The 56,646-nt window shown below is 68.4% G+C and carries 48 protein-coding genes, 1 tRNA gene and 1 pseudogene (1 of these 50 cut by a window edge); 18 read left to right on the top strand and 32 right to left on the bottom strand.

Going from position 1 to position 56,646, the window contains the following annotated elements; genetic code table 11:
• From QFZ27_RS15430 to pldH, 5 genes are all read left to right on the top strand, one after another.
• A protein-coding gene (locus tag QFZ27_RS15430) for a putative B6 ABC transporter permease subunit 2 (protein WP_429227258.1) crosses the window boundary here: on the top strand, positions 1 to 884 show its 3' portion. It extends 211 nt beyond the left edge of the window; 884 of the gene's 1,095 nt are visible here — the last part of the coding sequence; its start codon lies beyond the left edge, outside the window; it ends in the stop codon at positions 882 to 884.
• Positions 885 to 886: 2 nt separating this feature from the next.
• Positions 887 to 1,822, top strand: coding sequence for a putative B6 ABC transporter permease subunit 1 (locus tag QFZ27_RS15425; RefSeq protein WP_429227257.1), 936 nt, complete (start codon positions 887 to 889; stop codon positions 1,820 to 1,822).
• 18 nt (positions 1,823 to 1,840) lie between these two features.
• Positions 1,841 to 2,647, top strand: coding sequence for a 4-pyridoxolactonase (gene pldA / locus QFZ27_RS15420; RefSeq protein WP_429227256.1), 807 nt, complete (start codon positions 1,841 to 1,843; stop codon positions 2,645 to 2,647).
• A gap of 133 nt (positions 2,648 to 2,780) precedes the next feature.
• Positions 2,781 to 3,956, top strand: a complete 1,176-nt coding sequence (gene ppaT, locus QFZ27_RS15415) for a pyridoxamine--pyruvate transaminase (RefSeq protein WP_429227255.1) — start codon at positions 2,781 to 2,783, stop codon at positions 3,954 to 3,956.
• A 24-nt stretch (positions 3,957 to 3,980) separates the two neighbouring features.
• Positions 3,981 to 4,727 (top strand): pyridoxal 4-dehydrogenase, SDR-type, encoded by a 747-nt coding sequence (gene pldH / locus QFZ27_RS15410; RefSeq protein ID WP_429227254.1) that lies wholly within the window; start codon positions 3,981 to 3,983, stop codon positions 4,725 to 4,727.
• A 56-nt stretch (positions 4,728 to 4,783) separates the two neighbouring features.
• Here the strand turns inward: pldH and QFZ27_RS15405 are convergent, their stop codons facing one another.
• The 6 genes and pseudogenes from QFZ27_RS15405 to QFZ27_RS15380 all read right to left on the bottom strand — a co-directional run bounded on the left by QFZ27_RS15405 (position 4,784) and on the right by QFZ27_RS15380 (position 12,521).
• Complete coding sequence (locus tag QFZ27_RS15405; protein ID WP_429227253.1) at positions 4,784 to 6,811, bottom strand: multicopper oxidase family protein; 2,028 nt, start codon at positions 6,809 to 6,811, stop codon at positions 4,784 to 4,786.
• Positions 6,812 to 6,876: 65 nt separating this feature from the next.
• Complete coding sequence (locus tag QFZ27_RS15400; RefSeq protein WP_429227252.1) at positions 6,877 to 7,089, bottom strand: hypothetical protein; 213 nt, start codon at positions 7,087 to 7,089, stop codon at positions 6,877 to 6,879.
• A gap of 175 nt (positions 7,090 to 7,264) precedes the next feature.
• Positions 7,265 to 8,929, bottom strand: a complete 1,665-nt coding sequence (locus tag QFZ27_RS15395; protein WP_429227251.1) for a tyrosinase family protein — start codon at positions 8,927 to 8,929, stop codon at positions 7,265 to 7,267.
• A 766-nt stretch (positions 8,930 to 9,695) separates the two neighbouring features.
• Positions 9,696 to 11,189, bottom strand: a complete 1,494-nt coding sequence (locus tag QFZ27_RS15390; protein WP_429232460.1) for a calcium-binding protein — start codon at positions 11,187 to 11,189, stop codon at positions 9,696 to 9,698.
• 378 nt (positions 11,190 to 11,567) lie between these two features.
• Positions 11,568 to 11,732: pseudogene (locus QFZ27_RS15385) on the bottom strand (calcium-binding protein); the annotation flags it as partial.
• 180 nt (positions 11,733 to 11,912) lie between these two features.
• Positions 11,913 to 12,521, bottom strand: a complete 609-nt coding sequence (locus QFZ27_RS15380) for a GntR family transcriptional regulator (RefSeq protein ID WP_429227250.1) — start codon at positions 12,519 to 12,521, stop codon at positions 11,913 to 11,915.
• Positions 12,522 to 12,662: 141 nt separating this feature from the next.
• Between QFZ27_RS15380 and QFZ27_RS15375 the strand changes: the two genes are divergently transcribed.
• The 3 genes from QFZ27_RS15375 to QFZ27_RS15365 are packed head-to-tail and all read left to right on the top strand — an operon-like array spanning position 12,663 to position 15,959.
• Positions 12,663 to 13,565, top strand: a complete 903-nt coding sequence (locus QFZ27_RS15375) for a hypothetical protein (RefSeq protein ID WP_429227249.1) — start codon at positions 12,663 to 12,665, stop codon at positions 13,563 to 13,565.
• 22 nt (positions 13,566 to 13,587) lie between these two features.
• Positions 13,588 to 15,132, top strand: a complete 1,545-nt coding sequence (locus QFZ27_RS15370; RefSeq protein WP_429227248.1) for an ABC transporter substrate-binding protein — start codon at positions 13,588 to 13,590, stop codon at positions 15,130 to 15,132.
• Between the two features lie 2 nt (positions 15,133 to 15,134).
• Complete coding sequence (locus QFZ27_RS15365; RefSeq protein WP_429227247.1) at positions 15,135 to 15,959, top strand: carbon-nitrogen hydrolase family protein; 825 nt, start codon at positions 15,135 to 15,137, stop codon at positions 15,957 to 15,959.
• A 7-nt stretch (positions 15,960 to 15,966) separates the two neighbouring features.
• On the opposite strand, the gene QFZ27_RS15360 is transcribed toward QFZ27_RS15365, so the two are convergent.
• The 5 genes from QFZ27_RS15360 to QFZ27_RS15340 form a co-directional block, all read right to left on the bottom strand.
• A complete protein-coding gene (locus tag QFZ27_RS15360; protein ID WP_429227246.1) occupies positions 15,967 to 17,475 on the bottom strand; it encodes a Ppx/GppA phosphatase family protein in 1,509 nt (502 codons plus the stop codon).
• Positions 17,476 to 17,489: 14 nt separating this feature from the next.
• Positions 17,490 to 19,682 (bottom strand): RNA degradosome polyphosphate kinase, encoded by a 2,193-nt coding sequence (locus tag QFZ27_RS15355; RefSeq protein ID WP_429232459.1) that lies wholly within the window; start codon positions 19,680 to 19,682, stop codon positions 17,490 to 17,492.
• Between the two features lie 147 nt (positions 19,683 to 19,829).
• Positions 19,830 to 20,747 (bottom strand): polyphosphate kinase 2, encoded by a 918-nt coding sequence (gene ppk2, locus QFZ27_RS15350; protein ID WP_429227245.1) that lies wholly within the window; start codon positions 20,745 to 20,747, stop codon positions 19,830 to 19,832.
• Between the two features lie 117 nt (positions 20,748 to 20,864).
• Positions 20,865 to 22,277, bottom strand: a complete 1,413-nt coding sequence (locus QFZ27_RS15345) for an adenylate/guanylate cyclase domain-containing protein (protein ID WP_429227244.1) — start codon at positions 22,275 to 22,277, stop codon at positions 20,865 to 20,867.
• A gap of 81 nt (positions 22,278 to 22,358) precedes the next feature.
• The gene (locus QFZ27_RS15340; protein WP_429227243.1) at positions 22,359 to 23,885 is read right to left on the bottom strand and encodes a helicase HerA-like domain-containing protein; all 1,527 of its coding nucleotides are present in this window, start codon (positions 23,883 to 23,885) and stop codon (positions 22,359 to 22,361) included.
• Between the two features lie 110 nt (positions 23,886 to 23,995).
• Here QFZ27_RS15340 and QFZ27_RS15335 point away from each other — a divergent pair, with 110 nt between their 5' ends.
• From QFZ27_RS15335 to QFZ27_RS15325, 3 genes are all read left to right on the top strand, one after another.
• Positions 23,996 to 24,511: a SixA phosphatase family protein gene (locus QFZ27_RS15335; protein WP_429227242.1), complete on the top strand. Its 516-nt coding sequence runs from the start codon at positions 23,996 to 23,998 to the stop codon at positions 24,509 to 24,511.
• A 27-nt stretch (positions 24,512 to 24,538) separates the two neighbouring features.
• Positions 24,539 to 25,033 (top strand): hypothetical protein, encoded by a 495-nt coding sequence (locus tag QFZ27_RS15330; protein WP_429227241.1) that lies wholly within the window; start codon positions 24,539 to 24,541, stop codon positions 25,031 to 25,033.
• A gap of 310 nt (positions 25,034 to 25,343) precedes the next feature.
• Positions 25,344 to 25,490 (top strand): hypothetical protein, encoded by a 147-nt coding sequence (locus tag QFZ27_RS15325; protein WP_429227240.1) that lies wholly within the window; start codon positions 25,344 to 25,346, stop codon positions 25,488 to 25,490.
• A 100-nt stretch (positions 25,491 to 25,590) separates the two neighbouring features.
• Here QFZ27_RS15325 and QFZ27_RS15320 read toward each other — a convergent pair whose 3' ends face one another.
• The 5 genes from QFZ27_RS15320 to parA form a co-directional block, all read right to left on the bottom strand.
• Positions 25,591 to 26,040, bottom strand: coding sequence for a nucleoside 2-deoxyribosyltransferase (locus QFZ27_RS15320; protein ID WP_429227239.1), 450 nt, complete (start codon positions 26,038 to 26,040; stop codon positions 25,591 to 25,593).
• Complete coding sequence (gene hisN, locus QFZ27_RS15315; protein ID WP_429227238.1) at positions 26,040 to 26,813, bottom strand: histidinol-phosphatase; 774 nt, start codon at positions 26,811 to 26,813, stop codon at positions 26,040 to 26,042. The genes QFZ27_RS15320 and hisN overlap by 1 nt, the downstream gene beginning before the upstream one ends.
• Positions 26,814 to 26,948: 135 nt before the next feature.
• Positions 26,949 to 27,302 carry an endonuclease domain-containing protein gene (locus QFZ27_RS15310; RefSeq protein ID WP_429227237.1) on the bottom strand — a complete coding sequence of 118 codons (354 nt, stop codon included), beginning with the start codon at positions 27,300 to 27,302 and terminating at the stop codon, positions 26,949 to 26,951.
• 108 nt (positions 27,303 to 27,410) lie between these two features.
• Complete coding sequence (locus tag QFZ27_RS15305; RefSeq protein WP_429224230.1) at positions 27,411 to 28,847, bottom strand: IS1182 family transposase; 1,437 nt, start codon at positions 28,845 to 28,847, stop codon at positions 27,411 to 27,413.
• A gap of 124 nt (positions 28,848 to 28,971) precedes the next feature.
• The gene (gene parA, locus QFZ27_RS15300; protein ID WP_429227236.1) at positions 28,972 to 29,586 is read right to left on the bottom strand and encodes a ParA family partition ATPase; all 615 of its coding nucleotides are present in this window, start codon (positions 29,584 to 29,586) and stop codon (positions 28,972 to 28,974) included.
• Positions 29,587 to 29,728: 142 nt separating this feature from the next.
• Here parA and QFZ27_RS15295 point away from each other — a divergent pair, with 142 nt between their 5' ends.
• The 3 genes from QFZ27_RS15295 (at position 29,729) to QFZ27_RS15285 (ending at position 32,942) form a co-directional block, all read left to right on the top strand.
• Positions 29,729 to 30,703, top strand: coding sequence for an L-threonylcarbamoyladenylate synthase (locus tag QFZ27_RS15295; protein WP_429227235.1), 975 nt, complete (start codon positions 29,729 to 29,731; stop codon positions 30,701 to 30,703).
• 11 nt (positions 30,704 to 30,714) lie between these two features.
• Positions 30,715 to 32,127 (top strand): FAD-binding oxidoreductase, encoded by a 1,413-nt coding sequence (locus tag QFZ27_RS15290; RefSeq protein WP_429227234.1) that lies wholly within the window; start codon positions 30,715 to 30,717, stop codon positions 32,125 to 32,127.
• A 110-nt stretch (positions 32,128 to 32,237) separates the two neighbouring features.
• Positions 32,238 to 32,942: a DUF899 family protein gene (locus QFZ27_RS15285; protein WP_429227233.1), complete on the top strand. Its 705-nt coding sequence runs from the start codon at positions 32,238 to 32,240 to the stop codon at positions 32,940 to 32,942.
• A 36-nt stretch (positions 32,943 to 32,978) separates the two neighbouring features.
• On the opposite strand, the gene QFZ27_RS15280 is transcribed toward QFZ27_RS15285, so the two are convergent.
• Both QFZ27_RS15280 and QFZ27_RS15275 read right to left on the bottom strand, forming a co-directional pair.
• The gene (locus tag QFZ27_RS15280; protein WP_429227232.1) at positions 32,979 to 33,215 is read right to left on the bottom strand and encodes a hypothetical protein; all 237 of its coding nucleotides are present in this window, start codon (positions 33,213 to 33,215) and stop codon (positions 32,979 to 32,981) included.
• A 351-nt stretch (positions 33,216 to 33,566) separates the two neighbouring features.
• Complete coding sequence (locus QFZ27_RS15275) at positions 33,567 to 34,784, bottom strand: OpgC family protein (protein ID WP_429227231.1); 1,218 nt, start codon at positions 34,782 to 34,784, stop codon at positions 33,567 to 33,569.
• Positions 34,785 to 34,904: 120 nt separating this feature from the next.
• Here QFZ27_RS15275 and QFZ27_RS15270 point away from each other — a divergent pair, with 120 nt between their 5' ends.
• Both QFZ27_RS15270 and QFZ27_RS15265 read left to right on the top strand, forming a co-directional pair.
• Positions 34,905 to 35,825 carry a dienelactone hydrolase family protein gene (locus QFZ27_RS15270; RefSeq protein WP_429232458.1) on the top strand — a complete coding sequence of 307 codons (921 nt, stop codon included), beginning with the start codon at positions 34,905 to 34,907 and terminating at the stop codon, positions 35,823 to 35,825.
• On the top strand, positions 35,822 to 37,576 hold the full coding sequence (locus QFZ27_RS15265) for an acyl-CoA dehydrogenase (RefSeq protein ID WP_429227230.1): 1,755 nt from the start codon (positions 35,822 to 35,824) through the stop codon (positions 37,574 to 37,576). Before QFZ27_RS15270 ends, QFZ27_RS15265 begins: the two co-directional genes overlap by 4 nt.
• Positions 37,577 to 37,703: 127 nt before the next feature.
• Here QFZ27_RS15265 and QFZ27_RS15260 read toward each other — a convergent pair whose 3' ends face one another.
• The 9 genes from QFZ27_RS15260 to QFZ27_RS15220 form a co-directional block, all read right to left on the bottom strand.
• Positions 37,704 to 38,405, bottom strand: a complete 702-nt coding sequence (locus QFZ27_RS15260; RefSeq protein WP_429227229.1) for a hypothetical protein — start codon at positions 38,403 to 38,405, stop codon at positions 37,704 to 37,706.
• A gap of 65 nt (positions 38,406 to 38,470) precedes the next feature.
• Positions 38,471 to 39,415, bottom strand: a complete 945-nt coding sequence (locus QFZ27_RS15255) for an ABC transporter permease (protein ID WP_429227228.1) — start codon at positions 39,413 to 39,415, stop codon at positions 38,471 to 38,473.
• Positions 39,416 to 39,569: 154 nt separating this feature from the next.
• Positions 39,570 to 40,619, bottom strand: coding sequence for an ABC transporter permease (locus QFZ27_RS15250; RefSeq protein ID WP_429227227.1), 1,050 nt, complete (start codon positions 40,617 to 40,619; stop codon positions 39,570 to 39,572).
• Entirely contained in the window at positions 40,609 to 42,168 is a 1,560-nt protein-coding gene (locus tag QFZ27_RS15245) for an ABC transporter ATP-binding protein (RefSeq protein WP_429227226.1), read from the bottom strand. The genes QFZ27_RS15250 and QFZ27_RS15245 overlap by 11 nt, the downstream gene beginning before the upstream one ends.
• On the bottom strand, positions 42,165 to 43,160 hold the full coding sequence (locus QFZ27_RS15240; protein WP_429227225.1) for a BMP family protein: 996 nt from the start codon (positions 43,158 to 43,160) through the stop codon (positions 42,165 to 42,167). Before QFZ27_RS15240 ends, QFZ27_RS15245 begins: the two co-directional genes overlap by 4 nt.
• 135 nt (positions 43,161 to 43,295) lie before the next feature.
• The gene (locus QFZ27_RS15235; RefSeq protein WP_429227224.1) at positions 43,296 to 44,672 is read right to left on the bottom strand and encodes a hypothetical protein; all 1,377 of its coding nucleotides are present in this window, start codon (positions 44,670 to 44,672) and stop codon (positions 43,296 to 43,298) included.
• A gap of 80 nt (positions 44,673 to 44,752) precedes the next feature.
• Entirely contained in the window at positions 44,753 to 45,742 is a 990-nt protein-coding gene (locus QFZ27_RS15230; RefSeq protein WP_429227223.1) for a LysR family transcriptional regulator, read from the bottom strand.
• A gap of 653 nt (positions 45,743 to 46,395) precedes the next feature.
• Positions 46,396 to 47,568, bottom strand: coding sequence for an isovaleryl-CoA dehydrogenase (locus tag QFZ27_RS15225; protein WP_429227222.1), 1,173 nt, complete (start codon positions 47,566 to 47,568; stop codon positions 46,396 to 46,398).
• A gap of 170 nt (positions 47,569 to 47,738) precedes the next feature.
• A complete protein-coding gene (locus tag QFZ27_RS15220) occupies positions 47,739 to 50,243 on the bottom strand; it encodes a calcium-binding protein (protein WP_429227221.1) in 2,505 nt (834 codons plus the stop codon).
• A gap of 674 nt (positions 50,244 to 50,917) precedes the next feature.
• On the opposite strand from QFZ27_RS15220, the gene QFZ27_RS15215 reads away from it, so the two are divergent.
• Positions 50,918 to 51,274 carry a hypothetical protein gene (locus QFZ27_RS15215; RefSeq protein ID WP_429227220.1) on the top strand — a complete coding sequence of 119 codons (357 nt, stop codon included), beginning with the start codon at positions 50,918 to 50,920 and terminating at the stop codon, positions 51,272 to 51,274.
• A 49-nt stretch (positions 51,275 to 51,323) separates the two neighbouring features.
• Here the strand turns inward: QFZ27_RS15215 and mgtE are convergent, their stop codons facing one another.
• From mgtE to QFZ27_RS15200, 3 genes are all read right to left on the bottom strand, one after another.
• Positions 51,324 to 52,718, bottom strand: a complete 1,395-nt coding sequence (gene mgtE / locus QFZ27_RS15210) for a magnesium transporter (RefSeq protein WP_429227219.1) — start codon at positions 52,716 to 52,718, stop codon at positions 51,324 to 51,326.
• Between the two features lies 1 nt (position 52,719).
• Positions 52,720 to 55,056: an NADP-dependent malic enzyme gene (locus tag QFZ27_RS15205; protein WP_429227218.1), complete on the bottom strand. Its 2,337-nt coding sequence runs from the start codon at positions 55,054 to 55,056 to the stop codon at positions 52,720 to 52,722.
• Positions 55,057 to 55,184: 128 nt separating this feature from the next.
• Positions 55,185 to 55,271, bottom strand: a tRNA-Leu gene (locus QFZ27_RS15200).
• A gap of 60 nt (positions 55,272 to 55,331) precedes the next feature.
• Here QFZ27_RS15200 and lipB point away from each other — a divergent pair.
• Complete coding sequence (gene lipB / locus QFZ27_RS15195) at positions 55,332 to 56,045, top strand: lipoyl(octanoyl) transferase LipB (RefSeq protein WP_429227217.1); 714 nt, start codon at positions 55,332 to 55,334, stop codon at positions 56,043 to 56,045.
• A gap of 2 nt (positions 56,046 to 56,047) precedes the next feature.
• Here the strand turns inward: lipB and QFZ27_RS15190 are convergent, their stop codons facing one another.
• A complete protein-coding gene (locus QFZ27_RS15190; RefSeq protein WP_429227216.1) occupies positions 56,048 to 56,350 on the bottom strand; it encodes a CcdB family protein in 303 nt (100 codons plus the stop codon).
• The gene (locus QFZ27_RS15185) at positions 56,350 to 56,595 is read right to left on the bottom strand and encodes a type II toxin-antitoxin system CcdA family antitoxin (protein ID WP_429227215.1); all 246 of its coding nucleotides are present in this window, start codon (positions 56,593 to 56,595) and stop codon (positions 56,350 to 56,352) included. Before QFZ27_RS15185 ends, QFZ27_RS15190 begins: the two co-directional genes overlap by 1 nt.
• Positions 56,596 to 56,646: the final 51 nt, after the last annotated feature.

Here is a 56,646-nt window from a genome sequence, read left to right as displayed (position 1 = left end):
GGCTGCAGGCGTCGCTGTCGCGGATGGCGCCGCTGCTGTTCCTGGCTGCCGGGCTGATCGTCGCCTTCCGGGCCGGGATCTGGAATCTCGGCACCGATGGCCAGTTCCTGCTGGCCGCGGTGATCGTCGCCGCGGCCGGGCCGCCGCTGGCGGCGGCACTGCCCGGCTGGATCGCCCTGCCGCTGTGCCTGGTCCTGGCCGCGGCGGTCGGCGCCGCCTGGTCGCTGCTGCCGGCGCTGCTGCGCGCCTATCAGGGCGTGAATGAGATCATCACCACGCTGATGATGACCTTTCTCGGCACCTCCTTCGCCAATGTGCTGGTCAAGCTGGCCTTCCGCGACCCCGCCACCACGGTGCCGCAGACCCGGACGCTGGCGGTGGACGACCGGCTGCCGCGGCTGTTCGGCACCACCATCACCGGCGGCTTGGTGCTCGGCCTCGTCGCGGTCGTGCTGGTCCATCTGATGATGACCCGCACCGCCTTCGGCCTGAAGCTGCGGGTGGTCGGCGCCAATGCCCGCGCCGCCGTGCATGCCGGGCTGCCGGTGCCGCGGCTGACCGTCGCCGTCTTCGCCATCTCTGCCGGGCTCGCGGCCATGGCCGGGGCGGTCGACATCATCGGCGTGCAGGGCAATGTCCGGGCCGACTGGAACCCGGCCTATGGGCTGGCGGTGATCCCGCTGGTGTTCCTGGCCCGGTTCAACGGCTTCGCCAGCATCGCCTTCGTCTTCCTGTTCTCCGTCCTGTCGATCGGCGGTGAGAGCGCGGCACGGCGGCTGGGCGTGCCGCACTACTTCACCCTGGTGGTGATGGCGATCCTGCTGATCGTCCTGGCGCTGGTCGAGTTTGTCGACCAACGGCGCCGCGAGCGGATGAGGTCCTGAGCATGGACGGTCTTCTCACCCAGGCCTTCCTGACCTCGCTGGTGCTGGGCGCCATCACCGCCGGCGTGCCGCTGCTGCTGGCCGGGCTGGGCGAGCAGATCTCGGAGAAGGCCGGCGTGCTCAATGTCGGCATCGAGGGCATGATGCTGGCCGGCGCCTATCTCGGCTTCCTGGTCGCCTATTCCAGCGGGTCGATCTGGCTCGGCTTCCTCGGCGGCGCCGGCGGCGGGCTGCTGGTGGCCCTGCTGATGGCGCTGCTCTGCGTCCGGCTCGGCCTCAACCAGATCGTCATCGGCATCGCCCTGACCCTGGGCGCCGAGGGCATGACCGCCCTGCTCCACTTCTTCCAGTTCGCCCAGAGCTATCCGCGGCTGGAGGGTGCCGCCACCCTGCCGATCCCGGTCCTGTCGGCGATCCCGGTGATCGGCCCGGCGCTGTTCGACCGCCACCCGATGGTCTATCTCGCGGTCGCGCTGGTCTTCATTCTGGCCTGGGTGTTCCGGCGCACCGCGCTGGGCCTCGACCTGCAGGCGGCGGGCGACAAGCCGGCGGCGCTGGATGCCGCCGGGGTGGACGTGATCACGGTCCGCACCGCCGCGGTGCTGGCGACCGGCGCGCTGGCCGGCATCGGCGGCGCCTTCCTGGCCAATATCGGCGCCGGGCTGTTCATCCCGTTCATGACCAACGGCGCCGGCTTCATCGGCATCGTGCTGGCGATGCTGGCGCGAGGCCGGCCGGTGTGGGTGCTGCTCGGCGCCATCCTGTTCGGCGCCTGCCTGTCGATGACCACGGCGCTGCAGGTCACCGGCGTCGACGTGCCGACCGACGTGATCCAGATGCTGCCCTTCGCCGCGGTGATGGCGGTGCTGGTGCTGTTCGGGCGGCGCGCCAGCCTGCCCGCGGCGCTGGGCCTGCCCTATGTCCGCGGTGCCCGCTGATGCCTTCCGGAGGAACCCATGACTGACACCAAGGTCTACCTGCTCGACGGCGGCTCGCTGGTCCTCGACGGCTACCACGTCTTCTGGAACCGCGGACCCGGCGGCGAGATCCGCTTCCCGGTCTATTCGATCCTGGTCGAGCATGCCGAGGGCCGCTTCCTGATCGACAGCGGCTTCGACTACGACCATGTGATGAAGGTGCTGCCCTTCGAGAAGCCGCTGCAGAGCAAGGAGCAGACCATCCCCGGCGCGCTGGGCCTGCTGGGGCTGGAGCCGAAGGATGTCGGCACCGTCGTCAACTCGCATTTCCACTTCGACCATGTCGGCGGCAACAAGTACTTCCCGCACGCGAAGAAGCTGTGCCACCGCGACGAGATCGCCCAGGCAGCGACGCCCGAGCCCTTCGAGGTGCTGGGCTATTCCGACCTGAGCTTCTCGGCCGAGGCCGCCGCCGCCCGCGGCAAGGGCGACCAGCTGCTGGCCGGCACCACCGACGCCAATTCCCGCTTCGAGACGGTCGAGGGCGACATCGAGCTGGCCAAGGGCTTGCACCTGCTGTTCACCCCCGGCCACGCCATCGGCCACTACAGCCTGCTGGTCGAGTTCCAGACCCGGCGGCCGATCCTGTTCACGATCGACGCCGCCTACACCCAGAAGAGCCTGGAGACGCTGTGCCAGGCGTCGTTCCACATCGACCCGGTCGCGGGCGTCGCCTCGATGCGCCGCCTGGCCAAGCTGGCGGAGGAGCGGGAGGCGGAGCTGATGTTCTCGCACGACCCGCACAACTTCGCCCACTACCAGACCGGCCCGAAATTCTACGGGTAGTCCTTTTCTTGTCATCCTCGGGCTTGACCCGAGGATCCAGGGGCAGCCGGAGCGGCTCGGTGTGGCCCCTGGGATTGCCGGATCAAGCCCGGCAATGACAGCAGGGAATGAGCCTCCGAACAGGAGTTTCTCGATGTCCACGCCCACGTTGCGCGAGCCCGTCTTCACCCTCACCTCCGGACCGGTCGACGCCTATCCGGCGGTGCTGCGCGGGCTGTCGCGCACCATCCATTACGATTACGACCCGGTGTTCCAGGCCTTCTACGAGCAGGTCAACGAGAAGGCGCGGGCGGCGATGCGCCTGTCGACCCCGCCGGTGATCCTGCACGGCGAGCCGGTGCTGGGGCTGGAGGCCGCGGCGGCCTCGTTGATTGCCCGCGACGACGTGGTGCTGAATCTCGCCTCCGGCGTCTACGGCAAGGGCTTCGGCTACTGGGCCAAGCGGTACTGCGCCGAGCTGGTCGAGATCGAGGTGCCCTACAACGAGGTGATCGACCCGGAGGCGGTAGCCCGGATGCTGCGGGACCGGCCCGACATCCGCATCGTCTCGCTCTGTCACCACGACACCCCGTCCGGCACGATCAACCCGGTCGACGCGATCGGCCGGATCGTGGCGGAGCACGGGGCCTACCTCATCGTCGACGCAGTGTCGTCCTTCGCCGGCATGGACGTGCATCCGGAGGCCTGCCGCGCCGACATCTTCGTCACCGGCCCGAACAAGTGCCTGGGCGGGGCGCCGGGCCTGACCCTGCTCGGCGTCAGCGACCGCGCCTGGGCCAAGATGAAGGCCAATCCCGACGCACCCCACGCCTCGATGCTGAGCATCCTGGACTGGGAGCATGCCTGGAAGCGCGACCGGTCCTTCCCCTTCACCCCCTCGGTCGCCGAGGTCAACGGCCTGGACGCCGCGCTGGACCAGTATCTGGCGGAGGGGCCGGAGGCGGTCTGGGCCCGCCACGCGCTGACCGCCCGGGCCTGTCGGGCCGGGCTGCAGGCGATGGGGCTGGCGCTCTGGCCGGCGCGCGAGGCGATCGCCTCTCCCACCACCACGGCCGTCCGGGTGCCTGACGGCGTGGCCGACGAGGCGCTGCGGGGGGCGGCGCGCGAGCGCTATGGCGTCGCCTTCTCCTCCGGCCGCGGCGAGACGCTGGGGAAGCTGGTGCGCATCGGCCATATGGGGCCGACCGCCCAGCCGCTCTACGCCGTGGTGGCGATCAGCGCGCTCGGCGGGGCGCTCGGCGCGCTCGGCCACCCGGTCGATATCGGCCGCGGCGTGGCGGCGGCCATGGCGGCGATCGACGCCGGCTGACAATCAAATAGAAGGAACAGGGACATGGCTTCGGATCTTTCGGGCAGGGTCGCGATCGTGACCGGGGCGGCGCAGGGCATCGGCCGGGCGATCGCTGAGCGGCTGGCGGCCGACGGCGCGCGGATCGTCGTCGCCGACATCAATGCCGACGGCGCGACAGCGGTGGCCGCCGGGCTGGGGAAGGACAGCTTCGCCGTCGCCTGCGACGTCTCCGACCCGGCCGCGGTGACGGCGCTGCACGAGACGGTAGCGGCGCGGGCCGGCGGCGTCGACATCCTGGTCAACAACGCCGCGATCGTGCCGTTCATCGCCTGGGACGAGGTCGACCTGGTGCATTGGAACAGGATCGTCGCGGTCAACCTGACCGGCGTGTTCCTGATGTCCCGCGCCTCCTCCGATCTGATGCGCCGCGGCGGCCGCCAGGGCCGCATCGTCAACATCTGCTCGAACACCCTCTTCGCCGGCACGCCGAACATGGCGGCCTATGTCGCAGCCAAGGGCGGCGTGTTCGGCTTCACCCGGGCGCTGGCGACCGAGCTGGGCAAGCACGGCATCACCGTGAACGCGGTGACGCCGGGGCTGACTGCGTCGGACGGCGTCATGGCCAGCCCGCACGCCCAGGCCTTCGGCTTCGTCGAGATGCTGCAGGCGATCCCCGGCCAGGGCCAGCCGCGCGACATCGCCCCGGCCATTGCCTTCCTCGCCTCCGACGAGGCCCGCTGGATCACCGGGCAGACCCTGAATGTCGACGGCGGGATGGTGCGCTGGTGAGAACCGAGCGCTGAGGCCGCCCGGGTCCGCGACGGGACCCGGGCGGCCCGGCCTGCTCAGGGCGTCTTCGTGTGCATATGCCCCTGCTGGAGCTGAAGCGGCGCTGCTCCAGCGGCCGCCGCCGAGATATCCCCGTCCGGCAGCACGACGGCGACGTTCTGCATCATGCCTCCATCCTCATGGTCGAGGATGTGGCAATGCAGCACGAACTCGCCGATGTAGCGCTCGTAGCGGGTCCGGATCTTGATCGTGTATAGGCCCGGATACTTCGGGCGCAGACCTTTGATCCAGAGCGTATCCTTCCAGACGCCCTTCAGGCCCGGATACTGAGGATCGATCTTCCCGTCGGACGTCCCGCCGTCGTCGTCGATGGCTCCCGGGACGCTCACATCATTGCCCTTCGGATCGAGGATCGAGACAACCTGGAAGGGGTTGACGTGGATATGAAACGGGTGGCTGACGAAATGCGACTGCAGCGTCCACTCGTCCACCGTGCCCAGTTTGAGCTGCCGGTCCAGCCGGTCCGGCTTGTAGGGCTCGGCCTGGGCCTCGTCCAAGGTGTTGCTCACCTCGAACTTGGTATTATCTGGATCGCTGGTGTCGATGAAGAAGGTCAGATCCTGCTGGCCCGTGACCTCGCCCTCCGCGATGTCCGGATGAGGGACGAAGAGGGAGAACCTGAGGCCGCTCTTGAGGTCGGCGATCACCGCCGGTGCGATATCGGCGGGCATCGCGGCTTGGGCCGAGGCCACCAGCGCATCCCTGATGTAGCTGCCGGGGTCCGACACCTGAGTGCCCGCCTCGACATCAACGAAGCCGATGAGCGATGGGTTGGGGTTGTCGCCGTTGACCGACCCCGTCGCCGGGGAGGATGCGTCTATCAGGCAATAGCGGCCCGCCTGCGGGAACACCGTCAACGTATCCCAGCGATAGCCGGGCTGGAACACCGTGATGTTTGAGCCCTGCGCCTGCGCCATGGTCAGCCCGTCCGCGGCGACCCGATAATGGGTGATACCCGCATCGCTGCAGGATTCCTGGATGAAGGTCCGGGCCGCCGCCTGACTCAGGGTCGCGGCGAGCTGGGCCGAAGGCTTCATCCTCACGATCCGGAGACTGATCGTGTCGCGCACGCCGGCATGGATCATCCGCCAGCGCTCGACCTGACCCTGGGTGGCCTTGAACGTGGGGAGGACGACGCCGTTGATCGACGTGTAGCGTCCAGAATCGGGCCACTCTCCCGGGGAGAACAGATCGTAGTTTTCGATTTCGCCGACATCGTCCGGGTTGCAGATATAGGGACCGTCGATTCCATCGCGCTTGATCGTTCCGTCCGGGTCGCGGCAGGCATACTGGATCTGCTGGAACACCATCACCCGCTCCGGCAAGCCGTTCAGCAGCGTGTCGAGATCGCCTGTGGTCGTGCCGGTGGGCGGACGGTTACCGCGGATGATCAGCGCCCCGGCCATGCCACTGGAGACCTGCAGCGCGGTCGAGCCGTGCCGATGGGTGTGGTACCAGAACGTCCCCGCCGGGTGGTCGCCCGGGATGTTGTACTCGTATTGGAATTTGACACCGGGGTTGATCGACAGCAGCACGTTGTCGCCGTTGCCCGATGGGTTCACCCACAGGCCGTGGCTGTGCAGATTCGTGCCGTTGAAGCAGTGCCCTCCGTTGTGCTCCTGACCGGGCGCGCAACTCGGGTCTGCCGGCAGCTGATTGTGCAGATTGACCCGAATCGTGTCGCCCGCATCGACGTCGATCGTCGGCGAGACATAAGGCGCCGTCGGATCGACATCGGTGCCGTTGTAGCTGCGCAGATGCACCTTGTCGTAGCGGCCTGTCGCCGGATTGTACAACTGCCCTTCGGTGTAAACGATGTTGAGATCCAGCACCTGCTCATGGGGCAGCGACCCGGCCACCCGCGGTCTCAGGCTCGTTGGCGGAGCGACCCCCGCGCCGAGAATCCGAGGATTGCTGATCAGCCGCTCCGTGGTCTGCGCCCCGGCTGGAACCGTGCCAAAGGCGGCCCAGGCGAGGCCGGCAAGCAGAAGACATCCAATGGGGATCTTGGTGTTGATGGCCATATCGTCCTCCCAAAATTGTTCAATTATCGGGACTAAAAATCCGCCCTGGACGAGCGGACGGCCGATCAGGGCTCGACAAGCACCGTCACGCGCCGGACCTCCTGCTCGGTCGGGACGCGCGGCGGCGCCCCGACTTGGGTGATCATGAGCCGGACGACGACGCGGCCGTCCTCGATCGAGTCCGCCGGCAGGGGCAGCGGGTAGGTCCCGGCCTCCTGCCCGGCGCGGACGGCGAAGGGCGAGATCACGCCGATGTCTCGGCCCGATGTCGTCGCCACGATGACCTCCTGGCCCCGGGCTGTCCGACCGACCTCCACTTGTAGCCAGGCGATCTCGCCTGGCCGCAGCGGCCGCGGCAGGGACAGCGTCATCTCCTGCGCCGTGGCGCTCCCGCCGCCGAGGCCCAGGATCGCGAGCAATCCGAGGGCCGCGGCGGCGAGGCTGAGCGCCGCCTTACTGCGTCGCCAACGAGACGGCCTTGAGCACGACGGCCAGCTTGTTCTGTCCATGGGACGGCACCACCCGGATGTTCAGCGTCGCCTCCGCCGCGGCTCCCAGTTCCGTGAAGGCGCGCAACGTCTTCGGCAGGGGCACCGCGAAGGTCAGGTCGCCATGCCCGTGCATGCCCGGCGTGTGTGCGCCGAACAGGGCGAAGGTGCCGGCATAGTAAGGGCTGTCGGCCGAGACCTGAGTGACGCCCTCGGGCGCGTTGACAAGGATGTCGAACTCGCGGGTCGGGGCCGGTCCCGACGGCTGAGGCAGCGTGATCTGCGCCACCAATGGCCGCCCACCCGTCGCGGCAAGATGACCCCGGACGGCGGCCGCCGGCACCGCCACCTTGCCGACATCGGCCGCCACGGAGCCTTGGATAGGCTGCGGCGGCGCGGCGGCGATCAGCCCGTCCCCAGTCTTCGGGACGACCTCCTCCCCCGACCCCGGCTCATAGTCGTAGTCGAACACGCTCATGTCGAAATAGTCGCCGGCCTTGGCCGGGCCGACGGGCTGGCCGTCGCCATCGACGTAGAACAGGAAGGGTTCGTTGTTGAAGGTCGCGGCATCCGGGCCGGCTGGACCGATGGGCCCACGCTCACGCATCTGCTTCCGCGTCCAGACATCCCACAGCCGATCCATGTTCGCGTGATGCAGGAAGAAGATCGGGTCGATCGGCGACAGGTTGTTGGTCATGTTGCCATAGGGGCCCGGGTCGGTCCTGCTGAAGCCGCCGAGGTAGTTGTGCGTCTTGTTGTGCGGGAACCCTTCGAGCAGGGAGAACACCTTCGAGTTGGGCGGCGCGGTGTTGTGCGAGGGCGTCTTGGCGCTGGTGAAGCTGAAGGGAGCGAAGGCTTCGTTGAAGTGCTTCGGCAGCAATCCTGCGATGATCATGAACAGCGAGACGTCGACGGCGGTCTTGCCGTCCAGCTTCGGGTTGTCGCGCGACAGGTAGCGGGCGCTGGAGGTCACGCAGAACGCCTGGTTCTCGGTGACGGCGTAGCCCCCCGATTCCGGCTCCGCCGGCGGCGGCGGCTGCGGCGGGATATAGCCGGTCACGTCGTTCCACATGTCGCCGAAGGTCTTGTAGCCCCGGTTGCTCAGCTGCGTGAGCTGGTCGGGCGACAGGCTGTCCCAGTATTGCGTCAGGGCGGGCGTGACGAAATCGGAGAACCGCGCCAGGTTGCCGGTATAGGGCAGATAGGCCGAATCCGTCGGGGTCAGGGGGCCGTCGAACATCCCGTCCGGGATCTGCGGCAGCTGGGTCCAGTCCCAATAGGGCAAGGCGAAATCCGGGTCGCCGCTCAGCGTGCGGATGGTGCGCTCGAAATAGCCGATATAGCCGCGGTGCCAGACATAGAACCACCAGTTGCCGTGCGGGCAGTCCATCATGTGGATGAACGCGTTGCGGAACCAGTTCTGCGGGTGGTCGGCCGGCAGGTCCAGCATCGCCTGCACGCCCTTGGCGTAGCTGGCCAGCATCCTCTGGCCGGCGGGGCTGGTGACGTTGGGGCGGGTGTATTTCGCGGCCGCCCGCGCCGGGCTGAGCGGCACGGCCGCTGCGCCGGCGGCGGCCGCGGCTGCCACCAGGACCTCGCGCCGCGTCAGGTCGAAATCCGTTCTGTCCATGCTGTCCTCCCGATAATCTGTCGATTGAAACCATCTCTTCTTAAAGCCGACCGGCTGCCGTGCAAAATTCAACCTATCTATATCGAGCCATCCACGATCTCCGTCAAAAATACTGCGTCATCTGTTTTTCGAGATTGGGTTAACATTTATTTCATTTGGAAATATCGCCAAAATTTACCTACATTATTAGGAACTGTTGTTAAATTCTAAGTTCAGTCTATCGAATATAGAGATAAACTAGCTGCGCATCACGCAGAAAATCTATCCGATTCCGGACTGCAGAACCCTATATCTGATATTATTTCCAATATTCCGCAATTCTTATTGTATGATTTAAATTAACAATAACATCGCATTGAATTATGGAAAAATTCTCTACTTTTGACGGCGGAAGGGCTCCGCTCGGCAATTGGTGGTGTGAAGCAGTCGCCGCTGCCGGGGGTACGGCGAGCCGCGTCTCGCCTTTATGACCCGTTCCTCGGTTCATGGGCCCGCAGCCTGACGCTCGAAATTGCCGCGGAACATGTGCTGGCCGAGCTGCCCAAGATCGGATTTGAGATCGGCGTGGACCTTGCCGGCGATGTCCCGCCGACGGCGGCAGAAGGCGTGGTCCGCCGAAGCTGCAATTCCCCTGAAGGCCAAAGAGAACGATGCCCTGTTCCCTGCAGATTGGCTCGTATGCCGCACGACGCCCCCGCGCATCGCGGGATACGGTTGGCCGGTCTTGGGACCGGCCAACCAACCCGAAGCCGCCGGGGTTGAGCGCCTACAGGACGAAGTCGGACGCCTGCAGCGCAAAGGCGCCGGTCAGCACGATGTGGAAGTCGGAGACGCCGTCGCCGTTGAGGTCGCCGGCAATGGTGGTGACCCCGGGGCTGTTGGCGGCGGCGCGCAGCTGGCCGGCCTGGTGGGTAAAGGCGCCGCCGCCGATGAAGCTGAAGGCCTGGTCGCCGGCGACGGCGGTGCTGGCGTCGATCGCCGACAGGTCGACCCGGTCGCCCTGGGCACGGCTGAAATCGGCGACCCGGTCGGCCGCCCCGACAGCGCTATGGGAGACGGCGGTGAGGACGAAACGGTCGGCGCCGGCCCCGCCGGTCAGCACATCCTGCCCGGCCCAGCCGTTCAGCACATTGGCCAGGGCGCTGCCGGTGATCTGGTCGGCGCCGGTCGAGCCGTTGACGTTCTCGATGCCGACCAAGATGTCACCCTGGGCTTCGCCGCCCGTGCCGGCGCCGGTCGAGAGATTGACCGTCACGCCGACCGTACCGGTGTAGTAGCTGGCGGTGTCGCTGCCAGCGCCGCCGTCGATCCGGTCCCCGCCGGCCCCGCCGCGAAGCACATCGTCGCCGCCCCAACCGGCCAGCGCATTGGCGCCGGCATTCCCGCTCAGGCTGTCATTGCCCTGGTTGCTACCAGTAAGGCTCTCGATCGATACCAGGGTGTCGCCCTGGGCGTCGCCGCCCGCGGCGGCGCCGGTCGCGAGATTCACCGTCACCCCGGCGGCACTGGTGTGGTAGCTGGCGGTGTCGGTGCCGGCACTGCCGTCGAGGCGGTCGGTCCCGGCTTCGCCGCGGAGCACGTCGTTGCCGTCGCCACCCTCCAGGGTGTTGGCGCCGGCATTGCCGCTCAGCGTGTCGTTGGCGTGGCCGCCGATGAGGTTCTCGATGCCATCCAGCGTGTCCCCCTGCGCGTCGCCGCCGCTGCCCGTGCCGGTGACGAGGCTGACCGAGACTCCGGCGGCGCTGTCGTCGTAGCTGACGGTGTCGATGCCAGTGCCACCGTAGAGCGCATCGACACCAGCCCCGCCGCGGAGCCGGTCGTTGCCCCAACCGCCATCGAGGGTGTCGCTGCCGGCCAAGCCGTCGAGCGCATCGTTGCCGCCGTCGCCCGCCAGCACATTGTTCACGGCCGAACCGGTCAGGACATCGCCGAAGCCGGCGGTGCCGCGGATATTCTCGATATCGTTGCCGATCGTGTCGCCCTCGGCATCGCCGCCCGATGCGGTCAGGGCCGTCAGATCGACCGCCACCCCGGCGGTGCCGCCATAGACGATGGTGTCCAAGCCGGCGCCGCCGATCAGGACGTCTGCTCCGGCGCCTCCGTCGAGGCTGTCACTTCCCCTACCGCCACTGAGCGTATCGGCTCCAGCCCCACCGCTCAGGGTGTCCCGGCCGTCTTCGCCATCGAGAACATTGGCCAGACTGTTGCCTTTCAGAACGTCACTGTAGTCGGTCCCCACTAAACCCTCGATACTGACCATCGTATCGTCTTGCCCATCGCCAAAACTGGCAATTCCTGTCGAAAGGTCAGCTCGAACGCCAACATAATCATAAGCTAAATAAGTTAAAGTATCATACCCATCGCCACCATTAATTCTATCAAAACCAATCCTACCAGCCTCACCCCATATAATATCATCTCCTCCATTTCCGATTAGAATATCGCTACTATCGTACCCGCCAAATATATAGTCTCTATCATTGGATCCTTGAATTTTATCGTCAAAATCACTTCCCGCTATTCCCTGTATATTTATCAATATGTCACCCGATTCATCTCCACCCGAACCAATCCCTGCTCCAAGATCAATAAAGACTGCCGACCAAGATGAGAAATAGACCGCCCAGTTGTTTCCCGCTCCGCCGTCCAGGACATCGGCTCCGCTGCCACCGTAGAGGTCGTCGTCGCCCCCGTAGCCGCGCAGGATGTCATTTCCTCCATAACCGAAGATTTCATCATCACCGACGGTTCCATTCAGTGTGTCGGCACCGCTTCCACCCGCGATATCCGTGGCCAAGGACATGGCATTAGCGGGTACATTTCGCATCGACATTATTCCCTCCGCTTCATGAAATTGCATATCGCCAACTGTACAAAAAAAACGTTCGCGCATCATGGCGATACAAATTCGGATACTAAATTGCAAAAGCAGAACAGCTCAATCCGAAAGAAGAGAACTTACGACGCCGGGGCTGCCAACCGATCACCGCCGATTGATGTGGTGATCAATCAGTTGGCGCAGCGCCGCCGCGTCGCGGGCGCGGATGGCGGCGACCATGGCGTGGTGCTCCTGCGCGCTCAGGCGCAGCCCGGCCAAAGTGAACCAGCGGCCGGTGGTGCCGGACTGGCCGCGCTCGCGCATGTCGTGGATCAGCGCCGCCAGCACCGGGTTGCCGGCGATGTTGTAGAGCCGGCGGTGGAAGGCGTAGTTCAGCTCGGTCCGGGTCGGCGGGTCGGCGGTCTCGATCGCCTGCCCGAAGCGCGTGGCGATGTCGTCAAGCTCGGCCAGGTCGGCGGCCGTCGCCCGCGCCACCACCGGCTCCGCCGCGCCGGTCTCGAGGATCGTCCGCACCGCCTTCAGATGCAGCAGCTCCTGCGGGTCCGGCGCCGCCACCCGGAAGCCGCTGTTGACCTTGTGCTCGACCAGCCGGCGGTTCTTCAGCTCGACCAGCGCCTGCCGCACTTCGAAGCGGTTGGCCTCGTAGCGCTCCTGCAAATCGATCTGCTTCAGCCACTCCCCGGCCCGATAGACGCCGTAGAGGATGTCATCCCGGATCGCCTCGACCAGCGTCTCGACCCGCCCCCGATCCATGCCCTGCCGCTTCATCGTTCTTCGGTGTCTCGTTCCGTCCGCGCCCGGCGCGCCAGCAGCCTTGTAGCATGCCGGGTTGCCGTCTGCGATTTTGACGTCTATCGTCACGGAAAAATTGGCGCCAATTTTGGAGAATGCCAGATGGCCGATGGCGGCGTGCTGAAGGCGGATCTCGAAACCGGGTGTGCGGCGGTCCCCGGAGCGATGGCGCGACCGACGCCGGCGGGTCCGCGGCGGACGGGCACCACGCCGGTGCTGTCCTGCCGGGCCGATCCGCGCTTCGGCTACAGCCTGTTCGTGCCGCCGCGGCTGCGCGGCACCGAACGGGTGCCGCTGCTGGTCGCGGTGCATGGCAGCCTGCGGGGCGTGGAATCGAGCCGCGACGCCTTCGCCGACTTCGCCCGCTGGCACGGCGCCGTGGTGCTGGCGCCGCTGTTCCCGGCCGACCCGCTCGGCGACGGCAACGAGGACGGCTACAAATACATGGCCGAGGGCGACATCCGGTACGACCGGCTGCTGCTGGCCATGGTGGCGGAGACCGAGGCGCGCACCGGCCTGGGCTTCGACCGCTTCTGCCTGTTCGGCTTTTCCGGCGGCGCCCATTTCGCCCACCGTTTCCTCTACCTGCATCCGGAACGGCTGCGTGCCGTGTCGATCGGCGCGCCGGGGTCGGTGACGTTGGTCGACCCGAAGCGCGACTGGTGGGTTGGCACGCGGGACATGGAGCGGCTGTTCGGCCGCGCCCCGGACCTGGAAGCGATGCGCCGCGTGCCGGTGCACCTGGCGATCGGCGACAGCGACCTGGAGACGGCGTCGATCACCCACCGGCCCGGCAGCCGGCACTGGATGACGGACGCCAACCGGGCCGGGGCCAACCGCATCGCCCGACTGACCAGCCTGCGCCGCAACCTGCAGGCGCAGGGCCTGGCGGTGCGGCACGACATCATCCTGGGCGCCGCCCATGATCTCGCGGCGGTGGCGGAGCGGGCGCGCGACTTCTTCCACGACGTGCTCGGCCCCGACCGGGCACCCGCCTTCGCATAACCACAAAACGACAGGGGGCAGAATGAACCGGCTCATGCTTCTGGCCACGGCGGCGGTCCTGGCGGCCCTCCCCGCCGCGGCCGAGACGCCGCGCGGCGGCACCATCAGCACCGTGCTGTCGGCCGATATCCGCAGCACCAACCCGGGCGTCGACCGCGACGGCGCCACCGACATCGTGCACCAGCACATCGTCGAAGGGCTGGTCGGGTTCCGCGAGGACCTGGAGGTCGGGCCGATGCTGGCCGACCGCTGGGACGTGTCGGACGACGGCAAGACCTACACCTTCCATCTGCGCCGCGGGGTGAAGTTCCAGAACGGCGCCACCATGACCTCGGCCGAGGTCAAATGGTCCTGGGACCGGCTGATGGACCCGGCCACCAAATGGCGCTGCCGCGACGTCTACACCGGCGACAACGGGCTGAAGGTCGAGAGCGTGACGATGCCGGATCCGGACACCGTGGTCTATGTGCTGGACCGGCCGAGCGCCGGGTTCATGTATAATCTGGCGCGGATGGATTGCGGCGGCACGCCGGTGCTGCACCCGTCCTCGGTCAAGCCGGACGGCAGCTGGGACAAGCCGGTCGGCACCGGCCCGTTCATTCTCTCGGACTGGCGGCCGGGCCAATACATCGAGCTGAGCCGGTTCGACGGCTACACCCCGCGCGACGATGCCATGAGCGGCTATGTCGGCCGCAAGGAGGTATTCGTCGACAAGGTCCGCTTCAACATCATGCCGGATTCGGCGGCGAAGCTGACGGCGCTGCAGGCCGGCGCGCTGGACACGGCGCCGCTGGAATCGCAGGACCGGATCCAGATCCAGGACAATCCGGCCTTCGCGGTCGAGTCCAGCATCACCCCGGGCTGGGAGGCGCTGATCCTGCATTCCGAGGACCCGATCCTGCAGGACAAGCGGGTACGGCAGGCGATCGTGATGGCGCTGGACCGCGCCGCCATCGCCGAGGCCGTCACCTTCGGCGGCTCCAAATTCTCGGCGACGCCGGTGCCGGAGTTCAGCCCCTACCACTCCCAGGCCCAGACCGACGCCCTGCCCTACGATCCGGAGCGAGCCAAGGCCCTGCTGGCCGAGGCCGGCTACAAGGGCCAGCGCATCGTCATGACCGCGAACAAGCGCTATGCCGAGATGTATGACTGCGGCGTGCTGATGCAGGACATGCTGCGCAGCGTCGGGCTGAACGTCGAGCTCGAGGTGCTGGAATGGACCGCCCAGCTGGACGCCTACCAGACCGGCAAGTTCCAGACCCAGTCCTTCTCCTACTCGCCGCGGCTCGACCCGCTGGGCCAGTGGGAGAGGATCATCGGGCCGCAGCCGCGCAAGATCTGGAAGGACCCGCGCGCCATCGACCTGCTGGCCCAGGCCAACGCCACCACCGATCGGGCGCAGATGCAGGCCGTGCTGGACCAGATCGGCCGGCTGTTCACCGAGGAGGCGCCGGCCGCCAGCCTGTACCTGCACGCCTCGGACTACGCCGTGGCCAAGCGGATCCAGGGCTTCAAGGTGTGGCCGGCCGACGCGCCGCGCTACTGGAACGTCTCGGTGACGAAGTGACCGTGATCCGCGCCGCTTGCATCCAGTTGAACGTGGGCCCGGAGGTCGGCCCCAACCTGGCTGCCGCCGGCGTCCTGATCCGCGACGCCGCGGCGCGCGGGGCGACGCTGATCGCACTGCCGGAGGTGGCGGATGCGATCATCGAGGATCCGGCGCTGCTGCAGCAGCGGGCGCAGCCGGAGGAGCAGCACGAGGCCCTGGCCGGCTACCGCGCTTTGGCGCGGGAGACCGGGACGGCGCTGCTGCTCGGCTCCGCCGTCGTGCGCACCGAGGGGCCGCGCTTCGCCAACCGCTCCTACCTGCTCGGCCCCGACGGCGCGGTGCTGGCGCGCTACGACAAGATCCACCTCTACGATGCCGACCTGCCGGACGGCGAGGTGCATCGCGAGAGCGCGCAGTTCGCGCCCGGCGGCACCGCAGTGGTGGCGCGGCTGCCGGGCGGCGGCCGGCTGGGGCTGACCATCTGTTACGACCTGCGCTTCCCGCAGCTGCACCGCGCCCTGGCCAAGGCGGGGGCGGAGATCCTGGCGGTGCCGTCCGCCTTCGCCTGCGCCACCGGAGCCGCGCATTGGGAGGTGCTGCTCCGGGCCCGGGCGATCGAGACCGGCTGCTTCGTCCTGGCCCCGGCCCAGACCGGCACGCATCACCTGGGCCGCCGCACCTGGGGCCATTCGCTGATCGTGTCGCCCTGGGGCGAGGTGCTGGCCGATGCCGGGACCGAGATCGGGGCGATCATCGCCGATCTCGACCTTGACCGGGTCCGCGCCGCCCGCGCGGCCCTGCCGACGCTGACGCATGACCGGCCCTTCGAAGTGGTGGCGGCCTGAGCGGCCCCTACCCCGCCGCCCGCCGCGTTTCCTCGATCACCACCCGGCCCGGCTTGCCCAGGGCCTTGGCAACGGCATCGAGCCGGCGGTCGACGGCGAGGCCGGTCAGCGCCTCTTCGTCGGCCGGCAGAGTCAGCACCACCGCCTCACCCGACACCGAGAGGCTGGTGCGCTCGAGCAGCGAGGTGGCGCCGCCGGTCAGGGTCTGGGCCAGGCGCAGGGCCTGGCCGAGCAACAGCACACGGCTGCGCATCGCCTCGGTCAGAAGCTCCAGCACCGGACCGGTCAGCGCGTCGCCCAGCGTGCCGCCGTAGCGGACATACACGGCCGCCGCCAGGAACACCCGCTCGGCATGGTCGAGCCCGGCGACCGGCATGCGCAGCACCCGCAGCCAGGCATGCTCGGCCCGGTAGTCGGGATGCTCGAACCAGCCGATATCGGAGAGCAGGCTAGCCGCCTGGCGCAGCCGCGCATCGTCCGCGGTCTCGTCCGGGAACACCGAGCGGGTCCATTCCGCCACCACCTCGGCATGGCCGAAGCGGTCGAGCCGGTGCGCCAGCTCGGCGGCGGCGAAGATCAGCGGGTCGCGCGCCTGGTCCTCCGGCGACAGCAGGTCGTAGAGATGGCCTTCGCGCAGACCGAGGGCCGAGAACACCACCCGCGCCGGCTTCAGCGTCTTCAGCACGCCTTCCAGCACCAGCGCCGCCATCGGCAGCATCTCGACCCGGCGGCGCGAGATCGAGGCGCCGGACAGCGCCCCCTTGCTCTGCTTCGCCACCAGGCCGACGAACTCGGCCAGAGCGCCGGTCGGCACCGTGTACTGGTGGATGATGTGCAGCGGATGGTTCACCCGCTCCATGAACAGCTTGGCGATGGCGCGCCAGGCGCCGCCGACCGGGTAGAAGCTGCGGCCGGCATAGGCCGGCAGCCAATCCTGCTGGCCCAGCGTGTCGAGCACGACGCTGCGCGCCTCCTTGCGCGCGCCGGTCTCGTCCATCAGCCGGAACGGGCCGAGCGGCAGGGTCACCTGCTCGTCGATCTCGCCGCGGTCGAGCCCGACCAGCTCGAGCGAGCCGCCGCCGAGATCGCCCATCACGCCGTCGACGTCGCGGATGCCGGAGATCACGCCCAGGGCGGACAGCCGCGCCTCCTCCACCCCGCTGATCACCGTGACCGGCAGGCCGCAGCGACGCTCGACCTCGGCGACGAAGTCGGCGCCGTCCTCGGCCTCGCGCACCGCCGCGGTGGCCAGCACGTCGACCCGGTCGACCCCCATGCCTTCCAGCAGCCGGGTGAAGCGCGAGAGGTTGTCGAGCGCCTGGACCACGCCCTCGGGCGACAGGCGGCCGGCCTGGCCCAGGCCGCGGCCGAGCCCGCACATCACCTTCTCGTTGAACACTGGGACGGGCGACCGGGTCACCCGGTCATAGACGACGAGACGGATCGAGTTCGAGCCGATGTCGATGACGCCCACCCGCCCCGGCCGGGACGGAACGATCGGTCCGATACGGAACACCTAATCTCGAATCCTTATTCCGCGGGCTTGGCCAGGCGGCGCGGGGCCCGTTTCGCATCCTTCAGAGCGCTGCCCCGGCCGGACAGGCTGGGGTTGGTCATGAAGTACATGTGTGCGCTGAAGGCATCCTCCGGCGCGTCGATCCGATGATAGCGGCCATCGGGGTCGAGCATCCAGGTATTCGATTCGTCCTTCAGATTCGCCAGCATGATCTGCTCCATCACCTGCTGGCGGACGGTGGCGTTCTCGAGCGGCACCAGGCTCTCGATCCGGCCGTCGAGGTTGCGCGGCATCCAGTCGGCCGAGGACAGGTACACCTTGGCCTGGCGCGACGGCAGCTTCTGGCCGTTGCCGAAGCACAGGATACGGGCGTGCTCGAGGAAGCGGCCGACGATCGAATGCACCCGGATGTTCTCGGACAGGCCGGGCACACCCGGGCGAAGGCAGCAGATGCCGCGGATCACCAGGTCGATCTCGACCCCGGCCTGGGAGGCCTGATAGAGCTTGTCGATGATGGTGGCATCGACCAGCGCGTTCAGCTTGACCCAGATCTGGGCCGGCTTGCCGGCCTTGGCATTGTCGATCTCGGCCTCGATCGACTCCATGATCCGGCTGCGCAGGAACAGCGGCGCGATCGACAGCTTCTCCAGCTTCGCCGGCCTGGCGTAGCCGGTCATGTAGTTGAACACCGCCGCCGCGTCGTGGCCGAGGCCAGGATCGCAGGTGAAGAAGCTGAGATCGGTGTAGATCTTGGCGGTGATCGGGTGGTAGTTGCCGGTTCCGAAATGGGTGTAGGTGCGCAGGCCGCCCTGCTCGCGCCGCACCACCATCGAGATCTTGGCGTGGGTCTTCAGGTGGATGATGCCGTACACCACCTGGGCGCCCGCCCGCTCCAGGTCGCGGGCCCATCGGATGTTGGCCTCCTCGTCGAAGCGGGCCTTCAGCTCGACCATCGCGGTGACCGACTTGCCGGCCTCCGCCGCCTCGACCAGGGCCTGGACGATCGGCGAGTCCTTCGAGGTCCGGTACAGCGTCTGCTTGATCGCCACGACATCGGGGTCACGCGCCGCCTGGCGCAGGAACTGCACGACGATGTCGAAGCTCTCATAGGGGTGGTGGACGACGATGTCCTTGGCCCGGATCGACGCGAAGCTGTCGCCGCCGAAATCGCGCACCCGCTCCGGGAACCGGGCGTTGTAGGGCGGGAACAGCAGCTCCGGCCGTTCGTCGACGATCAGCTTCCTGGTGTCGCTGAGGCCGAGCAGCCGGTCCATGGCGAAGACGTCGTCGTCCTTCACCTTCAGCTTCTCGCAGACGAAGCGGCGCAGCGATTCCGGTACGTCGGCGGAGACGGCGAGGCGGATGACGATGCCCTTGCGCCGGCGCTTCAGCGCGCTCTCGAAGGTCTTGACCAGATCCTCCGCTTCCTCGTCGATCTCCATCTCGCTGTCGCGGATCACCCGGAACACGCCGCTGGCGATCGGCGTATAGCCGGGGAAGAGCCGATCGAGGAACAGCTTGACCACGTCCTCGAGCAGCACGAAGCGGATCGGCGATCCGGGCAGGCGGGTGAAGCGGTCGAGCTGCGGCGGCAGCGGCACGATCGCATCCATCTCGTCCTGCGTTTCCTCCCCGGCGTTGACCAGGGTCAGGGCCAGGCACAGGCCGAGATTGGGGATGAAGGGGAAGGGATGGGCCGGGTCGATGGCGAGCGGCGTCAGCACCGGGAACATCTCGTTGAGGAACCGCTCCTCCAGCCAGGCCTTCTCCGGCTTGGTCAGCTCGTCCGGCCCGACCACGGCAATGCCGGCGGCGCGCAGCTCCTCGCTCAGGACGCGCCAGCAATGCTGCTGGTCGCGCATCAGCTCCTGCACCCGGGTGGTGATCTCGCCAAGCTGCTGCGCCGGGCTGAGCCCGTCCTGGCTCGGCGAGGCGACGCCGAGCGCCACCTGCGCCTTCAGCCCGGCGACGCGGACCATGTAGAACTCGTCCAGGTTCGAGGCCGAGATCGACAGGAAGCGCAGCCGCTCCAACAGCGGGTAGCGGGTGTTGTAGGCCTCCTCCAGGACGCGCTGGTTGAAGGCCAGCCAGGACAACTCCCGATTGATGAAGCGGTCGGGCGAATCCGCGGGGATCGCAGGAAGGGCGGGTGCGCGCTCGTCCTCCGGCGCCTCGGCGGCAATGGCCTCGGCGGTGTTCTGCAACATGGTCACGGGTCGCCTCCGAGCCTTCATCATCGCAACAAAACTGTAATATCAAGCCCTTATCGGGCTCGATTTCGCCTCACTATACACAAGCCCGGACGAGAAGCGCCATGCTCCGGGTGCGGGGGTCACCGCGCCCGGCTCCAGTCCTCAGTAGCGCTGAGGCACGTAGAGTTCGGCCGGCAGCGTGCGGCGTTCGTAGTTGGGGTCGAACACCCGTTCCGGCAGGTTGATCTCCTCGTGTGGCACCTCCTCGTAGGGGACCGCCGAGAGCAGGTGCGAGATGCAGTTCAGGCGCGCCCGCTTCTTGTCGTTGCCTTCCACGATGTGCCAGGGCGCCTCGGGAATGCTGGTGCGCTCGAACATGGCCTCCTTGGCCTTGGTGTACTGCTCCCAGCGCACCCGGGACTGCAGGTCCATGGGCGAGAGCTTCCACTGCTTGATCGGATCGTGGATGCGCATCAGGAAGCGCAGCTGCTGCTCCTCGTCGGTGATGGAGAACCAGTACTTCACCAGGATGATGCCGGAGCGCAGCAGCATGCGCTCGAACTCCGGCACGTCGCGGAAGAAGTCCTCCACCTGGCCTTCGCTGGCAAAGCCCATGACGCGCTCGACGCCGGCACGGTTGTACCAGCTGCGGTCGAACAGCACGATCTCGCCGGCGGCCGGCAGGTGCGGCACATAACGCTGGAAGTACCACTGGGTCTTCTCGCGATCGGAGGGGGCCGGCAGCGCCACCACCCGGCAGGTGCGCGGGTTGACGCGCTGGGTGATGCGCTTGATGGCGCCGCCCTTGCCGGCGCTGTCGCGGCCCTCGAACAGGACCACCATCTTGAGGCCCTTGTAGTGGACCCAGTCCTGCAGCTTCACGAGCTCGCTCTGCAGGCGCAGCAGCTCGTTGAAATAGATGCGGCGGTCGATGGTGTTCTTCCTGCGCGTCTCGAGCAGGGCGCGGAGCTCGGGCGGGACGCGGGCGTCGTCGACCGCCTGCTCGAGCTCCTCGTCGATATCGTCCTCGAGCTCGATCTCGAGCCAGCTGCGGGTCTCGGTGTCTTTCAGCTCAGTCATGTGCCTGCCTCCTGCTGCTCACCCCCCGTGTACCCGGAAGCTACTGCAGTTTGGTGACAGTCGGTCACCGGCCGGACAGGTCCCGCCGCTTCTGCCTGGCGTCGCCCCTTCCCCGCGTCAGCTCATCGCGAAGACGGGCATGCGGTCGGCGACGCCCCGGAGCGTCAGCGCCTGAGGCCGAGCCTCGACCCCGCGCGACGAGAGCTGCCGGACTGACTCCGCATCCTGGAGCACCGCCTGGGTGGCGAAGATGCTGTCCTCGGTGGCCAGCGCCTGCACCCGCGATGCGATGTTGACGGTCTGGCCGAAATAGTCCTGGCGGTCGTTGAGGTTCACCGCGAGGCACGGCCCCTCGTGGATCCCGATCTTCAGGATCAGTTCCTCCGCCCCCTGCCGCGCGTTCAGCTGCCGCATGGAGTCGCGCATGCGCAGCGCGGCCGAGACGGCCCGGTGCGGCGTCGGGAACGTCGCCATCACGGCATCGCCGATGGTCTTGACCACGGCCCCGGATTCGGACGCCACGATCTCGTTCAGGATCTGGAAGTGGGAACGCACCAGGTCGTAGGCGACGAGGTCGCCGACCCGCTCATACAGGTCGGTCGAGCCCTTCAGGTCCGTGAACAGGAAGGTCAGGCTCATGATCTTGAGCCGCTGTTCGACGTCGAGCGTTTCCGTCCGGTAGAGGTCGCGGAAGGTCTGGTTGGTCAGCAGCCGCTTGGCGGTCAGGAACGGACGGCGGCCGCCCAGCAGGACGCACATCTCCGGGCCCATCACATAGACGCCGACCAGGACCCGGCGCTCCGTCCGATTGTCCAGCACGAGGCGGAGCGGACCGGGAGACAGGGTCGACCGGCCGACGCCGGCATTGGCGCTGGTGAAGACCAGGGACAGATCGCGGCGCTCCGCCGTCGGCTCGCCCTCCACATCGATCAGATGGGCGGCGTGGGTCACGGGGTCGAAGATGGCGACGGGCTGTGCCGGGATCTGCAGCGCCAGGATCATCCGTTCGCCGGCCTGCAGCTCGACGGTCTCCAGCATGACCTTGCCGCTGAGCTCGTCTAACGCGCCGGGCTCCGGGAAGGCCAGGCCGGAGCCGTAGAACACCTGCCGGTGATACTCCCAGAAGCCGAGGCTGTCGGGGTCATGGGCGGCGATGCCGCGGATCCGGGGGCTGACCGTGAAGCTGACCTCGACCGTGTCGTCCAGCGTCGGCTCGCTGGTCAGGCTGCAGAAGGCGCAATGGTAATCCTGCTGCCGCACACTCTTCAGCGTGGCGTTGGCGCCGAGCACGCCGCCGCAGCTGGGGCACAGGATGTTCCAGGACATCTCGAACAAGCCCAGCCGCGAGGCGTGCAGCAGGGCCGCGATCACCTGCTCCTCGTCCAGGCCGCGGTCGGCCGCGACGCCCACAGCGTTGATCCGCGCCAGCTCCTCGTCGCGGCCGTTGCGGATGAGATCCGCAAGGGCATCGACCACGCCGGGGTCGGCCGAGCGGCGCAAGGCGTCGAAGAGGGCGTCGTTGTCCTGCATGGCCGGAGCATACCCCAGTCGCGCCCGTGACGGACAGGGGCGGCTTGCCCTACGGCACGACGCCCCCGGCCGCACGGCCCGTCAGCGCCGGCCGCCGAAGAGCGAGCCCAGGACACCGCGGACCACGGCGCGGCCGATGCTGCCGCCGATCGTGCTGGCGCCCGAACCGCCGACGCTGCGCCCCAGGCTGCGGCCCAGCTGGGTTCCGACCGAGCTGCCGGCATTGCGGATCACGTCTCGGAAGATCGACTCCGCCATGCTGGGGCCTTCCTTGGCCTCGGCCTTCGCCTGGGCCTTGGCCTCGGCGACGGACGTTGCCTGCCGCTGCGCCTCGGCCGCCTTGGTGCTCAGCTTCTCATAGGCGGAGTCGCGGTCGATCGCGGTGGCGTATTTCGCGGCCATCCCGCCGGCGGCGATCGCTGCCTGGCGCTCGGCATCGGTGATCGGGCCGAGGCGCGAGACCGGCGGGCAGACCAGCGCCCGCTCCACCACCTCTGGGATACCCTTGGGGTCGAGGAAGGAAACCAGCGCCTCGCCCACCGCCAGCTCCTGCAGCGCCCTGGCGACGTCGAGCCCGCCCTCGGTGCGGAAGGTGTCGGCGCTGGCCTTCAGCGCCTTCTGGTCGCGCGGCGTGAAGGCGCGCAGCGCGTGCTGCGCCCGGTTGCCGAGCTGGGCCAGCACCTTATCCGGCACGTCGATCGGGTTCTGGGTGACGAAATAGACGCCGACGCCCTTGGAGCGGATCAGCCGCACCACCTGTTCGACCTTCTCGACCAGCGCCTTCGGCGCGTCGTCGAACAGCAGATGCGCCTCGTCGAAGAAGAACACCAGCTTCGGCTTGTCCGGGTCGCCGAGCTCGGGCAGGCGCTCGAACAGCTCGGACAGCAGCCAGAGCAGGAAGGTGGCGTAGAGCCGGGGCGCCTGGATCAGCGTCTCGGCGGCCAGCACGTTGATCACGCCGCGCCCGTCCGTGCCGGTGCGGATCAGATCGGTGAGGTCGAGCGCCGGCTCGCCGAAGAAGGCCTCCGCCCCCTGCTGCTCCAGCACCAGCAGCTGGCGCTGGATGCTGCCGACCGAGGCCTTGGAGACGTTGCCGTAGACGCCGGTGAACTTCGACGCGTTCTCGGCCATGAAGGCCAGCAGCGCCTGCAGGTCCTTGAGGTCGAGCAGCAGCAGCCCTTCCTCGTCCGCCGCCTTGAAGGCGATGTTGAGCACGCCCTCCTGCGTGTCGTTGAGCTGGAGCAGGCGGGACAGCAGCAGCGGCCCCATCTCCGCCACCGTGGCGCGGACCGGCGTGCCCAGCTTGCCGTACAGGTCCCAGAACACGGTCGGGTAGCCCTGATACGTCAGCGCGCCGAGGCCGAGCGTCTGGGCGCGCTCCTCGATCTTCGGATTGGCCGCGCCCGGCTGGCTGATGCCGGCAATGTCGCCCTTCACATCGGCGACGAAGACCGGCACGCCGGCCTGGCTGAAGCCTTCGGCCAGGACCTTGAGCGACACGGTCTTGCCGGTGCCGGTGGCGCCGGCGATCAGCCCGTGGCGGTTGCCGAGGCCGAGCAGCAGCCGGTGCTCGCGCTCACCCTTGGCGAAATAGAGTCCGTCGGTCATGTCCGTCTCCTCGGCCCGCGGCCCGGCATAACGGGCGCATCATCCGCATGGTGCCTCGTGGCTGGACGCGGCGCCAGATGTTGCGCAGGGTAGGCCCGCGAGGAAGCACGATGAAGACCCTGATCCTGCTGCGGCATGCGAAATCCGACTGGGCCGACCCGGAACTGGCCGACCATGACCGGCCGCTGGCGGAACGCGGCCGCGACGCCGCGCCGAAGATGGGCGCCTGGCTGAAAGCGCACGGCCCGATGCCGGACTTGGTGCTGTGCTCGACCGCCACCCGCGCCCGCCAGACCCTGGCGCTGGCACTCGAGGCGCTGGGCGCCGCCCCCGAGACCCGCTTCGACCGCGGTCTCTATCTGGCCGGCGGCACCGGGGTGCTGGCCCGGCTGCGCCAGGCGCCGGACGCGGCGAGCACGGTGCTGCTGGTCGGCCACAACCCGGACCTGGAGCAGCTGGCGCGCCGGCTGGCGACGACGGGCGACAAGCCGGCGCTGACCCGGCTGGCGGAGAAGTACCCGACCGCCGGCCTCGCGGTGATCGAGTTGCCGGTCAAGCGCTGGGCCGAGGCCGGACCCGGCGGCCGGCTGGTCGCGTTCGAGACGCCGAGGACGGCCGAAAGCTGATCGCTTGGATTTCGTGGGAGACCTATCTTGGGCCGACAGATCGCCATCGTCATGAATGACCAGGATGAACATGATTTCCTGACCTTCCTGCGGTCGACGTGCAACATCGCCCTATTCGAGTATTTTGCTCCAACCGAGCAGGCGCTGAGGGTCGAGAGCTTCAATCCCGAACGCACGGGGCATTGGAGCTACAACATCTGGAATCGCAGTTACCCCTGGCATCCCACCTTCGGACAAGTCGGCCCCAGGGCACACAATCCGGATCATGTGGGCTGGGCCTACATCTCGAATGTCAGCACCGCGCCTGTCCTCGAGTTCACGAGGTCGGATCCTGCAGGAACGAGACCGGGGCGCATCTACTGGGCGAGAGCTTTCTCTGCCACCGAACCCCTGCGATACAACGATGCGTCGTTCTCGCGCTGGGTCGACCGGGTCTGGCAGTGGGTCCGCAAGAACGGCGCGAAAGCCGACAAGGGCAATCCGTCGAGCGCTTATGTCCTGTCGGGAGCTGCGGCCGATTGAGCGTTCGATGCCGGGCCGAGCGGCCTTCGAGACGCCGAAGTCGGCCAAGTGCTGGTCGCCATAATTCTGCCCAGATCAGCGCCAGACGATTCGAAAAAGTCGCCACAACAATCAAAAGCCAAAACCGTTCCTGTCTTTCGAATTATTCATTGTCTACAGATTCCATGATGGCCATTTGGTCACATCGCAAAATTGTCCTTTCGATGAACTTATCGTAAGCTGACAGAGACTGACGACGGACCAACATTCCCAATGCGTGGAATCGACACCGCGCCCGAACGGGCGCGGAGGCCAGCAGAGGATGTTCGCCATGTCACGTCTCTCGACCCGCCTGCTCACGATCGGAGCGGCGCTGATCGCAGCCTCCACTCTGGCCGGCTGCGTCGTCTATCCCGCCTATTCCCGCCCGGTCTACTACCACCCGTACTACTATCACCCCTACTACCACGGCTGGTGAGCGAGGCCCCTCCCCGACCACGAAGACCGGGTTGCCGATCACCGCCGGGTCCGGGGTCACGCCCAGGCCCGGCGCGGTGCCGGCAGCCTGTCAAAGGCGGTCAGCGGATGCCGGCGAGATAGCCCAGTAGCGCATCTGCGTCGTCGAACACGGCGTCGAGCGGCATCGCCAGCATCGGGTTCAGCTTGGCGCCGAGGAAGGCGGCGCGGGAATCGGTGTGCAGCCCGACCAGCCGGCGCCCGGGCTTGGCCAGCTGGCGATGGGCATAGGCCATGCCGAGCTCCAGCGCCGCCCCCTCGTCCGGCACCCGGCCGTCGAGCACGACCAGCAACACGTCACAGGCGAAGACCTGGTCGCGGTCCAGCTCGAAGATCGCGCGGCGCCGCTGCTCCGGCGCCATCGACGCCCACGGTTCGCGGCGGCTCTCGACCCCGTCGCGCTGCGGCAGGAAGACGGTGAAGCCCAGCGCCTCGATCCGTTCCGCCAGCACCGCGTTGAAGACCAGCTCGGCGGCGGAGAACAGCGGCGCGGCGAAATACAGGCTCGGCATCAGCCGTGTCCGATCACGTCCAGCGCCGCCCGGTGCAGCGCCGGCGTGGCGGCGGCCAGGACTTCGCCCGAGGAGTCGAGGCCGAGCGGCTGGCCCTGCCAGTCGGTGATGACACCGCCGGCGCCCTCGATCACCGGCACCAGCGACATGTAGTCATAGGGCTGCAGGCCGCGCTCCATCACCAGGTCGATGCAGCCCAGCGCGACCAGGGCATAGCCGTAGCAGTCGAGGCCGTAGCGGCGGTGCTTCACCGCCCCGGCCAGCCGCTCGAAAGCTTTGAGGGAGTCGCCCGAGAACACCTCCGGCGAGGTGGTGGTGAGGATGGCGTTACCGAGGCCGCCGCAGTCGCGGGTGCGGCAGGGCTTGCCGTCGGCCAGCGACGGATGGCCGATATGGCCGACGAAGCGCTCGCCCAGCGCCGGCATCTCGATCACCCCGACCCGCGGGCGGCCCTTCTCGACCAGGGCGATCAGCGAGCCGAACAGGGGCACGCCGGCAATGAAGGCGCGGGTGCCGTCGATCGGATCCAGCACCCAGACCAGGTCGCGGTCGATGCCCTCGCGGCCATGCTCCTCGCCGAGGATGCCGTGGTCGGGATAGCGGCCATTGATCATCTGCCGCATCAGCTGCTCGACCGAGCGGTCGGCCATGGTCACCGGCGAGTCATCGGCCTTGTCCTCGACCGCAAGCCCGGTGCGGAACCAGCGCATCGCCGCCGGACGGGCGGCATCGGCGAGGCTTTCGGCGAAGGCGACCAAGGGATCGGCGGTCATGGCAGTCTCGGGTCTTCGGGCGGAGGGCCGCGCAGCCTCGCCGGAAACGCCGGTTGGGGCAAGTCCGGTAGATGATGGGTTCATGCAAGACGATACGCGTAGCCTCTCCCGCTTGCGGGAGAGGCCGGAACCGCGTCAGCGGTTCCGGGTGAGGGCTTCTTCGATCCGCTGGAGCACGCCTTCAGGATTGGTGAGCACGTCGTCGTTCCAGAATCGCAGCACCAAGAACCCCTCCTTTTCCAGAAAGGCGGTGCGGAATGCATCGCGGCCAGGTTCGTGCTGGCTGCCATCCGCCTCGACGATCAATGCGGCCTCGACACAGCAGAAATCGGCGGTGTAGGGGCCGATCGGGTGCTGGCGCCGGAACTTCGCGCCGCAAAGGGCGCGATTGCGCAGGCGCCGCCACAGCACAGCCTCGGCCAGCGTCGTCTCGCGGCGGAGCCGACGGGCACGATCGCTCTGGGCCGAAGTGCGGTGCCATACCCTCACCCGGAAGTCCTGCGGATTCCCGACCTCTCCCGCAACAGCCCGTGTGAGAAGTGTGGGGATTTGCTTGAGGGGTCAGAGGGGACAGAAGATTTAGGTCGAGTGGGCCAGTCATGGCCCGGCGGGAGTGGGTTGGAGGGCGGCGAGGAGGAGTGGGACGCCGCGGGTGGTGATGGTTCGCTTGAGATTGAAGGCGAGAACCATGAGGGCGAGTTCGGCCTTGGCCTTGCGCCGGCCGCGGAGCAGGAAGCGTGGATAGCCCATCATCCATTTGATGATGCCGAAGGGGTGTTCGACGAGTTCGCGGCGGCGCTGCATCCAGCCGGGATCCTCGACGGCACGGCGGTGCATGGCCTCGCGGGCGTCTTCATGGAAGTGGCGGGTGACCTTGCGCCGTTTGCCCCTGGTGCATTGGACCTTGATGGCACAAGCGGCGCAGGCCGGAGTGGCATAGGTGTTCTTCTGCTCGGGTTGGGAGACCGAGACGAGGGTGAGGATCTCGCCGGCCGGGCAGGTCCAGCAGTCGCGGGCCGGGTCGTAGGTGAAGGCGTCGCGGGAGAACAGATCGGCGTTCTTGGGATTGACGACCGTCTGGCGCGGCACCACGGCGGTGATGCCGGCCTCGGCGCAGGCTTGGCCCTGGGTGCCGTTGGAATAGCCGGTGTCGGCGACCACGGTCAGGGTCTCGACCGCCAGGCTCTCCTTGGCCGCCTGGGCCATCGGCAGGAGCTGGGTCTGATCGTTGCAGTCCCGGGTCAGATCGAAGGCGGCGATCAGGCCGTGTTTGCCGTCGACCGCGCTCTGGGCGTTGTAGGCGACTTGATGGCCATGGCGGGCGGTCTTCATCAAGCGGGCGTCGGGCTCGCTGGTCACGGTCTGACTGAGCCCTGCCCCGGCCAGGGCCTTGGCCTGGGCCTGGACCGTGTCGCGCTTGGCCTGCAGCACCGCCAGGGCCCGGGCCACATCGGTCGGTCCGGCCTCCGTCGCCGCCTCCTGGCGGTCGGCTTCGTCCATCGCCGCCAGATACTCGGCGATCTTGGCGTCCAGCGCCGCCGCCCGCTTCTCCAGCAGCGCCGGCGTCAGCACCTTCTTGCGGCTGGCCACGGCCTCGATCTTGCTGCCGTCGATGGCGACCAGTTCACCGCCATACAGCGATTGCCCGCGGCAGAACTGCATGAAGGCGCGGCACACCCCGGTGATGGCCGCGACATGGTCGCGGCGGAAGTCGGCGATGGTCTTGAAGGCGGGGGTGATCCGGTTGACCAGCCAGTGCACTTCGAGGTTGCGCACGCATTCCCGCTCCAGCCGCCGGCTCGACCGCATCTGATTGAGGTAGCCGTAGATGTACAGCTTCAACAAATCGCCGGGATGGTACGGCGGCCTGCCCGTGCTCTCCGCCTCCACCTTGCCGAACTTCAGATCCCTCAGGTCCAGCGTGGCCACAAACGCGTCGATCACCCGCACCGGATGCTCGGCAGCGACGATCTCGTCCAGGCTCGGTGCCATCAGCAACCGCTGATACCGCGACTCCCCCGTCACATGAACCATCACCGCCACTCCGAATGTCTTGTCGAAGCAGTAGATCACACCGGACCGGCCTCTAGAATCCCCCGCCAGTGGGTTTCCACACGGGCTGGCAAGCGGGAGAGGCTACGCGAAGAGCTGGTCTGGCTTATTGCCGCAGCGCCGCGGCCAGGGCCAAGATCTCCTCCGCCCCCTTCGTGCCCGGCGCGGTCTCGACCAGGGTGCGGCCGGACAGCATCGCCGCGGCGAAGCCGGTGCGGTTGCCGATCCGGGCCGCCAGCACCGGGATGCCGAGCCGGCCGATCTCGACCTCCAGAGCGTCGGCGACCTTCGAGCGCGGCGGCACCCGGTTCAGCACGATCCAGGCCGGCACCTTCTCCTCCGCCGCCAGGTCCAGAGTCGGCTGCGTCGCCCACAGGTCCATCGGGCTGGGCTGGATCGGCACCAGCACCAGCTGCGCCGCCCGCACCGCGATGCGGGCGTCGGAAGCGGCATGCGGCGGGCTGTCGATCAGCACCAGGTCATGCGTCGCCCGGGCGCGGTCGACCGCCGCCGGCACCCGCCAGCCGGTGATCCGCAGATGGGTGAAACCGGGGTCGGCGCCGCGCGCCTCCACCCAGCGGCTGAGGCTGCCCTGCGGGTCGATGTCGACGGTCGCGACCGTGAAGCCGGAGCGGATGAAGGCGGCGGCGAGATGCGCGACCAGCGTGGTCTTGCCCGCCCCGCCCTTCTGCTGCGCCACGGTGATCGTCCGGCCGGCCATTCGCACCCTCCATTTCGTGGAAGTGTCGCGCGGCTCCTGTTGCAGCGCAACATGAGATGTCCGGAGAACGGCCTCGCGGCGGCAGCAGATGGCCGCTCAGCGCATATCGCCCCGGCTGCGGATCGGGTTATAGAACCGGATCATGAGCACCCACGACCCGATCCGGACCGAGATCGTCGACGACGGCCCTGCCGGCATCGCCCGTGCCGCGGCGCTGCTGCGCGAGGGCCAGTTGGTCGCCTTCCCGACCGAGACGGTGTATGGCCTGGGCGGCGACGCCACCAATGACCGCGCCGTGGCCGCGATCTTCGAGGCCAAGCGGCGCCCCAGCTTCAACCCGCTGATCTGCCACCTGGCCGATGCCGGGCAGGCCGAGGATCTGGTGCGGTTCGACGAGCGCGCCCAGCGGGTCGCCGAGACGCTGTGGCCCGGCCCCCTGACCCTGGTGCTGCCGCGGCGCGAGAACGCGCGCGTGTCGCTGCTGGCCTCGGCCGGGCTGGACAGCCTGGCGATCCGGGTGCCGGCGCATCCCGCGGCCCGGCGCCTGCTGGCCGCGGCCGGCCGGCCGGTGGCGGCGCCCAGCGCCAATGTCTCCGGCGCGGTCAGCCCGACCACGCCGCAACACGTGCTGGACGGGCTGTCCGGGCGGGTGTCGCTGGTGGTGGCCGGCGGGCGCTGCGCCGTCGGCCTGGAATCGACCGTGCTGGACCTGACCGGCGAGCGGCCGGTGCTGCTGCGCCCCGGCGGGGTGACGATCGAGGAGCTGACCGCCCTGCTCGGCCCCATCGCCCTGCCGGAGAAGGACCCGGAGCGGCCGGCCTCGCCCGGCCAGCTGGCCAGCCACTATGCGCCGCGGGCGCAAGTGCGGCTGAACGCCGGCGCGATCGGGCTGGACGAGGTGCTGCTGACCTTCGGCCCCGACCTGCGCAGCGGGCCGAAGGTGATGAACCTCAGCGACAAGGGTGACCTGGCCGAGGCCGCCGCCAACCTGTTCGCCATGCTGCGGGCGCTGGACAAGACCGGCGCCGGCACCATCGCCGTGGCGCCGATCCCGGAGACCGGATTGGGCGCGGCGATCAACGACCGGCTGCGCCGCGCCGCGGCCCCACGACCCTAGGGAGCGACCCCATGACCGACGCCGCGCTGCTGGAGGCCCTGACCGCCATCACCGGCCCGCAGGGCGTGCTGCACGAGGCGGCGGATCTGGCGCCCTACCTGAAGGAGTGGCGCAGCAAGTACCAGGGCACGGCCGGCATCGTGGTGCGGCCGGCCTCGACCGCCGAGGTGGCGGCCGTCGTGACGCTGTGCGCCGAACGCGGCGTCGGCGTGGTGCCGCAGGGCGGCAACACCGGCCTGTGCGGCGGCGCCGTGGCCGTGGCCGGGCAGATCCTGCTGGCCACCGACCGGCTGAACCGGATCCGCGAGGTCGATGCCGAGGGCGACCACATGACGGTCGAGGCCGGGGTGATCCTGGCCCAGGTGCAGGCGGCGGCGGAGGCGGCGGACCGGCTGTTCCCGCTGAGCCTGGGCGCCGAGGGCAGCTGCCGCATCGGCGGCAACCTGTCGACCAATGCCGGCGGCACCGCGGTGCTGCGCTACGGCAACGCCCGCGACCTGGTGCTGGGCCTCGAGGTGGTGCTGCCCGACGGCCAAGTCTGGGACGGCCTGCGCGCCCTGCGCAAGGACAATACCGGCTACGACCTGAAGCAGCTGTTCATCGGCGCCGAGGGCACGCTGGGCGTGATCACCGCCGCGGTGCTGAAGCTGTTCCCGCGGCCGCGCAGCGTCGCGGCGGCGCTGGTTGCGGTGCCGGACCCGGCCGCCGCGGTCGTCCTGTTCGGCCGCGCCCGGGCCGAGGCCGGCGGATCGGTCACCGGGGTCGAGCTGATGCCGCGACTGGCGATCGACTTCGCTCTGCGCCATGTCACCGGCGTCGTCGACCCGCTGGCCGAACCGCATCCCTGGTACGTGCTACTGGAGCTGTCGTCCTCCACCGCCGATGCCCCGCTGGCCGAGCAGTTGGAGGCGATCCTGGCCGGCGGGCTGGAAGCCGGGCTGGTGACGGACGCCGCGATCGCGTCGAGCGAGGCGCAGCGCAAGGCGTTCTGGCGGATCCGCGAGGCGATCGTCGAGGGCCAGCGCTTCGAGGGTGGGGCGATCAAGCACGACATCGCCGTGCCGGTGGCGAAGGTGCCGGAGTTCCTGGAGCGGGCGACGGCGCTGGCCGAGGCGATGGTGCCCGGCGTGCGGGTGGTGGGGTTCGGCCATCTCGGCGACGGCAACATCCATTTCAACCTGAACCAGCCGGTGGGCGCCGACCGCGCCGCCTTCATGGCGCGCTGGGAGGAGATCAGCCACCGCGTGCACGACATCGTCGCCACCCTGGACGGGTCGATCAGCGCCGAGCACGGCGTCGGCCTGCTGAAGCGCGACGAGATCGCCGAGCGCAAGCCGGCGGTCGAGATCGAGCTGATGCGCCGGATCAAGCGCGCGATCGACCCGGCCGGGATCATGAATCCGGGCAAGGTGGTCGAGGCCTAGGCGGGTTCGCGAGGGCACCGCCAGCCCGCCGGATCAGTTCCAGAGTCAACCGCTGTCGAATCCGGCCCTGCGCCGACGACAAGATGCGTCAACCCGTGGAGGACCTCCCGATGGACGCGAAGACCCTGACCCCTGCCGCCGAACTGGCGCGTGCCAACCCCGTCCGCATTCCCAATGAGAGCGCCGAATACCGTGCCGCCCGCACCGCCCTGCTGGCCGAGGAGATCGAGCTGCGACGCCGGATCGAGAGCGTCGCCGCCCAGCGCCGCGCTCTGCCGCCCGGCGGCCCGGTGACCGACGCCTACCGCTTCGAGGGGCCGGACGGCCCGACCGACCTGGCCGGACTGTTCGGCGACAAGCAGACGCTGGTGGTCTACAGCTACATGTTCGGGCCGCAGCGCGAGGCCCCCTGCCCAATGTGTACCAACCTGCTCGACGCCTGGGACAGCAACGCCGCCGATATCGGCCAGCGCGCCGCCCTGGCCGTGGTCGCGCGCTCGCCCTTCGCCCGCCTAGCGGCGTGGAAGCGCGAGCGCGGCTGGCGCGACCTGCGCCTGTTCAGCGATCCCGACGGCGCCTATTCGCGCGACTATTTCGCCGTCGGGCCCGACGGGTCGGACCTTCCGGCGCTGCATGTGTTCACCCGGCGCGACGGCACCATCCGGCACTTCTGGGCCGAGGAGATGACCGGCGAGACCGCCGATCCCGGCCAGGACCCGCGCGGCGCCCCCGACCCCTCGCCGCTGTGGATGGTGCTGGACTGCACCCCCGAGGGCCGGGGCACGGACTGGTATCCGAAGCTGAGCTACGACTGAGAGAGCGGCCGGGCCCAGTCGCCCGGCCGCCCCGGCTCACCAGTGGCCCCGGCGGCCCCAGCCGCCGCGGTGGTAGTGGCGATGCCCGCCGTCATCATCGGCGAGAGCGGCGCCGAGGGCGATGCCGCCGACCGCCAGCAGGCCGGCCGCCACCGCGGCGTTGGTGTCCTGCTGCTGCCGCTCGGCCTGGGCCTGGTACGACAGCGGGCCGACGGAATCGCAGGCGTAAGGATCGCCATAGGAGCATTGCTGCGAGGCGTAGTTCAGCTGCATCTCGCTCGGGGTCGGCCCACAGGCCGCCAGGGCAACCAAGACGCCGACGATACCAACCCGCGAGAGTCGAGACCTCAACGAACCGGCAACCATATTCATCTCCACCCGACCAGGTCTTCTCCAGTCGGCACGCCGTTTTCAAATTGAGGCAATTCCAAGGCAATTGTACGGCGAACCCTGGAACTACCCACAGGGCGGCGGCATGACTGTCCAGATCCGGCGCCCCTTCCGCTTCAATACACGAGCAGCGCGGATCATTCCGTCGATCGACCGGTCAGAACAGAGTGACCGGAACGACATCGGCCGGATCCGCCCGCGGCGAACCCGGCCGATAGGGTTCATCCAATCCAGCTACAGCGCCGTGCGCGGGGCCAGGCGCAGTCGGACCATGGCCGGGGCCGGCATCGGCGCGGTCCGGGCCGGGCGGATGCGGAAGGCCGGGGCCGGCTTGGCCGGCAGGTCGCGGCCGCGCTTCCAGGGCTGGCCGTTGAACCAGGCGGCGCCGCGAGCCCAGCCCCACAGCAGCGCGATGCCGCCGAGATTGACCGCGAGATGCGGCAGCAGGCCCTGGCCTGCCTGGTCGAAGACGATGCCGCCGACGAAGGACAGGGCCATGCCGAGCAGGAACACAGACAGCGAGTGTCGGCCCATCACCGCCACCGGCTCGGCCGCGCGTGGGGTGATCAGGTCGGGCACGGCGCGCAGCAGCGACACCACGACATAGGCCAAGGCGAAGAAGTGCAGCAGGCGCAGCGGGCCGTTGTCGGTCTTGCGTGCCAGCGGCTCCAGTATATCGCGCATGCCGGCGAACAGGCCGCCGTCCAGCCGCACCAGCGACAGGGCCAGGGCCGCGCAGAACACCAGGTAGATCAGTGCCACGGTGATGCGGCCGCGCGTCGCCCGCGGCACCTCGAACCAGCCCGCGCCGTAGCCGTAGCCGGCGACGAACAGCACCTGCCAGGCGAACGGATTGAAGAACCAGCCGCGGCCCTCGGCGGTATCGGCCGTCAGGTTCCAGCCATCCGCCACCGCGCCGGTGTAGAGCACGGCCGAGACCGCCACCACCAGCACCGGCGAGATCCGCGCCAGCAGCACCATCGCCGGGATCGCCGCCAGCAGCAGCATGTAGAGCGGCAGGATGTCGAAATAATGCGGCACATAGTGCAGCGACAGCAGCTCGAACAGCGATCCGCCCGGATCCTGGAAGAAGCGGTCGATGCCCAGCCGTGAGATGTAGTTCGGCTCGGCGAAGACCCGGTTCGCTGCGATGATGATGCCGCAGATGACGATGAACAGGCCGATATGGGCGCGGTAGAGCTGCCAGACGCGCTGGACCACCCGGCCGAAACCTGCCAGGAATCCGGCCCGGTCGAAGCTGCGGCCGAACGCCATCGCCGAGGACAGCCCGGCCAGAAAGATGAAGATCTCCGCCGCGTCGCTCAGCCCATATATCCGCGGCGTGAACATTCCGGCAATGTTCCCGGGGACATGGTTTATGAAAATGATGATCAGCGCCAGACCACGGAAGAAATCGATCCGAACGTCCCGCGCCGGCTTCTGTGCGGTCATTTCATCTCTCCGGCTGCATCAGCCCGACGAGGCGATGCATCTGGGGAACGCTTCATTGCGAGCGAGGTTCCATCGAAAACCCAGTCGTGGAACACTGCTGCGCGGAGGGGCGGATTGAGCATGTTTCGCCTGTGCATCGCGATCCTGCTGCTGGCCATCGCACCGGTGCTGGACCGGCCGGCCCAAGCCCAGGGCATGGCGCCGGCCGAGACCGTGATGTTCAAGAGCCTGTCCGGCGAGGTGATCACCGGGCGCCTGTTCCTGCCGCAGGGCGCGGGCCCGTTCCCGGCCGTGGTGGGGCTGCACGGGTCCGGCGGCTATGCCCCGGCACATGACCGCTGGGCCACCCGGCTGACCGCCAGCGGCTATGCCATGTTGCTGGTCGACAGCTACACCCCGCGTGGCTATCGCGAGATCGTCTCGGTCGGCCTGCAGACGATCCCGGTCGAGCTGCGGGTCAAGGATGCTGTGGGTGCCTTAGAGTATCTGCAAACACGTAAGGAAATCAATCCCAAGCAGATCGCCGTGCTGGGCTGGTCCCAGGGTGCCACCACCGCCGTCGCCACCACGGCAACGATGCGGCAGGCGCTGATCGCCAAGACCGCGCCGCATTTCGCCGCGGCGATCGCGCTGTACCCCCGCTGCGACCAGTACATGACCAACACCCAGCCGGTCGGCGACACGCCGCTGCTGGTGCTGATGGGGGCGGCCGACAGCGTGACCCCGGCCGCGGCCTGCGACACGCTGTTCGACGCCTGGCTGTCCAAGGGCGCCGCGGTCAGCCTGATCGTCTATCCCGGCATGCAGCACAATTTCGACTTCACCGCCCCGACCACGGCGATGCTGGACCGGGCCCAGCCGATCGCCGACCCGCCGGCGCTGAGCCCGAGCTGGACCCCGGTCGATGACGCCGAGGTGCGAGCCTTGAGCTTCCTCGACAAGCGGCTGGGGCTTGATCTGGGCGCCGGTTCGGTGAAATCTCCCCTTTACGTAAAGGGAAACCCCGCGCCGTCGTCGGGGAACCAGGGAGTCGTCCGATGACCGCCTATGCCGCGCCGCTCGCCGACATGCGCTTCGTGCTGCGGCATCTGGTCGGGCTCGATCGCATCGCCGCCCTGCCGGGCAAAGGCGAGACGACGCCCGAGCTGGTCGAGGCGGTGCTGGAGGAGGCCGGCCGGCTGGCGGCCGAGGTCATCGCGCCCTTGAACGCCATCGGCGACCGCGAGGGAGCCCGGCTGGAGAACGGCGTGGTGCGCACCGCCCCCGGCTTCCGCGAGGCCTATGCGCAGTACCGCGACGGAGGCTGGAACGCCCTGCCGTTCGAGGCGGAATGGGGCGGCCAGGACCTGCCCTGGGCGGTGGCGATGGCGGTGTCGGAGATGTGGCAGTCGGCCAGCCTGGCCTTCGGCCTGTGCCCGGTGCTGAACCAGGGCGCGGTCGAAGCGCTGCAGGCCCATGGCTCGGACGAGCAGAAGCGGACCTACCTGCCGAAGCTGGTCTCCGGCGTCTGGACCGGCACCATGAACCTGACCGAGCCGCAGGCCGGATCCGATGTCGGCGCGGTGCGGACCAGGGCCGAGCGGCAGGCCGACGGCAGCTACCGCATCACCGGCCAGAAGATCTTCATCACCTATGGCGACCACGACATGGCCGAGAACATCGTCCATCTCGTGCTGGCCCGCACGTCGGACGCGCCGGCCGGGATCAAGGGCATCAGCCTGTTCCTGGTGCCGAAGCTGCTGCCCGATGCCGATGGCAACCCGGGCGAGCGCAACGACCTGCGCTGCGTCAGCCTGGAGCACAAGCTGGGCATCCATGCCAGCCCGACCTGCGTCATGGCCTATGGTGACGCCGGCGGCGCCACCGGCTTCCTGATCGGCCAGGAGAACCGCGGCATCGAGTACATGTTCACGATGATGAACAACGCCCGGCTGACCGTCGGGCTGCAGGGCGTGGCGATCGCCGAGCGCGCCACCCAGGCGGCCGAGGCCTATGCCGCCACCCGGGTCCAGGGCAAGCCGATCGGCGCGGAGAACGGCGCGCCGATCGCGGCCCACCCCGATGTCCGCCGCATGCTGCTGTCCATGCGCAGCCTGACCGAGGCGGCGCGGGCCCTGACCTACAGCGCCGGCGCGGCGCTGGACCTGGCCCGCGGCCACCCCGACCCGATCGAGCGCGCCAAGGCGCAGGCCCGGGTCGACCTGCTGACGCCGGTGGTGAAGGGCTGGAGCACGGATGTCGGCTGCGAGGTCGCCTCGACCGGCATCCAGGTGCATGGCGGCATGGGCTATATCGAGGAGACCGGCGCCGCCCAGTTCCTGCGCGACGCCCGGATCACCCCGATCTACGAGGGCACCAACGGCATCCAGGCCAACGACCTGGCGTTCCGCAAGGTCGCGCGCGACGGCGGCGCGGCGGCGCAGGCGCTGTTCCAGGAGATGGCGCGGACCCAGGCGGAGCTGGCCGCCCATCCGGCGATGGCGCCGATCCGCGACCGGCTGGTGGAGAGCCTGGCGGCGCTGATGGCGGCGACCGACTGGGTGGTCGAGACCGCACCAGAGACCCCAGCCGCCGTCGCCGCCAGCGCGGTGCACTACCTGCGGATGTTCGGCCTGGTGGCCGGCGGCTGGCTGATGGCCCGGGCGGCGCTGGCGGATGAGAGCGATCCCGAGGTGCGAGCAACCAAGCTGGTCCATGCCCGCTTCTTCGCCGAGCAGTTCCTGCCCCAGGCCGCCGCGCTGCTGCTGCCGATCACCGAGGGCTGGAGGAGCGTGGTGGACGGCGCGGCCTGAGCCCCTCCCCCAATGTCGTCATCGCGAGGAGCGCAGCGACGCGGCGATCCAGGGGCCGATGTGGGCGGCCCTGGATTGCTTCGCCTTCGGCTCGCAATGACGGGTGAGAGGACCGGCGAAACTTCGCTCAGGCGTGGATGCCCAGCCGCTGCACCTCCGCCGCGGCGTCGCGCCATTCCTGGGCGTAGTCGACATCCTGGTAGTTCTCGAACCACGGGCCGCCGCGGGTGTAGTGCACGGCCTGCGGCGTGCCCTTGGCCGGCTTCGGGTACCAGCCCTCGAGCCAGTTCCAGCCGGTGTCGAGCGAGCCGATCTGGTCGTCGCTGAGCCACTGGAAGCGGTGCAGGAAGGCGCCGGTCTCGCGGTTCACCACCTCCGGCGTCAGCGTCGCATTGGCCGGGTGGCCGCAGTTGAACAGCATCAGGCTGGACCAGTTCTTGCGCGGATAGGCGGCCTGCGGCTTGCCGTCCATCTTCACCGCCTCCTTCGGCTGATAGTCATGCTGCACGACCATCACCGCGTAGCGGGCCTGGGCCTGGGCGAAGAGGTCGGCGATGTCGCCGAACCACAGGAAGTCGCAGTCGCAGAACACCGCCCAGCCCCGGTATCCGGCCAGCGCCGGCACCAGGAAGCGGCTGAAGGTGAACTCGGTCGAGCCCAGCGTGTCGACCGGCCGGGTGTAGATGCCCTGCGCCCGCAGCTCCGGCAGCTTCAGGGCCGAGACCTCGACCGGCTTCGACGCGTGCTGCAGCACCGAATGACGGCAGACCTGCCACGCGATGTCCTCGCGCGAATCGTAACCGACATAAAGGCGCAGCGTTTCGCTCATTCCCATGCTCCCGATTTGCGACCGGCTCGCAATGTATCTTCCCTAGCATGGGCCGGGGCCACAGTCTAACGCTCGCCCTTCCTGTACGGCACCATCAGCGCCTTCGGCACCGTGGCGCGGCGCGACATGGCGATCAGGGCCAGGATGCTCAGCAGATAGGGCAGCATCAGGAAGATCTGGTACGGCACCACGCCGCCGGCGAGCTGCTGCAGCCGCACCTGGAAGGCGTCGAAGGCGCCGAACAGGAGGGCGCCGAGCAGCGCCTTGCCCGGCCGCCAGGAGGCGAAGACCACCAGCGCGATGCAGACCCAGCCGCGCCCGGCCACCATCTCGAAAAAGAAGGCGTTGAAGGCCGACATGGTGAGGAAGGCGCCGCCGATCGCCATCAGCGCCGACCCGGCCATCACCGCGCCGAGGCGGACCGCGACGACGCTGATGCCCTGCGCCTCGGCGGCCGCCGGGTTCTCGCCGACCGCGCGCAAGGCGAGGCCGAGCGGGGTGCGATGCAGCACCCAGGCGGTAATCGCTACGGCGGCCAGCGCCAGATAGGTCAGCGGCGTCTGCTGGAACAGCACCGGGCCGATCCAGGGCAGGTCGGACAGGCCGGGCAGCGACACCGGCTGGAACGGCTCGATCCGCGGCGGGGTCGAGGCGTTCGGCAGCACCATGCGGTAGGTGAAGTAGGACAGGCTGGTGGCCAAGAGCGTGACGCCGATGCCGGTGACGTGCTGCGACAGGCCGAGCGGCACGGTCAGCAGCGCGTGCAGCAGGCCGAAGGCGGCGCCGACCCCGGCAGCGAAGAGCACGCCGGTCCACAGGTCGCCGCCCTGGTACACCCACATCCAGCCGGCCATGGCGCCGGCGGTGAAGATGCCCTCGATGCCGAGGTTCAGCACCCCGGCGCGCTCGCAGATCAGCTCGCCCAGCGTGCCGAAGACCAGCGGCGTGGCGATGCGCAGCGCTGCCGCCCAGAAGCTGGCGGCCAGCAGGATGTCGAGGATCTCGCTCATGCTTGCCCCACCGGTACCGCCCCCTCACCCTCCCGGCCTTCGGCCAGGCCCCTCCCTCTCCCCGAGGAGAGGGAATCAGTGCGGCTGCCATACACCTCTCCCTGGGGAGAGGTCGAAATCGCACAGCGATTTCGGGTGAGGGGGAATTCTGCGCTCATCGCCACCGCACCCGGTAGCGCAGGACGATGCCGGAGAGCAGCACCGTCAGCAGCGAGGTCGCGACCACCAGGTTGGCGATGTAGCTGGAGACGCCGATCGCCCGGCTCATGCTGTCGGCGCCGACGAAGACCGCGGCCACGAACAGCGCCGCCAGCAGCACGCCGAGCGCATGCAGCTGCGCCAGCATGGCGACGACGATGCCGGCATAGCCGTAGCCGGGCGACAGGTCCTGGGTCAGGTAGCCCTTCAGCCCCGCCACCTCCCCCACCCCGGCCAGGCCGGCGAGGGCGCCGGAGATCAGGCCGACGCGCAGCATCACCCGGCCGACCGGCATGCCGGCGAAGCGCGCCGCGGACGGGTTGGCACCGGTGGCCCGCATCTCGAAGCCCCAGGTGGTGCGTGCCAGCATCAGCCAGACCAGGATCGCGGCGACGACGGCGATGACCAGGCCGGCATGGATGCGGGTGCGCGGGATCAGCTTGGGCAGGGCGGCGGCGTCGAGGATCGGCGCCGATTGCGGCCAGCCCATGCCCATCGGGTCCTTCATCGGCCCTTCCAGCATCATCGACACGAACAGCAGCACGACGAAGTTGAGCAGCAGCGTCGTCACCACCTCGTCGACGCCGAACCGGGTCTTCAGCAGCGTCGGACCCAGCATCCACAGCCCGCCGGCCAGCGCGCCGGCGGCGAGGATCAGCGGCAGCAGCGCCCAGCTTGGCCAGTCAAGCATGCCGGAGCCGAGCGCCGTCGCCGCCAGGGCGCCGAGATAGAGCTGCCCTTCCGCTCCGATGTTCCACAGCTTCGCCCGGAAGGCGACGGTGGCGGCCAGGCCGGTCAGCACCAGCGGCGTGGCGCGGGACAGGGTCTCGGCGATGGCGAAGCGCGAGCCGAAGGCGCCCTGGATCATCACGCCATAGGCGTCGAGCACGGGCGCGCCGGCCCAGAGCAGCGGGATGGCGCAGAGCAGCAGCGCCAGCAAGGCGGCGCCGGCCGAGGCGCCGAGCATCAGCAGCGGCGAGGCGCGCTCGCGCGGTTCAAGCCGCATGCGCCGGCTCCTGCCCCGCCATCATCAGGCCGAGGGCACGGATGGTCAGCTGCTCCGCGGGCCCGGGCTGGGTGAGGCGGCCGTTATGGATCACGGCGATACGATCGGAGAGGGCGAACAGCTCGTCGAGATCCTCCGTGATCAGCAGCACGCCGGCGCCACGGTCGCGCGCGGCCAGCAACCGGCCGTGGATCTCGGCCACCGCGCCGACATCCAGGCCGCGGGTCGGCTGGCAGGCCAGGACCAGGCCGGGCGACCGCTCCAGCACCCGGCCGAGGATCAGCTTCTGGATGTTGCCGCCGGACAGCAGCCGGGTGCGCGCCTCCGGCCCCGGGCAGCGCACATCATAGGCGGCGACCAGCCGGCGCGCCTGGTCGCGCAGGGCGCCGCGGCGCATCAGCCCCCAGCGCTGCGCTTCCGGCCGGCGGTAATCCTCCAGCGCCACGTTCTCCCACACCACCATGTCGCCGACGACGCCGTCGCGGTGGCGGTCCTCCGGGATGCGGCCGACCCCGGCCGCGACCATCGCGGCGGGAGAGCCGACCGGCGCCGGGTGGTCGAACAAGGTGACCCGGCCGGCATCGGGCCGGGCCAGGCCGGAGACCAGCCCGGCCAGCGTCGCCTGGCCGTTGCCGGAGACGCCGGCGATGCCGACCACCTCGCCGCCGCGCAGGTCGAGCGACACGCCGTCGAGCAACGCCCGGCCGTCGGCACCGCGCAAGGTGACGCCATCCAGCGCCAGCACCGGGGCGCCGGGCACGGCTGGGCTTTTGCGCGTTTCCGGGATGGCGCGGCCGACCATGGCCTCGGCCAGGACGGCACGGTCGACCCCGGCGGTCGCCAGCTCCGCCACCACCCGGCCGGCGCGCAGCACCACCACGCGGCGGCTGATCGCCAGCACTTCGGCCAGCTTGTGCGAGATGAAGACGATCGCCAGCCCCTGCCCCGCCAGCCGGCGCAGCACCACGAACAGCCCGTCGGCCTCCTGCGGGGTCAGCACCGCCGTCGGCTCGTCCAGGATCAGGATCCGGGCGTCGCGGTACAGCGCCTTCAGGATCTCGACCCGCTGCCGCTCGCCGACCGAGAGGCTGGAGACCATCGCGTCGAGCGGCACGGCCAGGCCCGAGGCCTCGATCAGCGCCGCCAGCTTCGCCCGCGCCGCGCGCCGCCGCAGCGCCGGGCGCCACAGCGGCTGCGAGCCGAGCACGATGTTGTCGAACACGCTGAGATTGTCGGCCAAAGCGAAGTGCTGGTGCACCATGCCGATGCCGGCGGCCAGCGCCGCCTGGGGCGAGCCCGGGCGCAGCGGCTGCAAGGCGCCGGCCAGCCCCGCCACCTCCACCGTCCCGGCATCGGCGACGTAATGGCCGAACAGGATGCTCATCAGCGTGGTCTTGCCGGCGCCGTTCTCGCCGAGCAGCGCCAGCACCTCGCCGCGGGCGAGGTCGAGGTCGATGCCGTCATTGGCGAGCAGCGCGCCGAAGCGCTTGGTGATGCCGCGCAGGCGCAGGGCCGGCGCGGCATCCGAGGTTTCGGCCGGCGAGATCACAGCGTCGGCTTCGGCTCGCTGTCGTCGACCTTGACCGTGAAGGCGCCGGTCTCGATCTCCTTCTGCCGGGCGGCCACCTTGTCGATGATCGCCTGGTCGACCAGCTTCGGGTCGAGCGGCGCCAGCGTGGCGCCGCCCGCCTTCATGGCGCTGTAGGGACCATAATCCTCGGCCTTGAAGCGGCCCTCGGCCACCGCCTTGAGGGCGCGGTCGATGGTCGGCTCCATGTGCCACAGCGCGCTCGCCACCACCGTGCCGGGATATTCCGACTGGGTGTCGATCACGTTGCCGATGGCCAGGACCTTGCGCTCCTTGGCCGCGTCGGAGACGCCGTAGCGCTCGGCATAGAGCACGTCGGCGCCGGCATCGATCATGGCGAAGGCGGCTTCCTTGGCCTTGGGCGGGTCGTACCAGGAGCCGATGAAGGTGATCGAGAACTTGACCTGCGGGTTGACCTCCAACGCCCCGGCCATGAAGGCGTGCATCAGCCGGTTGACCTCCGGGATCGGATAGCCGCCGACCATGCCGATGGTGTTGGACTTGGTCTTCAGCCCGGCGACCATGCCGGTGAGGTAGGAGGCGTCCTGGATGTAATTGTCGAAGACCGAGAAGTTCGGCTCGGCCGGCGGCAGGCTGGAGCCCATCAGGAAGGCGGTGCCGGGATAATCCTTGGCCACCGCCCGGGCGCCGCGCTCGACCCCGAAGGCCTCGCCGATGATCAGCTTCTTGCCGGCCTCGGCGTATTCGCGCATGACGCGCTCATAATCGGTGTTCGAGGTGTTCTCGGAATAGACGTAGTCGATCTCGCCGCGCTCCTGCGCCGCCTTCAGCGCCTTGTGGATGCGGCTGACCCATTGCTGCTCGACCGGCACCGTGTAGACCGCCGCCACCGCCAGCTTGTCCGCCGCCCGGGCCTGCGGCAGCGCCGCGGCCCCGAGCATCGCCATCGCCACGCCGAGCAGCGCCCGGCGGCTCCAACATCCCAGCATCATGTGCCCCCTTGGTTCTTGATTTTCTGACCAGCCGGTCAAGTGTGCAGAAACCGGCGCGCGGCGCAACAGGCCGGCGGCGGGACCGGGTCTCTCCTGCTTGCGGGCTCGCGGAAATCTATGGCCTTGTCGGGCGTCCTACTGAGTTCCGGCGAGATTCGCGGCTCTGTACCGCTCGATCAGATACATTCCGACGGCGCCCATCGTGAGGGTGATCAGCGGCGTGACCACTTGGGACGCTCGTGTCCAGCTGATCTGGGAATCCGTCCTGTCCCTGTACTTGCTGTCCTCGCCCTTCTTGCCGATGTCGGAGAGGATCTTGGACACGCCTTCCTGGAACTTGGCTTCCGTGATCTCGTTGGCGATGGCCTGACGGGCGAGATCCCGAACCTGGCTCCTGAAGCTCTCCAGCTGCAGCGCGAGGGCGCCGTCCATCTCTTGCTTGAAGCAGACCATGATGCCCTGGTCGATGGCGACCATCGTGGCGTGGACGAACTCGTCCACGGCCTTGCCGTGCTCGGCGGGCGATACCCAGCGGCCATTGTGGGCGTCGTATTTCACGGCCGGTCCGTCGGGCTCGTCCTTGGAGCCCGGCTTCCTTTGCAGGACGAGCGTGCCTTCCCCCCAGACCCCCGGCGTCGAGGGGCGATACTCGGCGTGCACCATTTCCGCCGGGTTGTCCTGAATGCGGGTCCCTCCCGCGGTATTCTCGACCTTCTGCGTCCGGACGAAAACCGGAATGTAGAACTTGCGGTCGTCGTCCTTGCCGATTTCGACGAGGCCGCTCTTCGGAAACTCCTTCACCGGGCTTCCGGTCGTCGCTTTCGCTTTCGTGATCGTGCTGGGCTGGTCCCTGTTCGAGAACGCAATCGCGGGGGCGGCTTCGGACGACGAGGCGTCCTGCAGCCTGATCGCCCAGTCGACGAATTCCGCGCTTCCCTCCCGGGCAGGCCTGACAATGGCCCCGGGCCTCACCCGCATCACCGCGCCGCTGCCGTCGCGCTCGACCTCTTTGATCCAGAAGCCATCCGAGCCGGGCCTCCGCAGCACCTCGACCGGTTGACCGTCATAGGTTCCATCATAGACTTCGTAGATGCCGTCGTCCGGCAGGAATTCCGTGCCTTTCGGGTCAAGCCTGTCCGGAATGAACGCTCCGCCGCCGCCGGCGGACAGAACCTTTTCTCCGGGCGCGAAGGTCGATGTGAGCAGCCGCATCTCGCCATTCTGGGCCCGTTCAACCACGACGGGCCGACCATGGACGGAGCCGGCCAGCACCCGTCGAGCATCATCAAGCCGACCAACGGTGCAACCGTTCTCGACCTCGTCGTTGCTCCACTCGACCGCGCTGATCGGTGCGAGGTCCGCCCGCGAGATCCACTCGAGCTCGATCGCATCCGCCTCCGGCTCGGACCCGGTGTTGCCCAGTTGGGCTTCGAGGTCGTCAGCGGGGCGTACGTGCCTTGTCCCACAGAGCTGGGACAACCACGCCGAGAGTTTGTCGACCGATGTGGCCATCTCTTGAGCGCCTTCAATCAAGTGTTGGAGAGGTTTCGGCGACCGCCGTGCCGGTGCGCCCGGCGGCCGCACCGTTTCGGTCAGGCCGCAGAGGAGGACGGGATGAGACCGTCGGACTGGACCATTGTGCGGACGGCGGCCACGCTTGCAGCTGCGATCTCGGCCCGAAGCCAACTATGCTCGACACTGCGGTGGCAGCGTTCGTGCCAGATCAGCGAGACTTCATAGGACGGGAATTCGACCGGCAATTCCTTGACGATCAGAGGCAGCATCGACGATGCCTGCAGAGCGACCCGGTAGGGCACTGTGAGCACGAGGTCGGTTTGGGCCACGATCATCGGAGCAGCCATTGTGTTCGGCACGATCAGCGGATCGCGATCCGGCAGGTTGAGCTTGCTCAGGGCATCGTAGACGTGCCCGAACCTCTCCTCCGATCCGGGTGCGATCACCGCATGTCGCAGCGCCGAGAACCTGTCCGCCGTCCATGTGTGCCGCAACGCCGGATGACCGCGCCGAAGCAGGCAGACGAAGCGGTCGGTGTAGAGACTGCGCCGGAAGAAGCCCGGCGGGGCGTCATCGACCTGCCCGACAACGAAGTCGATCTCTCCATTCTCCAGCCCCTTGAGCGACCCGGCGAGCAATGAATGAACGACAAAGTCGAGGTCGGGCGCAGTCGCCCGAAGACGCGGCATCAATTGCGGCAACAGAACCAGAGCCTGATGTTCCGGCATCGCGACGCTCATCTTTAGCCGGGTGGCTTCGGGTTTGAAGCTGCGGGGTGTCAGAATCTCCCGGATCATCGCCAGGGCCGGGGGCAGCTTCCGTAAAAGTTGCTCGCCACATGTCGTCAGGATGACGCCAGTGGTGGTGCGCACCAACAGATCGTCTTTGAAGATGTCGCGCAGCCGCGCGAGAGTTCGGCTCATCGCCGGCTGACTCAGTCCCACCCGTTGACCAGCGTAGGTAACGCTTCGCTGCTCCAACAGCGCCTCCAGCGCAACCAGCAGGTTCAGGTCGACCGAGGCGAGATTTATGCCGCCCGCTGAGGCTGGCCCTGTGCTGGTGGCCACCGTGGCTCTTCCGATCGTCACACGCACCTCCGCGGTTCAACCGGCCTCGCCCAACAGGCAACGTCGCGCCAGGATAGACGAGCAATCATGTCTGCGCGCATACATCTCTCCCACACCTGAACCGGCCCTTCAGTGCCGCCACAGCCGCCTCGGGAAACGGCGTGTCGGCAGCTTCGGCAGACGTTGTGGATACCCCACCTGCGGCCACCGAAATATTTCAGATAAAAGACAGAAATGTTTAAGATTTCGGCAAGACCACCTCACTGATCTATAAGACTACATGCCCAATAGAATGATTCCGAAGGAACATCACTGAGTCAACAATCAAACTGATGTCTTAAATTCAACGAAATTTCAGATCGACATATCCCAGATATCTGAAATGTTATTTGAATCGCCGGCATTCCGCCGGAGATTCGGCTTGGATTGAGTGGATTTCAAACGATGATCGGCGCGCATCCGAACTTGAGGTTGCGCAGGTCGTCCCGCGGCTCGTCGCCTCGGGGCGTGGCCGGTGTCGAGGACCATCCAAAGGGGCATCCGGATCGACGGCTGAACGAGATCGGAAAAGCGCCGCCGGCGACGACCTCACCCTGGTCCTGCCCGGGTCGGTCTCCGCCCGCCGTGACCGGTCACACCCGGTGTGAAGCGCCCTACCCCTTCAGCCCGATCACTTCGCGGCCGATCAGCATGCGGCGAACCTCGGAGGTGCCGGCGCCGATCTCGTACAGCTTGGCATCGCGCAGCAGGCGGCCGGTGGCGAAGTCGTTGATGTAGCCGTTGCCGCCAAGCGCCTGGATCGCCTGCAGCGCCATCCAGGTCGCCTTCTCGGCGGCGTAGAGGATGGCGCCGGCGGAATCCTGCCGGGTCACTCGGCCACGGTCGCAGGCCTGGCCGACGGCGTAGACATAGGCGCGGGAGGCGTTGAGGGCGACATACATGTCGGCCACCTTGCCCTGCATCAGCTGGAACTCGCCGATCGCCCGGCCGAACTGCCTGCGGTCGCGGACATAGGGCAGGACGATGTCGAGGCAGGCCTGCATGATGCCGAGCGGTCCCGCCGCCAGCACCGTGCGCTCGTAGTCGAGGCCGCTCATCAGCACGCGCACGCCCTCGCCGACCCGGCCGAGCACGTTCTCTTCCGGCACCTCGCAATCCTGGAACACCAGCTCGCAGGTGTTGGAGCCGCGCATGCCGAGCTTGTCGAGCTTCTGCGCCGTGGAGAAGCCCTTGAACCCCTTCTCGACCAGGAAGGCGGTGATGCCGCGCGGGCCGGCCGCCGGGTCGGTCTTGGCATAGACCACCAGCGTGTCGGCGTCCGGGCCGTTGGTGATCCACATCTTGGTGCCGTTGAGGATGTAGCGGTCGCCCTGCTTCTCGGCCTTCAGCTTCATGCCGACGACGTCGGAGCCGGCGCCCGGCTCGGACATCGCCAGGGCGCCGACATGCTCGCCCGCCACCAGCTTCGGCAGGTAGCGGCGCTTCTGCTCCTCGGTGCCGTTCAGCTTGATCTGGTTGACGCAGAGGTTGGAATGGGCGCCGTAGGACAGGCCGACCGAAGCCGAGGCGCGGGAGATCTCCTCCATCGCCACGATGTGCTCGAGATAGCCCATTCCGGCGCCGCCATATTCCTCATCGACCGTGACGCCGAGGACGCCGAGATCGCCCATCTTGCGCCACAGGTCCATCGGGAACTGGTTGTCGCGGTCGATGTCGGCGGCGCGCGGCGCGATCTCCGCCTCGGCGAAGCCGCGCACCGAATCGCGCAGCATGTCGGCGGTGTCGCCAAGCATGAAATCGAGGCCTTGCGGCTCATTGGGGATCATGGGCGTCGCTCCCGTGCGGATGTTTACCGGCACTGTAGCTCAGCCGTTGCCGCAAAAGAAAAGCCCCGCGGTGCCGGAGCATCGCAGGGCTCGCTCTCATTGGTGGATCGGGGTCCCGGACGCCCGTGGGCCAAGCGTCCGGGCCGATCCCCCCGATCGGCCGAAGCCGATCAGAGCACGAAGTCGCCGATCACCAGGGAGGCCGCACCCTTGACCTGGACCTCGAAGTCGGCACGGCCGTCGCCGTTGACGTCGCCGCTCAGGATCCCGCCCTGGAAGTGCAACTGCCCCGCCACGCCGGTGAAGTTGGCCCCACCGATGAAGGTGAAGGCCTGGTCACCGGCCACCTTGGTGCTGGCGTCGATGAAGTGCAGGTCGATCTTGTCGCCCTGGGCATGGCTGAAGTCGGTGACCACGTCCCGGCCTGCGCCGACCACGGTCTGCGTGATCCCCTGGAACCGGAAAGTGTCGGCACCTGCGCCGCCGGTCAGGGTGTCGGTCCCCCAATTTCCGTCGAGGATGTCGTTGCCGCCCTTGCCATCGAGGACGTCGTTGCCCCCGCCGCCGGTGAGGCCGTTGACGGCTTCGTTGCCGATCAGACGGTTGTTCAAGCCGTTGCCGAGCCCGTTCCTGGCCGTGCCGAAGAGGGTCAGGACCTCGGTGTTGTCGGACAGGATGAAGTCGATGGACGAGAACACCTGATCGGTGCCGCCATTCGCCTGTTCCTGGACCCGATCGCCGTAGTTCTCGACATAGTAGATGTCGTTGCCGATGCCACCGATCATGATGTCGGCACCCGCGCCACCGGAGAGCATGTCGTTGCCGAGCCCACCGGTGATGACGTCGTTGCCGGCATCGCCCCAGAGCAGGTCGCTGCCCGTGCCGCCAGCGACACGGTCGGCACCGGCACCGGCACGGATGGTGTCGTTGCCGAGATAGCCGTTCAGGATGTCGGCGTTAACGGTGCCGTTGATCGTGTCGGCCGAGCCGACCGCGTCGCCGACGATATTGGCCAGCGAGTTGGAGCCCAGGGCGACAACGTTCAGGACCGAGCCGAGCAGGCCGTTGATGACGCTGAGCGGGCCGATATTGGTCAGACCGCCAACGTCGATGCTGAACACCGCATCGCCGAGCGAGGACAGGATGGTGTCGAGCGCAGCCTCGAGATCGACGCCGCCACCGAGCAGACCGCCCAGGATGCCGTCGAGATCGATGATGCCGCCGAGACCGTCGCCGCCGAGCAGGCCGCCGACCACGCCCTCGACCGTCGCCAGCACGCCGCCGAGGATGCCCTCGACCACGCCGCCGAGATTGCCGAGGTCGAGGCCGCCGAGGGTTCCGCCCAGGATGTCGCCGCCGAGCAGGCCGTCGAGCAGGCCGGTGACCGTGCCGAGCAGGCCGCCGAGCAGATCGCCGCCCAGCAGGTCGCCGCCGAGCAGGCCGCCGAGCAGATTCTCGATCGTGCCGACGACACCGCCCAGCAGGTCGCCGCTGAGCACGCCGCCCAGCAGGTCGCCGCCCAGCAGGTCACCCAGCACGCCGGTGATGCTGCCGAGCAGGTCGCCGCCCAGCAGGTCGCCGCCGAGAACGCCGTCGAGCAGGTCGGTCACCGTGCCGAGCAGGCCGCCCAGCAGGTCGCCGTCGAGGATGCCGCCGCCGACGCCGCCGAGCAGATCGCCGCCCAGCAGGCCGTTCAGCAGATCGCCGACCGAGCCGAGCAGGCCGCCCAGCAGGTCGCCGCCCAGCAGGTCGCCGCCGAGCAGGCCATTGACGATGCCTTCGACTGCGCCGATCAGGCCGCCCAGCAGGTCTTCGCCGCCCAGCACGCCACCAAGCAGGCCGCCGAGCAGGTCGTCGCCGCCGATGACGCCGCCGAGCAGGCCCTGGACCAGACCCAGCACGCCGCCGAGCAGATCGCCGCCCAGCAGGTCGCCGCCGAGCAGGTCGCCGCCGAGGATGCCGCCGAGCAGGCCCTGGACCGTCCCGAGCAGGCCGCCGAGCAGGTCGCCACCGAGGAGACCGCCAAGCAGGTCGCCACCGAGCAGATCGCCGCCGAGCAGGCCGTTCAGCAGGTCGCCGACCGTCCCAAGCACGCCACCGAGCAGATCGCCGCCCAGCAGGTCGCCGCCGAGCAGGTCGCCGCTGAGGATGCCGCCGAGCAGGCCCTGAACCGTCTCGAGCAGGCCGCCGACGACGCTGCCCAGATCGAGGCTCAGGACGCCGCCGAGCACATCGCCACTGAGGATGCCGCCGAGCAGGCCGCTGACCGATTCGAGCAAGCCGCCGGTGACGCTGCCCAGAAGATCGCCGTGCAGGATGCCCTCCAGCAGATCCTCGACCCCGCCGAGCAGGTCGCCGCCCAGTGCGCCGCCGAGCAGATCGCCGCCGAGCAGACCGTTGAGCAACCCGTCGACCAGGCCAAAGACGCCGCCGAGAAGCCCATCAGCCTCGGAGCCGCCGAAGACCAAGCCGTCCAGGGAGCCCAGGACGCTCTTCACCGTGCCGATGACGCCGCCGAGAGCATCTTCGCCCAGAAGACCTCCGAGCAGACCATCATCACCGAGCAGACCGCCCAGAAGGCCGTCGCTGCCGAGCAGGCCGCCGAGGAGACCGTCATTGCCCAGCAGACCGCCGAGCAACCCGTCATCTCCGAGCAGGCCGTCAAGAAGACCCATGTTTTCCTCCTCCAAGAAACCCTTGCCAAGCCGACAGCCCGGCCGCCGCCCACAGGGCTAGCCAGCCGGCATTCAGGCAAAAAACGATAGGGCTGTCCATGGAAATTCCCGTTTTTTACTTCCTCGTGACGAAATAGACGGATGAATTTGGAACCACATAGACTCTGTCTCCAAGGCAGGTTTTAACATTTCCTTTTGGTTGACATTTAATTATTTGAGTTAGTAATATTATTTCCGATCGAAATTCAAGCAAGACAGTTTCCTGCGAAAAAAGAACCCATTGGCCCGACAGGATCGAACGGATGCGGCCCGTACCGAATCACGCCGGCGGCCCGGGCGGCGGCCCAGCCCGACGCGAATCCGGCGGAAACGCCGCGAAAAATCTCGATCCGGCGGTGTCCGCGACGACCCGCCTGCACTTGCCATTTCTTGAAGCCGCGGCGCGGACCTGCGGCATTGCTTGCCCGGGGGCGCGGCCGAGGAGCCGGGATCTGGCGACGGCAACCCGACGACTGCCGCTGATCTGCCGCCCGCGCCGGGGCCGCGACTCCGACCGGGGCGAGCCGAGCCGCGAGGCGATGGTCGCATTGCCGGGACGGGCAGGGTAGAATCGCCAGGTTCCGTGAGAACGGCTGGACATCGGCCGGGATCGCCTCGTACAACCCTGAGTATTCATGACGGGCTATGCACTGCAATTGCGCATAGACCCGGATCCGGTGAGGGAGGGCATATTGAGCGTGGAATCCACAGGTATCAGCGAAGCCGATCTGCGCGAGGCGCTGAAGAAGCTGGCGGTGGCCAGTGACCTGCGCTTCGGCCAGGTGGTCGGGCTGGCGGCCCTGATCGCGCTGCTGCCGGGCGTCGAGACCATCAGTGAAGAGAAGGTCAAGGAGCTCGTCGAGCACCTGACGCGGGGCGTGCCGGGCGGCCAGAATCTGACGATCCCGGCGGTCAACATCGCCAACAACGTGATCAAGGCCGCGCGCGAGGCCAAGAGCACCAGCATCGCCGGGACAGTCGGCACCGCCTGAGGCGGATCCAGAGCGAGCCCCATCCCGCAGCCCGCGGGATGGGGCGGCGTCAGAGCAGGATCAGGGCCGCCAGGCCGAGGAAGGCGAAGAAGCCGACCACGTCGGTGACGGTGGTCAGGAACACGGCGCTGGACACCGCCGGATCGATGCCGAAGCGCTGCATCGCCAGCGGAATCACGGTGCCCGAGAAGGCCGCTGCCAGCAGGTTGATGATCATGGCGGCGCCGATCACCACCGCCAGGCGCGGATCCCCGAACCACAGCCACACCACGCCGCCGGCGATCGCCGCGAACAGCGCGCCGTTGATCACGCCGACCAGCACCTCCTTCCACAGGATGCGGGCTGCGTTGCTGTCGGTCAGCTCGCGCATCGCCAGGGCCCGCACCGCCACGGTCAGGGTCTGGGTGCCGGCATTGCCGCCCATCGAGGCGACGATCGGCATCAGCACGGCCAGCGCCACCACCCGGCTGATCACATCCTCGAACAGGCCGATCACCGACGAGGCCAGAACCGCCGTCAGCAGGTTGACGAACAGCCAGGAGAAGCGCGAGCGGGTGGTGGCGGCGACGTCGCGATAGAGATCGCTCTGCTCGCCGATGCCGCCGAGGCGGAAGATGTCCTGCTCCGCCTCCTCGTCGATGACGTCGACCACGTCGTCCAGGGTGATGACGCCGAGCAGCTTGCCGTTGCGGTCGACCACCGGCGCCGAGACCATGGCGTAGCGCCGGAACAGCAGCGCCACCTCCTCCTGGTCCATCTCCGCCGGGATCGGATGGATGTCCTCCAGCCCGAGCTCGGCCAGCTTCGCGGGCCGCCGGCCGCGCAGGAAGCGCGACAGCGGCAGCTGGCCGCTCGGGTTGCCGTGCACGTCGACCAGGAACAGGCTGTAGAACTCGTCCGGCAGGTCCTCGGCGGTGCGCAGCCAGTCGATGGTCTTGCCGACGGTCCAGTAGTCCGGCACCGACACCAGCTCGCGCTGCATCAGGCGGCCGGCGGAGTATTCCGGGAAGTCCAGCCCTTCGAGCAGGACCCGCCGCTCCGCCGCCGGGACATTGGCCAGGACCGCGTCGCGCTCGCCCTGGTCGAGGGTCTCGATCAGGGCCAGGGCGTCGTCGGAATCGAGTTCCTGCAGCGCCGCCGCGACGTCCTGCGGCCCGAGCAGATCCAGGACCTCCTGGCGGACGTCCTCGTTCAGCCAGGCCAGCGCCTCGGCATCGGTGGTCAGTTGCACCCGGATCAGCCCGACGACGACGCGCCGGTCGTCCGGATGCAGCGCCTCGAGCAGCGCCGCCAGGTCGGCGGAATGGAGCGGCGCCAGCCGCTCCTCCACCTCGGCGAGGCGGTGGTCGTCCAGCGCCTCCTCGATCCCCTGCACGAAGCCGGGCGGCAGGCCGTATTCCTGGGCCTCGGCCGGCGCCTTGTCCGCTTCGGGCGCCGCCGTCACCTCACACCGACAAGGCTTCGAGCGCCACGTGCGACGCCTGCCGGGCATGGGCGTCGATCGGGCACACCGCCCCTGCTAGCTGGGCGTCGACGGTGGCGATCGCGGTGACGTTGACCAGGCCGCGCACCGTCACCGACGGGGTGACGATATGGGCCGGCCGGGCGACGCCGAGCAGCATCGGGCCGATCGAGATCGCCTCGCCCAGCACCTTCAGCATGTTGAAGGCGATGTTGGCGGCGTCGAGCGAGGGCAACACCAGCAGATTGGCGCTGCCGGTCAGCTTGCTGTCCGGGAAGATCCGCTGGCGGACCTCCTCCGACAGCGCGGCGTCGGCATGCATCTCGCCCTCGACCTCGAGGGCCGGCGCCTGCTCGCGGATCAGGGAGAGGGCGTGGCGCATCTTCACCGGCGACGGCCCGTCCATGGTGCCGAAGTTGGAATGCGACAGCAGCGCCACCTTCGGCACGATGCCGAGGCGCCGGATCTCCTCCGCCGCCAGCAGCGTGGTCTCGGCGATCTGCTCCGGCGTCGGATCCGGGGTGATGTAGGTGTCGGCCAGGAAGAAGGTGCCGCGCGGCAGCACCAGGGCGCTGAGCGCGGCCGGGGTGGTCACCCCCGGCGCCAGGCCGATGACGCTGAGCACGTCGCGCAGATGCGGCCGGTACGGGCCGTAGCTGCCGCAGACCATGGCATCGGCTTCCTGCTTCTGCACCATCAGCGCCGCGATCACGGTCGAGTTGGTGCGCACCACCGCGCGGGCGACATCGGGCGAGACGCCGCGCCGGGCCAGCAGCTGGTGGTACAGGCGCCAGTATTCGGTGTAGCGCGGATCGTCCTCGGGATCGACCAGTTCGACGTCGCGATCGAGCTTCACGCGCAGGCCCAGCTTCTCGATCCGGCGCTCGACCACGCCGCGGCGGCCGATCAGGATCGGCTTGGCCAACTGGTCGTCGAGCACAATCTGGACCGCGCGCAGCACCCGCTCGTCCTCGCCCTCGGCATAGACGACGCGCTTCGGCTCGGCCTTCGCCAGGGTGAACACCGGCCGCATCACCAGGCCGGAGCGGAACACGAACTCCTCGAGCTTGCCGATATAGGCGGCGAAATCGGTGATCGGCCGGGTGGCGACGCCGGAGTCCATCGCCGCCTTCGCCACCGCCGGCGCGATCTTGATGATCAGCCGCGGGTCGAACGGCTTCGGGATCAGGTATTCGGGGCCGAAGCTGAGCTGCTGGTCGCCATAGGCAGTGGCGACGATGTCAGACCCTTCCTGCATCGCCAGGTCGGCGATCGCCTGCACCGCGGCGATCTTCATCGCCTCGTTGATCGCGGTGGCGCCGACGTCGAGCGCGCCGCGGAAGATGAAGGGGAAGCACAGGACGTTGTTGACCTGGTTCGGATAGTCCGATCGGCCGGTCGCCATCACCGCGTCGGGGCGGATGGCCTTGACCTCCTCCGGCATGATCTCCGGCGTCGGGTTGGCCAGCGCCATGATGATCGGCCGGTCGGCCATGCGCTGCACCATCTCGGCGGTCAGCACCCGCGGCGCCGACAGGCCGAGGAAGATGTCGGCGTCGCCGATCACCTCGGCCAGGGACCGCGCCTCGGTCTTGCGGGCATAGCGCTGCTTGCGCGGATCCATCAGCTCGTTGCGGCCGTCCCAGACCACGCCGGCGATGTCGGTGACCCAGATGTTCTCGATCGGCAGCCCCATGTCGACCAGCAGGTCGAGGCAGGCCAGCGCCGCGGCGCCGGCGCCGGAGGTGACCAGCTTGACCGATGTCAGGTCCTTGCCGACGACGCGCAGCCCGTTGGTGATGGCGGCGGCGACGATGATGGCGGTGCCGTGCTGGTCGTCGTGGAAGACCGGGATCTTCATCCGCGCCCGCGCCTTCGATTCGACCTCGAAGCACTCCGGCGCCTTGATGTCCTCGAGGTTGATGCCGCCGAAGGTCGGCTCCAGCGCCACGATGATGTCGACCAGCTTGTCCGGGTCGGTCTCGTTGACCTCGATGTCGAAGACGTCGATGCCGGCGAATTTCTTGAACAGGACGCCCTTGCCCTCCATCACCGGCTTGGCGGCGAGCGGGCCGATGTTGCCGAGGCCGAGCACGGCGGTGCCATTGGTGATGACGGCGACGAGGTTGGCGCGGCTGGTCATCTGCGACGCTTCGGCCGGATCGGCGACGATCGCCTCGCACGCCGCGGCGACGCCGGGCGAATAGGCCAGCGCCAGGTCGCGCTGCGTCGCCAGTGGCTTGGTCGGCGTGACCGCGATCTTTCCGGGCGTCGGAAGGCGATGGTAGTCGAGGGCGGCTTCGCGCAGATCGCTGGACATCAGGGGATCCGGACAGCGTTACGGGTCGAGCCGTTATAGGCAGCGTTCCGTCCGGGCGGAAGGGCCGCGACAGAAGGCTGCTCGCCGAAACGCGAAAGGCCCGCCGGTGAGGGCGGGCCTTTCGATAATGGTGCGGTCGAGAAGACTCGAACTTCCACGGGGGTTAGCCCACAGCGACCTCAACGCTGCGCGTCTACCAATTCCGCCACGACCGCACGGCAGGCGCGCCCACGAGGGGCCTTGCCTTCCGAGGTGCGGGGGGATTAGCAGATCGGATGCGCCCGATCAAGCAGCCCGATGAGATGATCGCGATTCCGTCTTCCATCCTCGCAGAAACCGCGGTTCCGGGCGGCCCGGAACGGCTTGCGCCCGACTGGCGAATCGACGACGGCGCCGTCCCCTATCCCGAGGCGCTGGCGGCGATGGAGGCCCGGGTGGCGGCGATTCGCGCCGGCACCGCGCCGGAGTTGGTGTGGCTGCTGGAGCACCCGCCGCTCTACACCGCCGGCACCAGCGCCCATGACACCGACCTGCTGACGCCCGACCGCTTCCCGGTCTACCGCACCGGCCGCGGCGGCCAGTACACCTATCACGGGCCGGGGCAGCGGGTCGGCTACGTCATGGTCGACCTGAAGCGGCGCAACCCCGACGTGCGCGTCTATGTCCATTCGCTGGAGGAGTGGCTGATCCGCACCCTGGCGCGGTTCCAGGTGAAGGGCGAGCGGCGCGAGGGCCGGGTCGGCATCTGGGTCGAGCGCGACGGTATCGAGAAGAAGATCGCCGCGATCGGGGTGCGGATCCGGCACTGGGTGACCTTCCACGGCGTGGCGCTGAACGTCGACCCCGACCTGTCGCATTTCGCCGGCATCGTGCCCTGCGGGCTGGCCCAGTACGGCGTCACCTCGCTGGTCGATCTCGGCCTGCCGGTGACCATGGCGGATGTCGACCTGGCCCTGCGCGAGGCCTGGGACGAGGTGTTCGAGGGGTAGGTTCAGAAGCCCCGGAGCAGGAAGTCCAGGGCGTCGACGATGGCTGAGTGCTGGTCGGCCAGAGACCCGACACGATCACCAAGACTGTCGACAGGAACCGAGGCCATCGCGGGTGTGGCAAGCATGTAAGCTTGACCGGCAACGCTGAACACTGGCTGCAGCCGTCGCGCCGGCTTCATCTTGGTTCGAGAGAGAGGAATGAGCGGCACGACCACGCAGGTGTCCAGATGGTCGTGGAACTCCGATTGAACCTTCAGCGCGAGGGCCACATCGGATCCCGTGACGCGATGGACGTCAAAGCGCATCAGAATTGCCGGAATTTCGCGAAGGGCAGGCCCTCTTCCGCCACCCATTCATTGTAGCTCCGGATCGCCTCGGCATTCTCCTGCTTCCAGAGCTCGCCTTCATGCCGGCGCACCGCCTCGACGATCGCATCCTCAGCGATCCTGGAAATGTTCAGGCCATATTCCCTGGCGCGGCGGGTGGCCTCGGCCGAGAGGCTGAGATTGGTCGCACGGCGGGGGGTGCGCTTTCCATCGGTCGAAATCATGGGTTTAGTGCGCATTGTTCGTGCGCATGGGAAGATTGTCCGGCTCCCCTG

Source organism: Inquilinus ginsengisoli (genome assembly GCF_050434925.1).
Taxonomy (GTDB): domain Bacteria; phylum Pseudomonadota; class Alphaproteobacteria; order DSM-16000; family Inquilinaceae; genus Inquilinus; species Inquilinus ginsengisoli_B.
This window is presented reverse-complemented; position numbering and strand designations above follow the sequence as displayed.

Excerpts from the sequence above, each read along its gene's own strand:
- QFZ27_RS15425 (WP_429227257.1), top strand. The coding sequence starts at position 887 with ATGGACGGTCTTCTCACCCAGGCCTTCCTGACCTCGCTGGTGCTGGGC.
- QFZ27_RS15335 (WP_429227242.1), top strand. The coding sequence starts at position 23,996 with ATGAAGACCCTGATCCTGCTGCGGCATGCGAAATCCGACTGGGCCGAC.
- QFZ27_RS15265 (WP_429227230.1), top strand. The coding sequence starts at position 35,822 with ATGACCGCCTATGCCGCGCCGCTCGCCGACATGCGCTTCGTGCTGCGG.
- QFZ27_RS15370 (WP_429227248.1), top strand. The coding sequence starts at position 13,588 with ATGAACCGGCTCATGCTTCTGGCCACGGCGGCGGTCCTGGCGGCCCTC.
- QFZ27_RS15185 (WP_429227215.1), bottom strand. The coding sequence starts at position 56,595 with ATGATTTCGACCGATGGAAAGCGCACCCCCCGCCGTGCGACCAATCTC.
- QFZ27_RS15345 (WP_429227244.1), bottom strand. The coding sequence starts at position 22,277 with ATGCAGGACAACGACGCCCTCTTCGACGCCTTGCGCCGCTCGGCCGAC.
- QFZ27_RS15285 (WP_429227233.1), top strand. The coding sequence starts at position 32,238 with ATGGACGCGAAGACCCTGACCCCTGCCGCCGAACTGGCGCGTGCCAAC.
- QFZ27_RS15375 (WP_429227249.1), top strand. The coding sequence starts at position 12,663 with ATGGCCGATGGCGGCGTGCTGAAGGCGGATCTCGAAACCGGGTGTGCG.
- QFZ27_RS15235 (WP_429227224.1), bottom strand. The coding sequence starts at position 44,672 with ATGGCCACATCGGTCGACAAACTCTCGGCGTGGTTGTCCCAGCTCTGT.
- QFZ27_RS15205 (WP_429227218.1), bottom strand. The coding sequence starts at position 55,056 with ATGTCCAGCGATCTGCGCGAAGCCGCCCTCGACTACCATCGCCTTCCG.
- QFZ27_RS15395 (WP_429227251.1), bottom strand. The coding sequence starts at position 8,929 with ATGGACAGAACGGATTTCGACCTGACGCGGCGCGAGGTCCTGGTGGCA.
- QFZ27_RS15275 (WP_429227231.1), bottom strand. The coding sequence starts at position 34,784 with ATGACCGCACAGAAGCCGGCGCGGGACGTTCGGATCGATTTCTTCCGT.
- QFZ27_RS15215 (WP_429227220.1), top strand. The coding sequence starts at position 50,918 with ATGACGGGCTATGCACTGCAATTGCGCATAGACCCGGATCCGGTGAGG.
- QFZ27_RS15380 (WP_429227250.1), bottom strand. The coding sequence starts at position 12,521 with ATGGATCGGGGGCGGGTCGAGACGCTGGTCGAGGCGATCCGGGATGAC.
- QFZ27_RS15280 (WP_429227232.1), bottom strand. The coding sequence starts at position 33,215 with ATGCAGCTGAACTACGCCTCGCAGCAATGCTCCTATGGCGATCCTTAC.
- hisN (WP_429227238.1), bottom strand. The coding sequence starts at position 26,813 with ATGACCGCCGATCCCTTGGTCGCCTTCGCCGAAAGCCTCGCCGATGCC.
- QFZ27_RS15220 (WP_429227221.1), bottom strand. The coding sequence starts at position 50,243 with ATGGGTCTTCTTGACGGCCTGCTCGGAGATGACGGGTTGCTCGGCGGT.
- QFZ27_RS15405 (WP_429227253.1), bottom strand. The coding sequence starts at position 6,811 with ATGGCCATCAACACCAAGATCCCCATTGGATGTCTTCTGCTTGCCGGC.
- QFZ27_RS15240 (WP_429227225.1), bottom strand. The coding sequence starts at position 43,160 with ATGATGCTGGGATGTTGGAGCCGCCGGGCGCTGCTCGGCGTGGCGATG.
- QFZ27_RS15290 (WP_429227234.1), top strand. The coding sequence starts at position 30,715 with ATGACCGACGCCGCGCTGCTGGAGGCCCTGACCGCCATCACCGGCCCG.
- QFZ27_RS15250 (WP_429227227.1), bottom strand. The coding sequence starts at position 40,619 with ATGCGGCTTGAACCGCGCGAGCGCGCCTCGCCGCTGCTGATGCTCGGC.
- QFZ27_RS15340 (WP_429227243.1), bottom strand. The coding sequence starts at position 23,885 with ATGACCGACGGACTCTATTTCGCCAAGGGTGAGCGCGAGCACCGGCTG.
- parA (WP_429227236.1), bottom strand. The coding sequence starts at position 29,586 with ATGGCCGGCCGGACGATCACCGTGGCGCAGCAGAAGGGCGGGGCGGGC.
- QFZ27_RS15190 (WP_429227216.1), bottom strand. The coding sequence starts at position 56,350 with ATGCGCTTTGACGTCCATCGCGTCACGGGATCCGATGTGGCCCTCGCG.
- QFZ27_RS15295 (WP_429227235.1), top strand. The coding sequence starts at position 29,729 with ATGAGCACCCACGACCCGATCCGGACCGAGATCGTCGACGACGGCCCT.
- pldH (WP_429227254.1), top strand. The coding sequence starts at position 3,981 with ATGGCTTCGGATCTTTCGGGCAGGGTCGCGATCGTGACCGGGGCGGCG.
- lipB (WP_429227217.1), top strand. The coding sequence starts at position 55,332 with ATGCGCCCGATCAAGCAGCCCGATGAGATGATCGCGATTCCGTCTTCC.
- QFZ27_RS15355 (WP_429232459.1), bottom strand. The coding sequence starts at position 19,682 with ATGTTGCAGAACACCGCCGAGGCCATTGCCGCCGAGGCGCCGGAGGAC.
- QFZ27_RS15390 (WP_429232460.1), bottom strand. The coding sequence starts at position 11,189 with ATGGTCAGTATCGAGGGTTTAGTGGGGACCGACTACAGTGACGTTCTG.
- ppk2 (WP_429227245.1), bottom strand. The coding sequence starts at position 20,747 with ATGACTGAGCTGAAAGACACCGAGACCCGCAGCTGGCTCGAGATCGAG.
- QFZ27_RS15270 (WP_429232458.1), top strand. The coding sequence starts at position 34,905 with ATGTTTCGCCTGTGCATCGCGATCCTGCTGCTGGCCATCGCACCGGTG.
- QFZ27_RS15320 (WP_429227239.1), bottom strand. The coding sequence starts at position 26,040 with ATGCCGAGCCTGTATTTCGCCGCGCCGCTGTTCTCCGCCGCCGAGCTG.
- QFZ27_RS15325 (WP_429227240.1), top strand. The coding sequence starts at position 25,344 with ATGTCACGTCTCTCGACCCGCCTGCTCACGATCGGAGCGGCGCTGATC.
- QFZ27_RS15305 (WP_429224230.1), bottom strand. The coding sequence starts at position 28,847 with ATGGTTCATGTGACGGGGGAGTCGCGGTATCAGCGGTTGCTGATGGCA.
- QFZ27_RS15260 (WP_429227229.1), bottom strand. The coding sequence starts at position 38,405 with ATGAGCGAAACGCTGCGCCTTTATGTCGGTTACGATTCGCGCGAGGAC.
- pldA (WP_429227256.1), top strand. The coding sequence starts at position 1,841 with ATGACTGACACCAAGGTCTACCTGCTCGACGGCGGCTCGCTGGTCCTC.
- ppaT (WP_429227255.1), top strand. The coding sequence starts at position 2,781 with ATGTCCACGCCCACGTTGCGCGAGCCCGTCTTCACCCTCACCTCCGGA.
- QFZ27_RS15225 (WP_429227222.1), bottom strand. The coding sequence starts at position 47,568 with ATGATCCCCAATGAGCCGCAAGGCCTCGATTTCATGCTTGGCGACACC.
- QFZ27_RS15255 (WP_429227228.1), bottom strand. The coding sequence starts at position 39,415 with ATGAGCGAGATCCTCGACATCCTGCTGGCCGCCAGCTTCTGGGCGGCA.